The 56,606-nt window shown below is 69.2% G+C and carries 52 protein-coding genes, 1 pseudogene and 1 riboswitch (1 of these 54 only partly in view); of the genes and pseudogenes, 27 read left to right on the forward strand and 26 right to left on the reverse strand.

Features of this window, described 5'->3' with window-relative positions; genetic code table 11:
* Positions 1-198 precede the first annotated feature (198 nt).
* Positions 199-2,883 carry a nitrate- and nitrite sensing domain-containing protein gene (locus ACZ6DT_RS16735; protein WP_465595237.1) on the reverse strand — a complete coding sequence of 895 codons (2,685 nt, stop codon included), beginning with the start codon at positions 2,881-2,883 and terminating at the stop codon, positions 199-201.
* Between the two features lie 191 nt (positions 2,884-3,074).
* Here ACZ6DT_RS16735 and ACZ6DT_RS16740 point away from each other — a divergent pair, with 191 nt between their 5' ends.
* The gene (locus tag ACZ6DT_RS16740) at positions 3,075-4,034 is read left to right on the forward strand and encodes an ABC transporter substrate-binding protein (protein ID WP_465595240.1); all 960 of its coding nucleotides are present in this window, start codon (positions 3,075-3,077) and stop codon (positions 4,032-4,034) included.
* Here the strand turns inward: ACZ6DT_RS16740 and ACZ6DT_RS16745 are convergent.
* Positions 4,031-4,666, reverse strand: coding sequence for an LppU/SCO3897 family protein (locus ACZ6DT_RS16745; protein ID WP_465595243.1), 636 nt, complete (start codon positions 4,664-4,666; stop codon positions 4,031-4,033). The genes ACZ6DT_RS16740 and ACZ6DT_RS16745 overlap by 4 nt on opposite strands.
* An 85-nt stretch (positions 4,667-4,751) precedes the next feature.
* Between ACZ6DT_RS16745 and ACZ6DT_RS16750 the strand changes: the two genes are divergently transcribed.
* The 3 genes from ACZ6DT_RS16750 (at position 4,752) to ACZ6DT_RS16760 (ending at position 8,337) form a co-directional block, all read left to right on the forward strand.
* Positions 4,752-6,398: a DNA repair helicase XPB gene (locus ACZ6DT_RS16750; protein ID WP_465595246.1), complete on the forward strand. Its 1,647-nt coding sequence runs from the start codon at positions 4,752-4,754 to the stop codon at positions 6,396-6,398.
* A 315-nt stretch (positions 6,399-6,713) separates the two neighbouring features.
* Positions 6,714-7,469, forward strand: a complete 756-nt coding sequence (locus ACZ6DT_RS16755) for a DUF4253 domain-containing protein (RefSeq protein WP_465595249.1) — start codon at positions 6,714-6,716, stop codon at positions 7,467-7,469.
* A 52-nt stretch (positions 7,470-7,521) separates the two neighbouring features.
* Entirely contained in the window at positions 7,522-8,337 is an 816-nt protein-coding gene (locus tag ACZ6DT_RS16760; protein ID WP_465595252.1) for a DUF72 domain-containing protein, read from the forward strand.
* A gap of 114 nt (positions 8,338-8,451) precedes the next feature.
* On the opposite strand, the gene ACZ6DT_RS16765 is transcribed toward ACZ6DT_RS16760, so the two are convergent.
* Positions 8,452-11,265 carry an AfsR/SARP family transcriptional regulator gene (locus tag ACZ6DT_RS16765; RefSeq protein ID WP_465595255.1) on the reverse strand — a complete coding sequence of 938 codons (2,814 nt, stop codon included), beginning with the start codon at positions 11,263-11,265 and terminating at the stop codon, positions 8,452-8,454.
* Between the two features lie 66 nt (positions 11,266-11,331).
* Here ACZ6DT_RS16765 and ACZ6DT_RS16770 point away from each other — a divergent pair, with 66 nt between their 5' ends.
* Positions 11,332-12,276 (forward strand): o-succinylbenzoate synthase, encoded by a 945-nt coding sequence (locus ACZ6DT_RS16770; RefSeq protein WP_465595258.1) that lies wholly within the window; start codon positions 11,332-11,334, stop codon positions 12,274-12,276.
* Between the two features lie 59 nt (positions 12,277-12,335).
* Here ACZ6DT_RS16770 and ACZ6DT_RS16775 read toward each other — a convergent pair whose 3' ends face one another.
* From ACZ6DT_RS16775 to ACZ6DT_RS16790, 4 genes are all read right to left on the reverse strand, one after another.
* A complete protein-coding gene (locus ACZ6DT_RS16775) occupies positions 12,336-13,244 on the reverse strand; it encodes a M23 family metallopeptidase (protein ID WP_465595261.1) in 909 nt (302 codons plus the stop codon).
* Positions 13,245-13,433: 189 nt separating this feature from the next.
* Positions 13,434-13,778, reverse strand: coding sequence for a hypothetical protein (locus ACZ6DT_RS16780; RefSeq protein ID WP_465595264.1), 345 nt, complete (start codon positions 13,776-13,778; stop codon positions 13,434-13,436).
* A 78-nt stretch (positions 13,779-13,856) separates the two neighbouring features.
* Positions 13,857-14,651: a transporter substrate-binding domain-containing protein gene (locus ACZ6DT_RS16785; RefSeq protein WP_465595265.1), complete on the reverse strand. Its 795-nt coding sequence runs from the start codon at positions 14,649-14,651 to the stop codon at positions 13,857-13,859.
* Positions 14,651-15,421: a nucleotidyltransferase domain-containing protein gene (locus ACZ6DT_RS16790; RefSeq protein WP_465595268.1), complete on the reverse strand. Its 771-nt coding sequence runs from the start codon at positions 15,419-15,421 to the stop codon at positions 14,651-14,653. Before ACZ6DT_RS16790 ends, ACZ6DT_RS16785 begins: the two co-directional genes overlap by 1 nt.
* A 129-nt stretch (positions 15,422-15,550) precedes the next feature.
* Between ACZ6DT_RS16790 and ACZ6DT_RS16795 the strand changes: the two genes are divergently transcribed.
* Together ACZ6DT_RS16795 and ACZ6DT_RS16800 are read left to right on the forward strand one after the other, a co-directional pair.
* The gene (locus ACZ6DT_RS16795; protein WP_396563200.1) at positions 15,551-15,763 is read left to right on the forward strand and encodes a PspC domain-containing protein; all 213 of its coding nucleotides are present in this window, start codon (positions 15,551-15,553) and stop codon (positions 15,761-15,763) included.
* Positions 15,764-15,967: 204 nt separating this feature from the next.
* The gene (locus tag ACZ6DT_RS16800; RefSeq protein WP_465595271.1) at positions 15,968-17,665 is read left to right on the forward strand and encodes a hypothetical protein; all 1,698 of its coding nucleotides are present in this window, start codon (positions 15,968-15,970) and stop codon (positions 17,663-17,665) included.
* 212 nt (positions 17,666-17,877) lie between these two features.
* On the opposite strand, the gene groL is transcribed toward ACZ6DT_RS16800, so the two are convergent.
* The 5 genes from groL to ACZ6DT_RS16825 form a co-directional block, all read right to left on the reverse strand.
* A complete protein-coding gene (gene groL / locus ACZ6DT_RS16805) occupies positions 17,878-19,506 on the reverse strand; it encodes a chaperonin GroEL (protein ID WP_465595274.1) in 1,629 nt (542 codons plus the stop codon).
* Between the two features lie 249 nt (positions 19,507-19,755).
* Positions 19,756-21,195 carry a serine/threonine-protein kinase gene (locus tag ACZ6DT_RS16810; protein ID WP_465595277.1) on the reverse strand — a complete coding sequence of 480 codons (1,440 nt, stop codon included), beginning with the start codon at positions 21,193-21,195 and terminating at the stop codon, positions 19,756-19,758.
* Positions 21,196-21,251: 56 nt separating this feature from the next.
* Positions 21,252-21,458, reverse strand: a complete 207-nt coding sequence (locus tag ACZ6DT_RS16815; RefSeq protein WP_005164266.1) for a cold-shock protein — start codon at positions 21,456-21,458, stop codon at positions 21,252-21,254.
* Positions 21,459-21,572: 114 nt separating this feature from the next.
* Positions 21,573-22,196: an AIM24 family protein gene (locus ACZ6DT_RS16820; RefSeq protein WP_465595280.1), complete on the reverse strand. Its 624-nt coding sequence runs from the start codon at positions 22,194-22,196 to the stop codon at positions 21,573-21,575.
* Positions 22,197-22,200: 4 nt separating this feature from the next.
* Positions 22,201-22,878: a TIGR00266 family protein gene (locus ACZ6DT_RS16825; RefSeq protein WP_465595283.1), complete on the reverse strand. Its 678-nt coding sequence runs from the start codon at positions 22,876-22,878 to the stop codon at positions 22,201-22,203.
* Positions 22,879-22,952: 74 nt separating this feature from the next.
* On the opposite strand from ACZ6DT_RS16825, the gene moeA reads away from it, so the two are divergent.
* On the forward strand, positions 22,953-24,155 hold the full coding sequence (moeA, locus tag ACZ6DT_RS16830; protein WP_465595286.1) for a molybdopterin molybdotransferase MoeA: 1,203 nt from the start codon (positions 22,953-22,955) through the stop codon (positions 24,153-24,155).
* Between the two features lie 14 nt (positions 24,156-24,169).
* Here the strand turns inward: moeA and ACZ6DT_RS16835 are convergent, their stop codons facing one another.
* A complete protein-coding gene (locus ACZ6DT_RS16835) occupies positions 24,170-25,414 on the reverse strand; it encodes an MFS transporter (RefSeq protein WP_465595289.1) in 1,245 nt (414 codons plus the stop codon).
* Positions 25,411-25,974, reverse strand: coding sequence for an ArsR/SmtB family transcription factor (locus ACZ6DT_RS16840; RefSeq protein ID WP_465595292.1), 564 nt, complete (start codon positions 25,972-25,974; stop codon positions 25,411-25,413). Before ACZ6DT_RS16840 ends, ACZ6DT_RS16835 begins: the two co-directional genes overlap by 4 nt.
* A gap of 174 nt (positions 25,975-26,148) precedes the next feature.
* On the opposite strand from ACZ6DT_RS16840, the gene ACZ6DT_RS16845 reads away from it, so the two are divergent.
* The 4 genes from ACZ6DT_RS16845 (at position 26,149) to ACZ6DT_RS16860 (ending at position 31,631) form a co-directional block, all read left to right on the forward strand.
* Positions 26,149-26,430: a GlsB/YeaQ/YmgE family stress response membrane protein gene (locus ACZ6DT_RS16845; RefSeq protein WP_465595295.1), complete on the forward strand. Its 282-nt coding sequence runs from the start codon at positions 26,149-26,151 to the stop codon at positions 26,428-26,430.
* A gap of 474 nt (positions 26,431-26,904) precedes the next feature.
* Positions 26,905-27,633: a phosphatidylserine decarboxylase gene (locus ACZ6DT_RS16850; RefSeq protein WP_465595298.1), complete on the forward strand. Its 729-nt coding sequence runs from the start codon at positions 26,905-26,907 to the stop codon at positions 27,631-27,633.
* Positions 27,634-27,636: 3 nt separating this feature from the next.
* A complete protein-coding gene (gene pssA, locus ACZ6DT_RS16855) occupies positions 27,637-28,611 on the forward strand; it encodes a CDP-diacylglycerol--serine O-phosphatidyltransferase (RefSeq protein WP_465595301.1) in 975 nt (324 codons plus the stop codon).
* Positions 28,612-29,351: 740 nt separating this feature from the next.
* Complete coding sequence (locus ACZ6DT_RS16860) at positions 29,352-31,631, forward strand: AAA family ATPase (RefSeq protein WP_465595304.1); 2,280 nt, start codon at positions 29,352-29,354, stop codon at positions 31,629-31,631.
* A gap of 51 nt (positions 31,632-31,682) precedes the next feature.
* On the opposite strand, the gene ACZ6DT_RS16865 is transcribed toward ACZ6DT_RS16860, so the two are convergent.
* Entirely contained in the window at positions 31,683-32,342 is a 660-nt protein-coding gene (locus ACZ6DT_RS16865; protein ID WP_465595307.1) for a LytR C-terminal domain-containing protein, read from the reverse strand.
* Positions 32,339-32,650, reverse strand: a complete 312-nt coding sequence (locus tag ACZ6DT_RS16870) for a DUF3263 domain-containing protein (protein WP_465595310.1) — start codon at positions 32,648-32,650, stop codon at positions 32,339-32,341. Before ACZ6DT_RS16870 ends, ACZ6DT_RS16865 begins: the two co-directional genes overlap by 4 nt.
* A 158-nt stretch (positions 32,651-32,808) precedes the next feature.
* On the opposite strand from ACZ6DT_RS16870, the gene ACZ6DT_RS16875 reads away from it, so the two are divergent.
* The gene (locus tag ACZ6DT_RS16875) at positions 32,809-33,381 is read left to right on the forward strand and encodes a peptide deformylase (protein ID WP_465595313.1); all 573 of its coding nucleotides are present in this window, start codon (positions 32,809-32,811) and stop codon (positions 33,379-33,381) included.
* Between the two features lie 88 nt (positions 33,382-33,469).
* Here the strand turns inward: ACZ6DT_RS16875 and ACZ6DT_RS16880 are convergent, their stop codons facing one another.
* On the reverse strand, positions 33,470-35,638 hold the full coding sequence (locus ACZ6DT_RS16880) for a glycoside hydrolase family 15 protein (protein ID WP_465595316.1): 2,169 nt from the start codon (positions 35,636-35,638) through the stop codon (positions 33,470-33,472).
* Between the two features lie 353 nt (positions 35,639-35,991).
* Here ACZ6DT_RS16880 and thiC point away from each other — a divergent pair, with 353 nt between their 5' ends.
* Both thiC and thiD (ACZ6DT_RS16890) read left to right on the forward strand, forming a co-directional pair.
* Entirely contained in the window at positions 35,992-37,635 is a 1,644-nt protein-coding gene (thiC, locus tag ACZ6DT_RS16885; protein ID WP_465595319.1) for a phosphomethylpyrimidine synthase ThiC, read from the forward strand.
* The gene (gene thiD / locus ACZ6DT_RS16890; RefSeq protein WP_465595322.1) at positions 37,632-38,453 is read left to right on the forward strand and encodes a bifunctional hydroxymethylpyrimidine kinase/phosphomethylpyrimidine kinase; all 822 of its coding nucleotides are present in this window, start codon (positions 37,632-37,634) and stop codon (positions 38,451-38,453) included. Before thiC ends, thiD (ACZ6DT_RS16890) begins: the two co-directional genes overlap by 4 nt.
* 63 nt (positions 38,454-38,516) lie before the next feature.
* Here the strand turns inward: thiD (ACZ6DT_RS16890) and ACZ6DT_RS16895 are convergent, their stop codons facing one another.
* A complete protein-coding gene (locus ACZ6DT_RS16895) occupies positions 38,517-40,034 on the reverse strand; it encodes an alkaline phosphatase family protein (protein ID WP_465595325.1) in 1,518 nt (505 codons plus the stop codon).
* Between the two features lie 222 nt (positions 40,035-40,256).
* Between ACZ6DT_RS16895 and thiD (ACZ6DT_RS16900) the strand changes: the two genes are divergently transcribed.
* Together thiD (ACZ6DT_RS16900) and ACZ6DT_RS16905 are read left to right on the forward strand one after the other, a co-directional pair.
* Entirely contained in the window at positions 40,257-41,087 is an 831-nt protein-coding gene (gene thiD, locus ACZ6DT_RS16900; protein WP_465595328.1) for a bifunctional hydroxymethylpyrimidine kinase/phosphomethylpyrimidine kinase, read from the forward strand.
* A 33-nt stretch (positions 41,088-41,120) separates the two neighbouring features.
* Positions 41,121-41,324: pseudogene (locus tag ACZ6DT_RS16905) on the forward strand (ion transporter); the annotation flags it as partial.
* Here ACZ6DT_RS16905 and ACZ6DT_RS16910 read toward each other — a convergent pair.
* The 4 genes from ACZ6DT_RS16910 to thiO all read right to left on the reverse strand — a co-directional run bounded on the left by ACZ6DT_RS16910 (position 41,302) and on the right by thiO (position 43,880).
* On the reverse strand, positions 41,302-41,736 hold the full coding sequence (locus tag ACZ6DT_RS16910; RefSeq protein WP_465595331.1) for a MarR family winged helix-turn-helix transcriptional regulator: 435 nt from the start codon (positions 41,734-41,736) through the stop codon (positions 41,302-41,304). The pseudogene ACZ6DT_RS16905 and the gene ACZ6DT_RS16910 overlap by 23 nt on opposite strands.
* Positions 41,737-41,846: 110 nt before the next feature.
* Positions 41,847-42,605 (reverse strand): thiazole synthase, encoded by a 759-nt coding sequence (thiG, locus tag ACZ6DT_RS16915; protein ID WP_465595334.1) that lies wholly within the window; start codon positions 42,603-42,605, stop codon positions 41,847-41,849.
* 1 nt (position 42,606) lies between these two features.
* Complete coding sequence (thiS, locus tag ACZ6DT_RS16920) at positions 42,607-42,807, reverse strand: sulfur carrier protein ThiS (protein ID WP_465595337.1); 201 nt, start codon at positions 42,805-42,807, stop codon at positions 42,607-42,609.
* Positions 42,807-43,880 carry a glycine oxidase ThiO gene (thiO, locus tag ACZ6DT_RS16925; RefSeq protein ID WP_465595340.1) on the reverse strand — a complete coding sequence of 358 codons (1,074 nt, stop codon included), beginning with the start codon at positions 43,878-43,880 and terminating at the stop codon, positions 42,807-42,809. Before thiO ends, thiS begins: the two co-directional genes overlap by 1 nt.
* An 11-nt stretch (positions 43,881-43,891) precedes the next feature.
* Positions 43,892-43,999: riboswitch (TPP riboswitch) on the reverse strand.
* Between the two features lie 30 nt (positions 44,000-44,029).
* Between thiO and thiE the strand changes: the two genes are divergently transcribed.
* The gene (gene thiE / locus ACZ6DT_RS16930; protein WP_465595343.1) at positions 44,030-44,695 is read left to right on the forward strand and encodes a thiamine phosphate synthase; all 666 of its coding nucleotides are present in this window, start codon (positions 44,030-44,032) and stop codon (positions 44,693-44,695) included.
* Between the two features lie 76 nt (positions 44,696-44,771).
* Here the strand turns inward: thiE and ACZ6DT_RS16935 are convergent, their stop codons facing one another.
* Positions 44,772-45,494, reverse strand: a complete 723-nt coding sequence (locus tag ACZ6DT_RS16935) for a hypothetical protein (protein WP_465595346.1) — start codon at positions 45,492-45,494, stop codon at positions 44,772-44,774.
* A 149-nt stretch (positions 45,495-45,643) separates the two neighbouring features.
* Here ACZ6DT_RS16935 and ACZ6DT_RS16940 point away from each other — a divergent pair, with 149 nt between their 5' ends.
* A complete protein-coding gene (locus ACZ6DT_RS16940; RefSeq protein ID WP_465595349.1) occupies positions 45,644-46,582 on the forward strand; it encodes a threonine ammonia-lyase in 939 nt (312 codons plus the stop codon).
* An 83-nt stretch (positions 46,583-46,665) separates the two neighbouring features.
* Here the strand turns inward: ACZ6DT_RS16940 and ACZ6DT_RS16945 are convergent, their stop codons facing one another.
* Positions 46,666-48,177, reverse strand: a complete 1,512-nt coding sequence (locus ACZ6DT_RS16945; RefSeq protein WP_465595352.1) for an MFS transporter — start codon at positions 48,175-48,177, stop codon at positions 46,666-46,668.
* 214 nt (positions 48,178-48,391) lie between these two features.
* A complete protein-coding gene (locus ACZ6DT_RS16950; RefSeq protein ID WP_465595355.1) occupies positions 48,392-49,156 on the reverse strand; it encodes a GntR family transcriptional regulator in 765 nt (254 codons plus the stop codon).
* Positions 49,157-49,296: 140 nt separating this feature from the next.
* Between ACZ6DT_RS16950 and ACZ6DT_RS16955 the strand changes: the two genes are divergently transcribed.
* Positions 49,297-50,340 carry an SIS domain-containing protein gene (locus ACZ6DT_RS16955; RefSeq protein WP_465595358.1) on the forward strand — a complete coding sequence of 348 codons (1,044 nt, stop codon included), beginning with the start codon at positions 49,297-49,299 and terminating at the stop codon, positions 50,338-50,340.
* Entirely contained in the window at positions 50,337-51,287 is a 951-nt protein-coding gene (locus ACZ6DT_RS16960) for an N-acetylglucosamine kinase (RefSeq protein ID WP_465595361.1), read from the forward strand. Before ACZ6DT_RS16955 ends, ACZ6DT_RS16960 begins: the two co-directional genes overlap by 4 nt.
* A 108-nt stretch (positions 51,288-51,395) precedes the next feature.
* On the opposite strand, the gene ACZ6DT_RS16965 is transcribed toward ACZ6DT_RS16960, so the two are convergent.
* The gene (locus tag ACZ6DT_RS16965; protein ID WP_465595364.1) at positions 51,396-52,079 is read right to left on the reverse strand and encodes a DUF3159 domain-containing protein; all 684 of its coding nucleotides are present in this window, start codon (positions 52,077-52,079) and stop codon (positions 51,396-51,398) included.
* Between the two features lie 271 nt (positions 52,080-52,350).
* On the opposite strand from ACZ6DT_RS16965, the gene ACZ6DT_RS16970 reads away from it, so the two are divergent.
* The 6 genes from ACZ6DT_RS16970 to ACZ6DT_RS16995 all read left to right on the forward strand — a co-directional run.
* Positions 52,351-53,199: an SGNH/GDSL hydrolase family protein gene (locus ACZ6DT_RS16970; RefSeq protein WP_465595367.1), complete on the forward strand. Its 849-nt coding sequence runs from the start codon at positions 52,351-52,353 to the stop codon at positions 53,197-53,199.
* Positions 53,200-53,565: 366 nt separating this feature from the next.
* Complete coding sequence (locus ACZ6DT_RS16975; RefSeq protein ID WP_465595370.1) at positions 53,566-54,285, forward strand: OmpA family protein; 720 nt, start codon at positions 53,566-53,568, stop codon at positions 54,283-54,285.
* A gap of 7 nt (positions 54,286-54,292) precedes the next feature.
* A complete protein-coding gene (locus ACZ6DT_RS16980) occupies positions 54,293-54,739 on the forward strand; it encodes a hypothetical protein (protein WP_465595372.1) in 447 nt (148 codons plus the stop codon).
* Between the two features lie 92 nt (positions 54,740-54,831).
* Positions 54,832-55,308, forward strand: coding sequence for a DUF6932 family protein (locus ACZ6DT_RS16985; RefSeq protein WP_465595375.1), 477 nt, complete (start codon positions 54,832-54,834; stop codon positions 55,306-55,308).
* Complete coding sequence (locus ACZ6DT_RS16990; RefSeq protein ID WP_465595378.1) at positions 55,305-56,189, forward strand: hypothetical protein; 885 nt, start codon at positions 55,305-55,307, stop codon at positions 56,187-56,189. The genes ACZ6DT_RS16985 and ACZ6DT_RS16990 overlap by 4 nt, the downstream gene beginning before the upstream one ends.
* A gap of 162 nt (positions 56,190-56,351) precedes the next feature.
* A protein-coding gene (locus ACZ6DT_RS16995; RefSeq protein WP_465595381.1) for a DUF4190 domain-containing protein crosses the window boundary here: on the forward strand, positions 56,352-56,606 show its 5' end (the start). 396 nt of this gene lie beyond the right edge of the window; 255 of the gene's 651 nt are visible here — the first part of the coding sequence; its start codon is at positions 56,352-56,354; its stop codon lies off the right edge, out of view.

The following is a 56,606-nucleotide window of genomic DNA, read 5'->3' on the forward strand; positions in this document are numbered from 1 at the left end:
GGGGGTTAGGGGCTCTCCCGTCCTCTTGGTGTTTGGTGGGAAGCCGGGGGCTGCGACGCGGTCGCCGGGGTGGGGTCGCGAGGTGTCCGTCGCGTTCCCCCCCCCCCCCCCCCCCCCACCGCGATAGCGGAGCCTTCGGCGGAGGCGGGTTCACGCTGAGGGTCGCCTTCCGAGTACATCGCAGCTCCGCACATTCGCTCAATCCGAGGGGTTGTCGTCACCCCTGGCGTGGCGACCGCGCCGGAATCCGCCTTGCAGGCTGGTCATCCGTTCGCGGACCGCTTCGGGGGAAAGTGAGAGTATCGGCCTCTCCCCTCGCGGCTTCTCCGGCCTGTCGTCCTGCGACCGGGCCTCGGGAACGACGGCGGGCAGCACCGGCCAGGTCTCCTCCGCGCCGTCCTCTTGTTCCAGTTCGGCGGGCGTCGGCCAAGCGGGCTCGGGCTCCGGCGCCTTTTCCTTCGGTCGGACCGGCTTCAGCGTCGGTTCGGTCGGCTCGTCCGGATCCTGCGCGGATTCCTCCCTCGCGGCGCTCTCCTCGGCCGCTTTCACCGGTTCGAACGAGGGCAAGGATGGCGGGCCGGGTTCGGCGGGCGAAGGCCCTTCGCGCGGGCCACCGTGGTCGAACCACTGCGAAAGTACGCTCTGGTACTTGGGCATCCGCTCGGTCGGTGAGTCCAGCTCGAGATGGTCGACGACGTCGTCGTCCGAAGACGGCCACTCCGGCTGGGTCTCGCGTGCGACGACGGGAGCGCGCCGCAGCGGCCCAGGATCCAGCACGGGCGCGAACCGCGACTCTTCGACGCTCTCCTCCGGTTCGGGCAGCGGCGGGATTTCCAGCGGCGGCTCGGGTTCCGGCTCGGGAACGACGACGACGGGCGGAGGCTCCGGCATCGGGGCGGGCTGGGGCGCTTCGACGATGAGCGCGGCGGGCACGACGACCACCGCGGTGATCCCGCCGCCGTCCGCGGACCGCAGACGGACGTCGATCCGGTGCCGGACGGCCAGCGTCGCCACCACGAACAGGCCCATCCGCCGCGAGACCTCGACGTCGACGTCCGGCGGGTTCGCCAGCCGCGCGTTGGTGCGGTCGATCTCCGCCTGCGGCATCCCGGCGCCGTGGTCGGTGATCTCGATCTGCCATTCGCCGCGTTCGGTCTCGTGCCCCTCGACCTGCACCATCGTGCTCCGGTCCGAGTAGCGGGTCGCGTTCTCCAGCAGCTCCGAGACCACGTGCACGAGGTCGTTGACGGCCTCGCCGCGCACCGCGATCCGCGGCGCGGCACCGAGTTCGATCCGCTGGTAGTGCTCGACCTCCGAGAGCGCGGCGCCGATGATCTCGTCGGCGACGACGGCGCCACCGTCCTCACGGACGACGTCGGTCCCGGAGAGCACCAGCAGGTTCTCGCTGTTGCGGCGCATCCGCGTCGCGAGGTGGTCGAGCTCGAAGAGCCCGGCGAGCGTGTCGGGATCCTGTTCGTCGGCCTCCATGCGGTCCAGCACGGACAGCTGCCGTTCGACCAGATCCTGGCTCCGCTGCGACAGGTTCACGAACATCGCGTTGATGTTCTCCCGCAGCATGGCCTGTTCCCCGGCGAGCCGGACGGCCTCGCCGTGCACCGCGTCGAACGCGCGCGCCACCTGGCCGAGTTCCTCGCGGCTGAACACCGGGACCGGCGCGACGGCCAGCCGCCGCCGCAGGTTCTCCGGCTGCGGCTCGGGATCGCTGAGCAGGCCTTCGACGGCCGCCGGGAGCTGGTGTTCGGCGACCTGGAGCGCGCTGCGGCGCAGGATCCGCAGCGGCCGCAACAGCGAACGCGCGATGATCACCGAGAGCACACCGGCGACGAGCAGTACGCCGAGCACGATGCCGCCGTCCCAGATCGCGGACGTTCTCGCCTGTGCCGCGAGGGCGTCGGTGCGCTCCTGCAACCGGACGAGCAGCGCCTGCTGTACCTGGTGGGCCAGATTGACCGTGTAGGTGGCGGAGGTGTCCCACTGGTTCGGATCCAGCCCGCCGAGCCCCTGGTCGTTCTCGGCGCGGATGAGCGCCGACTCCACCATGTCGTTGCCGATGTCGACGATCAGGCCGATCACCGTGTCGTCGTACATCCGCTGCTGTTCGGGTGTCGCGAAGGTGCGGTAGTCGTTGCGGGCGGCGGCGAGTTCGGCCTCCGCGCCGAGCAGCGCGCGGGTCCGGTCCCGGTTGAGACCGCCCTGGGCGAGCGCGGCCGCCATGATCGCGCGCTTGACCGACAGCTGGTCCTTGACCCGCGCGAGCGCGTTGCCCGCGAGGCGGAGCTTCCCCAGATCCGGATCGGACACGTCGGCGGCGGTGGCATCGCTGATGTCGAGCAGGCCGGAGATCAGTTCGCTGTAGGAGCGCAGCACCGCGTCGGCGGGAAAAGCCGAGTGTTCGGCGGAAAACCGGAGCCCGGTCAGCACACGCAGGCGGTCGCTGGTCAGTTGCAGACTCGTCGCCGCCTTGTCGCCGAGCCTGTTCTTGCTTGCGCCGAGGGTGCGGTCGAACGTGCCGATGGCCTCGTCCGCGCGGTTGCGCTGTTCGGTCAGTTCGGAGACGTCGCCCTTGCGATCGCCCGCGACGAACCGGACGGTGAGGTCGCGTTCACGCTGGAGCTGGTGCACGGCCTCGGCGACGGTGCTGTCGACCCGGCCGCGGGTGGCGAATTCGGCGAGTTGCCGGGCATCGCGCAGATCCGAGTCGACCCGGAGCCCGACGAGGGCGACCACCGCGAGCGCGGGAATCAGGAGTACCACGAAGAGCTTGGTACGCAGGTGCCAGTTCCGGAGCCGCCAACGTCCGCCGACACGAGGATGCCGTTCCGCCGCGTCGCCCCGACGGGGACGCTTGTCGCGACGGGCCACCTGGTTTCCTTTTCCCACCACGGGACCCTTTCCCGTGGCTGATATCGGGGACGAGAGCCCGAACCTACTGTAGAGTAACAAGATTCGAGGACGATCGAAAGTCGCGCAATCCGGCGTCTCCCGCAGGCGATCGTATGGGGCACGGACCATACGATCCAGAAGGAGGAGCACATTCTCTCGGTAGGTGAGCGGTGACGAAGATGCGCGTCTTGGCGATTCCGCTGGTAGCGGCCTTGCTGGCGATCGCCGGTTGCGGAGTGTTTTCCGGTGGTGACGCAAGTACCGACGCGCCACTCGAACGGGCGGAACTGCGCGTCGGTGTCGGAAGCCCCATCGACACGGCACCCCTGCGGGTCGCCGTCGCCGAAGGGAAGTTCACCGCCGCTGGCCTTTCCGTCACCCTCGTCGATGTTCCCGGCGACCAGGCGATCGACAAGCTCGCCGCGGGCGAAGTCGACATAGCGTTCGCCAGCGACGTCTCGATCTTCCGCGCCGCCGCGGCCGGGACGCCACTGCAACTCCAGGGCGAGGCCTACACCGCCGGCCGCAACACCATGGCGCTCGTCACACTTCCCGGCTCCGAGTACACCGAGCCGACCCTCAAGAAGTCACCGAAGATCGCGGTGAACATGCTCGACGACATCGGCGTGCTCGCCGCCCGCTCGGTCCTCGGGACCGCGGGCATCGACGTGACCAGGATCCAGTTCAAACAGCACCCGTTCGACCGGATGCCGCAGGCGTTGCAGGCAGGTGAAGTCGACGCCGCGTGGATGGTCGAGCCGTACATCACCAGGGCCGAGAAGGAACTCGGGGCGAGCATCCTCGCCGACGGCGCGCGCGGCGCGACCCTGGACTTCCCGATGTCGGCCTACGTCTCGACCGGAGCCTTCGGCCAGGGCAACGCCCGCACGCTCGCGGCGTTCCGGAAGGTGCTCGGCGAGGCGCAGGTGCGGGCGGCCGACCCGGCCGTCGTCCGCGACGCGCTGCCGACGTTTTCCGACATCGACCGGACCACGGCTTCGCTGATCTCGCTCGGGACCTACCCGGTCTCCCTCAACGGCATCCGGCTGCAACGCGTCGCCGACCTGATGCACAACTCGGGCATGATCGGCGCCCGGCTCGACGTGCAGGCGCTCGTACCGAGGCCTTAAATGTTCTCGCCGGTCGGCCGCAGGCATACGGTGCGCTCGGGCGGCCCGGTGTAGTGCAGCGCCGTGTCGTCCGAGGAACAGGCGCTCTCCGACGATCCCCGCGTCACGACGGCCCGCGCCTCCGCGCTGATGTCCGTGCAGCGGACTTTCGCGATGCGCGTCTCGTGCACGACGTCGCGCAGGCAGTCTCCGGTCTCGACGTTCAGCGCCAGGCAGAGCGTCTTTTCGGCCCTCTTGCTCGACGAACCCCCGTACAGCTCGAACTGGATGTAGTCGGAATCACGGCAGTCGGACGAACCCGTGCGCACCTCATCGACGCGGAAGGTCGCGCGGCTCGACGTGCAGCTGGCGGTCGTGTAGCTCTGGTCGCCACCCGCCTCGTCGGTCAGGTAGAGGCACTTGCCCGCCTCGACCGTGGCGAACCCGCTCGACCGCGAAATCCCCCAGGCGGCCAGGCTCCCCAGGCCCAGCGCGGCGACGACGCCCAGCACGATCGAAACCCTGGCCGGCACACTCAGCGGTCGCGGCTTCGGGAACGGTGCCGTCGGACCCACCTCCGGCATCGGCGGCAGCGGCGCGGGCGCGTTGAACGGGTCGTACTCGGGCGTCCCGCCGGTCGGTGTCGTCGTCAAGGTCCCTCCTCCTCACCTGCCGCACATCCTTCCACCAGCGGTGCCGCGACGGGGGCAGATGTGGCCGGAACGTATAAAGGACGATGTGACCGATGGCCCGCTGATCGTCCAATCCGACAAGACCGTGCTCCTCGAGGTCGACAACAGCCAGGCCGACGACGCGCGGATCGCCATCGCGCCGTTCGCCGAACTGGAACGCGCGCCCGAGCACGTCCACACCTACCGGATCACGCCGCTGGCGTTGTGGAACGCCCGCGCGGCCGGCCACGACGCCGAACAGGTCGTCGACGCGCTGACGACCTACTCGCGGTTCCCCGTGCCCCAGCCGCTGCTCATCGACATCGTCGACACGATGGGCCGGTTCGGCCGGTTGCAGATCGCCAACCACCCGGCGCACGGCCTGGTCATGTCGACCATCGACCGCGCGGTGCTGGAGGAGATCCTCCGGCACAAGAAGATCAGCCCGATGCTGGGCGCGCGCATCGACGAGGACACCGTGATCGTGCACCCGTCCGAACGCGGACGGCTCAAGCAGGCGCTGCTGAAGGTCGGCTGGCCCGCGGAGGACCTCGCGGGTTACGTCGACGGCGAGGCGCACCCGATCGAACTGGCCGAGGTCGACTGGGAGCTGCGCGACTACCAGCGCAAGGCCGCCGAGGCGTTCTGGGCGGGCGGATCCGGCGTCGTCGTGCTGCCGTGCGGCGCGGGCAAGACCCTGGTCGGCGCCGCGGCCATGGCGCACGCGAAGGCGACCACGCTGATCCTGGTGACGAACACCGTCGCCGGCCGGCAGTGGAAGCGGGAACTGATCGCGCGCACCTCGCTCACCGAGGAGGAGATCGGCGAATACTCCGGGGAGAAGAAGGAGATCCGGCCGGTCACCATCGCGACGTACCAGGTGGTCACGCGCAAGACCAAGGGCGAGTACCGGCACCTGGACCTGTTCGACTCGCGGGACTGGGGCCTGGTGGTCTACGACGAGGTCCACCTGCTGCCCGCGCCGGTGTTCCGGATGACCGCGGACCTCCAGTCGCGGCGGCGGCTGGGGCTGACGGCGACCCTGGTGCGCGAAGACGGGCGCGAAGGCGACGTGTTCTCCCTGATCGGCCCGAAGCGATACGACGTCCCATGGCGCGACATCGAGGCGCAAGGATGGATCGCGCCGGCGGAATGCACCGAGGTCCGGGTGACCCTGACGGACGCCGAGAGGCTCGCGTACGCGACGGCCGAGGCCGAGGAGCGGTACAAACTGGCGGCGACCGCGGACACCAAGACCAAGGTGATCAAAACGCTGGTCGACCGGCATCCGGGCGAGCCCACGCTGGTCATCGGGGCCTACCTCGACCAGCTGGAGATGATCGGCGACGAACTCGACGCGCCGGTGATCCAGGGCGCGACCCGGAACAAGGAACGCGAGGAACTGTTCGACGCGTTCCGGCGCGGTGAGATCAGGACGCTGGTCGTTTCGAAGGTCGCGAACTTCTCGATCGACCTGCCGGAGGCCTCGGTCGCGATCCAGATCTCCGGGACGTTCGGCTCGCGGCAGGAGGAGGCCCAGCGGCTGGGACGGCTGCTGCGGCCCAAGGGCGACGGACGGCAGGCGCATTTCTACTCGGTCGTCTCGCGGGACACCGTCGACACGGAGTACGCGGCCCACCGTCAGCGGTTCCTGGCCGAGCAGGGGTACGCGTACCGGATCATGGACGCGGACGACCTGCTGCGCCCCATGTAGGAACCGGCCCCTCCAGCCGCCTGGCCTGCGAAAAGAGAGCAAGGGAGCTTTGCTGTCGCGTCTGGGCCCTGCCCTGCGGCCTCGAAGTCCGTGAAGGCCTCCTTGAGGGACTCTGGGTCCCTCAAGGAGGCCTTCACGGACAGTCGGCACCAAGAGCGCGAGAAGTCCACTGTGGACAGCTCCTGTGGCCGTTGTGACACCAGGGGCACACGAGGCGACAGTCGCGAGATCCCGCAAACGGGGTATCGAAAACTGTCGGTGCTTCGAACTAGTGTTCGGGTAGAGTTGACCGAACACCAGTTCGAGGGGAAGCCGATGACGATCGCACCGTTCCGCCCGCGTACGCCGCCCGTCCAGACCCTGCCGCCCGGCCGGTGGCACGGCCGGATCTGGGTTTCGGATCTGCCTTTGGCCAGGCCGGAGCGCTACACCGGCTGCGTCGCCGAGTTCGACCGCTCCGGGCTGTGGCCGGTGCTGATCCCGCACGACCAGCGGTTCGCGGCCAACGGCGAGGACTGGATCGACGACCGCGGCAGGCTCGCCCCCGCCGACCACCGGATCGCCTCGGTGGATCCGGCGGAGGTGCTGGCCCGCTGGTGGGACACGTCATGCTGCGACGGCGCCTGCCTGCGCCCGTTCGGCGCGAAGTTCCCCGGTCTGGCCCGCCGCCCGTCGCGCCGGGCGGATCCGCTGGCCGAGGCGGGCAACACCGGCTCGATCCTCGCCGCGCGCGGGCAGCATCGGCTGGCGCTGGTGCAGACCGAGCGGCCCGCCGACATCCCGGCGATCCTCGGCTGGACGGGCATGATCAAGGTGACCGATCAGGTCCACGAGCTGTCCGCGGTCCTGCGCAGCTGGGAAGACCGCTTCGGCGCGACGCTCACGGTGCTGGGCTTCGATTCGATGGAGCTGTCGGTGGCCGCGCCGCCACGCACCCAGGGCCGCGCGCTCACGGTCGCCGCCGAGCACCGTTCGTTCTGCCTGCCCGCGTTCGCCGGTCAGCCGGGCAATCTGCGCGAGTTCGCCGCCGGCCTGGTCCAGACCCGGAGGTGGCAGTTCTCGTGGGCATGAGGGCGCGTTTGCGCCGGCGGGAGAGGGGGAATCAGGGCAACGCGGGAAGGTGGTGATCGACGTCGCGGAGCTGAGGATCGGCACTTCGGGCTGGCGCTATCCACCGTGGCGCGGGGACTTCTACCCCCGCGGCCTGGTGCAGCGGCGTGAGCTGGAATACCTGTCGTCCCGGATGAATTCGGCGGAGATCAACGGCTCGTTCTACTCGCTGCAGCGTCCCGAGCGGTACCGGGCGTGGGTCGAGCAGACACCGGACGACTTCGTCTTCGCCGTCAAGGGCGGCCGCTTCATCACGCATATGAAGCAGCTACGGGACGTCGAGGCGCCGCTGGCGAACTTCTTCGCCTCCGGGGTGCTGGCGCTCGGCCGGAAACTGGGGCCGCTCCTCTGGCAGCTGCCACCGCGGCTGGCGTTCGACGCCGAGCGGGTGGAGGGGTTCTTCGAGCTGTTGCCGCGCACCAGTCACGCCGCCGCCGAGCTCGCGCACAAACACGACGACAAGCTGAAGGCCGAACCGCACACCGATCCGAAGCCTCGCCGGAAGCTCCGGCACGCCGTCGAAGTACGGCATCCGAGCTTCGCCGGGCCCGAAAGCCTCGCACTGTTCCGGAAACACGGCATCGCGCTCGTGGTCGCCGACACCGCGGGCAAATTCCCGTTCATCGACGAGATGACGAGCGACGAATTCGCGTATGTCCGCCTGCACGGTGACGAGGAGCTGTACGTCAGCGGGTACGGCGACAAGGCCTTGAAGAAGTGGGCCCGGAAGATCAAGGGCTGGGGCCGTGACACGTACGTCTACTTCGACAACGACGTCAAGGTCGAGGCGCCGAAGAACGCGATCGCCCTCGCGGAACTCCTGGCTTGACCGCGCACACTGCACAGTCAGCGCGCAGTGAGCGGTGTCCTGTTAAGTAACGCCTGAGGTCACGGGCGTACTCGCGTGCTGCGCCTGGGGGTCGGCACGCCGGTCGCCCGTGCCTCACTCCGCCTTGACCGCGTCGCCCACGAGCGAGGCCAGTTTCGTGCGGACGTCCTCGGCGTCCGGATGCGAAAGCTCGGTCAGCACCCGGACCGAACGCAGCCAGCATTCACGCGCCGCCGAGGGATCACCGCGCCGCAGCTGGATTCCGCCGAGCTGGGCCAGCACGTCGGCCGCCTCGTAGAGCTCACCGTGGGCGAAGAACATCTCGACGGCCCGCCGCATGCAGGCGATGCCCTCGTCACCGCGGCCGAGTCCGACGAGCGCGATGCCCTTGGTGTGCAGGGTGAAGCGGGCTTCGTCGGGCAGCGCGTGCGCTTCCAGTGCCAAGGCCTGATCGGCGAAGTCGAGTGCCTGCTCGAATCGGCCCGCCTGGGCGCAGATGTCGCCGAGCGCCTGCAGCGCGCTGGCCTCCATGCCGGCGCCGACGTTGCTCTCCCGGATGAGCCGCAACGCACGCTCCCCGTATTCCCATGCCGTGTCGGGGTCCTGACTGGCCAGCGTGAGGTTGTAGAGCGCCCGCGCCTCGCCCTGCCGGTCGCCGACCTGTCGCTGCAGTTCGACGACCTGCTTCAGGTAGGCGATGCTCTCCTCGTATTGGCGGGCGACCCCACACGCCACTCCGAGTCCACTGAGGATGGCGGCCTCACCGGAGCGGTCCCCCAAGTCGCGGGCGGCGCGGAGCGCGACGCCGAACACCGAACGCCAGTCCTCCAGCCGGGACCGCACGATGAAGTACGACTGCAACAGCCACGCCAGCTGCCAGCATTCCCGGTGCCGCCGCTCCCGGTACGCGACGTTCACCGCGGCGATGAGGTTGCCGGCCTCCTCGTCGAACCAGTCGAGAGCCTGTTCGTAGTGCCCGAACTTCAGCCCGGCGCCATCGAACCGCTCCGGCTCGACGAGCCGGTAGTGCCGGTCCGAACGCAAGAGCCGCGACGCGTTCAGCGCCGAAGCGAGCGACGCGTGGAGCAGCCTGTCCAGCACGCTCTTCCGCACCTCGGGTCCGTCGAGTTCCGCCGAGAGTTCGGCCGCGTACGCGCGGATGAGGTCGTGGAACTGGTACCGGCCGGGCTTGGACCGCGCGATCAGGTGCGCGGAGGCCAGTTTCGCCAGATCCTCGTGCGCTTCCGCGATGTCGACCCCGGCCACCGCCGCGGCCGCGGGCACGCTGAAGTCGCCGCCGGTGGGCAGGCCGAGCAGCCGCAGCATCCGTGCGGCGCGTGCGTCGAGCGCCCGGTACGAGTACGAGAAGACGGCCCGGATGTTCGTCCGGTCGCCGTCGGCGAGGTCGAACGAGCCCAGCCTGTCCTGTTCGGCTTCCAACAGCCGGACGAACGCCCGCAGCGCGAGGTCCGGGAACTGCGCCGCCCGCACGGCGAGGATCCGGATGGCCAGCGGCAGCCCGCCGCAGTACCGGACGAACCGTTCGGTGGCTTCGGGATCCTCGGTGACCCTGTCCAGCCCGATCGTCGAAGCGACGAGGGCGATCGCGTCCTCGTCCGGCAGCTCCCCCAGCGCGACGCGCCGAGCGCCGTGGGTCGCCACGAGCGCCTGCAACTGCCATCGGCTGGTCACCAGCACCAGGCAGCCGGGGCCGGGCAGCAGCGGCCGGATCTGTTCGGTGCTCGCGGCGTTGTCGAGCAGGATCAGCATCCGGCGGCCCGCGCTGTGGGTGCGCCAGGTGGCCGCGCGGCCGTCGACGCCGGCGGGGATCCGGTCGGCGGGGACACCGACGGAGACGAGCATGGTTTCGAGCGCGGCGGCGGCTTCGACCGGCTCGCCCGGCCCGTATCCGCGCAGGTTGAGGTACACCTGCCCGCCGGGGAAGCGGTCCCCGACCTCGTGCGCGAAATGGACGGCGAGTGTCGTCTTGCCGATACCGCCCATACCCTCGATCGACGCGATCGACGTCGACCGCTCGGTGTCCAGCGCCTCCGGGACGAGTTCGCGCAGCGCCTTGAGGTCTCGCTGCCGACCGGAGAACACCCGCAGATCCGACGGGAGCTGACGCGGGATCAGCGGTTCGGAGCCGAGCCGGTACCGCGTCAGCTCGGAGTCCAATGTGGTCTCACCGGACTCTTCGCCGGTCAGGATCGCCTGATGCGCCCGCCGCAGCGACGCGCCGGGATCCAGGCCGAGTTCTTCGGCCAGCACCGCGCCGATCCGGCGGTAGACGTTCAGCGCCTCGGCCTGCCTGCCTGAGCGGTAGAGCGCGATCATCAGCTGCTCGTGCAGCCGCTCCCGCAGCGGGTTCTCACGGCACAACCTGGTCAGCTCGGGAACGACGGTGGCGTGATCGCCGAGGGCGATGAGCGCGTCGGCCCACTGCTCGCGGACGCGTAGCCGCTCTTCGCCCAGCTGGTCGGCTTCGTCCCGAAGCAGCGCTTCGGAATGGACGTTCTGCAGCGCCGGACCGCGCCATTCGGCCAGCGCGGTGGCGAACCGGTCCGCGGCGCGGCGCGGATCGCCGTCTCTCGCGGCCCGCGCTCCCTCCGCGGCGAGCGCGCGGAAGCGGGCGAGGTCGAGCAGGCTTTCGTCGAGTTCGAGCAGGTAGCCGCCGCGTTCGGTGCGGATGGTGACCTCGTCGCCGAGCGCGCGGCGGACCCGCAGGATGTAGGTCTGCAGGGCTCCCTTGGACCGCCTCCGGTCGTCCGGCCACAGCCAGCGGCCCAGCTCCTCGACCGGCACCACCGTGTTCGCGCGCAGCAACAGGCCTGCCAGCACGATGAGCGGCCTGCTGCCGCCCAACGGGACCGGCAGCCCGTCGGCCGTGACCTCGGTGGGCCCCAGCACGCGAAAGTCGAGTGCCACGTCGCTCATTCTGTCCGGTATCGCCTGAATCGGCACCTGATTCCAGCAGTGGCATGATCGATGTCGATGGACGTCTACGCGATCCCCCTGCGCACGCGGTTCCGCGGCATCACCGTCCGTGAAGGGCTGCTGATCCACGGCGACGCGGGCTGGGGGGAGTTCTGCCCGTTCTCCGACTACTCCGACACCGAAAGCGCCCCGTGGCTCGCCTCCGCGCTGGAGGCGAGCGAACGCGGATGGCCGTCGCCGGTGCGAGAGAGCGTCGAGGTGAACGCGACCGTCCCGGTGGTATCGGCGGAGAAGGCGTACGAACTCGTGTCCGCGTCGGGCTGCCGTACGGCGAAGGTGAAGGTCGCCGATCCGCGGGTGAGTCTCGCCGAGGACTGCGCCCGGGTGGAGGCGGTGCGGGCCGCGCTGGGGCCGCGGGGCGCGGTTCGCGTCGACGCGAACATGGCCTGGGACGTGGACACCGCGGTCAGGGCCATCGGGGAACTGGACCGCGCGGCGGGCGGGCTCGAGTACGCCGAGCAACCGTGCCCGTCGATCGGGGAACTGGCGGACGTCCGTCGCCGGGTCGGCGTGCGGATCGCCGCGGACGAATCGATCCGCCGGGCCGAAGACCCGCTCAAGGTGGCCGTGGCGGGGGCGGCCGACATCGCCGTGCTGAAGGTCGCGCCGCTGGGCGGGGTCCGGCGCGCGCTGGAGGTCGCCGAAGCCTGCGGCCTGCCGTGCGTGGTGTCCTCCGCCGTCGAGACGAGCGTCGGGCTCGCCGCCGGACTGGCGCTCGCGGGCGCACTGCCCACTTTGGACTTCGCCTGCGGGCTGGGCACGATGTCCTTGCTGACCGGGGACGTCTGCGGCGCTTCACTGTCCCCTGTGGACGGACGCCTGCCGGTGCCGCGCCGGGCTCCCGGCCCGGACCTGTTCGCCGCGCACGCCGCCCCACCCGACGTCCGCACGGCCTGGGAAGCCCGCTTCACCCGCGTCCGCGCCCACCTCAGGACGCCATGAACGGTCCGTTCCTTGCAAATTTCGCAAGGAACGGACCATTCATGGCACGCGGGAAGGGGTCAGCCGCAGTGCTCCAGCGGAGACTCGTAGCTGACGGACCCGGCCGAGCCACCCCACTTGACGCACTTCGCGCCGGCGGCCGCACTCACCGGACCCGCGTAGTACTCGAAGCTGCCGGAATCGCTCTTGCGCGCCGAACCCTCCACTTCGAGGAAGGCCGAAACCGCACTGCCCGTGCCGACCGAGGTGGACTTGATGGTGGTGACGCAGTTGTTCTTGTTCGTGCCGTTGTACAGCAGGTACGTGGTCGCCGCGCTGCCGAGCGCCTGCGAGTCGATCACCTTGTAGCCGTCTCCGCACACCTCGACGGCGTCGTACGGGTTGGGGTTCCCGTTGCCGCTGCAGGTGTTCTTGGAGGTGACGTTGGCGTTGGGGTAGCCGAACTTCACACCGTTGAAGTACGCCGGCTTGATGTTGCTCGGCCACGAGGAGTCGTTGGTGCGGACTTCGTAGTGCAGGTGGGGGCTGATGTTGTTGCCCGGCTTGGAGGTGTTGCCGACCTCGCCGATCTTCTGCCCCTGCGCGACCTGCGCGTTCAGCGCGACCGAAAGGACCTTCAGATGCGCGTAGTAGGTCGACCATCCGCCACCGTGGTCGATCTTCACCAGGTTGCCGAACCCGTTCGCCGAACCCTGGTGCGCCGAGGTGACGACCTTGCCGGCCGCCGCGGCGACCACGGTGTCGCCGAGGTCCGCCCCCGCCGTGCTGCCGCGGTTGAAGTCGATTTCGTAGGCCCGGTGCGCGCTGCTGTTGTCGTTGTCGCCGTTCCACACCTGGTTGCAGGGGAACGGGAGCTGAAAGTTGGGGCGCGGTCCGACAGCGGCCTCGGCCGACGTCGCGGTGATCGCCAGCCCGGCCATGCCCAGCAAGGCGGTGGCTGCCGCCGTGACCACTCGTCTGAATCTCATGGGATGTCCTTTCTCGGCGTTTCGCGAGAAGGGTCCCGAAAGGGCGTACAAGCGAGATACAAACGACCACGAGCCCTCCTGGCCGAGGGGACCAGGAGGACTCGCGCCGCCTCCGCACCGGATCCGTCCGCGTCTTCCCCGTTCCGGTGCGGGTGCCTCAGCCGACCCGCTCGATGGCGGCCCGGCGGATCAGGACTTTCCCACCGGGAACTCGCCGCTGGACGCGGCGGGTGCGCCACCGTCCGCCCGCACCTCTTCGGTACAACCCGCGGCCTCGCGGCGCTGCCGGATGAGGTCGACGACGGCCTGCCGGTTCGCGAACCGCGCCGCGGAAACGGTGTCCGGATCCGCCTGCTGGGCCGCGATGAAATCGAGGTTGTTCCGGAGCGCGCTGTCCAACCCCTGACAGCTTTCCGCGGCTCGCCCGTTCGGAGTGCCGACCACGAACATCACCGCGACGATGACGGCCACCCCGAGCACGGACGCGATGCCGATCGTCGCACGCTTGCGGTGTTTCCCGGCGCTGTTCCTCATCGGCGTCTTCCTCCGGTCTGATTCCTCCCAGCCCACATCCAGGGATACGGATGGGTAACGGAAATGGTTCAACCGGCTTCAGCCGAGCCAGGGTTCCGCGATACGCGCGTAGGTGCCGTCGTTCAACGCGAGGTGCAGCCACTGGTCGGCCCACTCCTTGAACACCGCGTCGCGCGGCATCAGGTACGCCTTCTCCGAGAAGGTGAACGGCCGGTCGGGATGCACCGCGCACAGCCGCGGATTCTGCTTCGCCTGCCAACGGGTTTCGGTCGCGTCGGTGATCATCAGATCCGCGCGGCCCGCCAGGATCTCGGCGAAGATCGTGTTGTTGTCCGGATGCCGCACGATGGTCGCGCGCTTGAGGTTCGCGTCGGCGAACTGTTCGTTGGTGCCGCCCGGGTTCACGACGACGCGAACGCCCGGCTGATCGATCTGCTCCACGGTCTGGAACCGCTTTTCGTTTTCGCACAAGGTGATCGGCGTCTTGCCGTCACGAAGATAGGGAACGGTGTAGAAACCTTTCTTCGCGCGGTCCAAGGTCACCGACACGCCACCCATCGCCAGGTCGCATTTCCGCCCGACGTCGTCAGCGATCGCCTTCCACGTGGTCTGGACCAGGTGCGGCCGGACGCCGAGCCGGCGGGAAAGGTCGCCCGCGAGGTCGATGTCGATCCCGCTCCACGCGCCCGCGGCGTCGCGATAGGTGAACGGGCGATAGTCCCCCGTCGAACACACTCGGAGCTCGCCGCGGGCCTGCACGACGTCGAGCCTGCTTTGCGCGCCATGGCCTTCGGGTGCGGCGCCGGCCGTGCCGATTCCCAGCACGGTCAGCACCGCGACCCCGAAGATGAGCGCTTTCGCCTTGATCGTCATCAAGGCATCTTCCACGCCCTGAGGTAGGACCGCACCAGCCAATCGTCGACCCAGCCGGTGGCCGGCTCCTCCGGCAACGGCGACGCTACCCGCACAAGCTCGTCGAGACGGTGTTCGAGGGACTCGGCCGCCTCCAATGCTTCCTCGCGGGTTTTCTTGCCCTGCCTCAGATCACGGAGCCAGCTCAGCCACGGTTCGGGGACCGGCAGCGTGATCCGCCCGGTCTCCAGCAGCTCCACGCCCTGCACGCCGAGGCGCACCATGTGCATGGCGAACTTCGTGTCGAAGCCGTACTTCTCGATCAGCTCCGGCCGCCCCGCTTTGCCCCGCTGTCCCAGCATCCGCTCGCGCTGGGCACGGGAGTAGCCGAGGAACCGCAGGCCAGCGCGGCGCGAGATGATCCGGTGCGCGTTCTCGCGCAGCTCGGCACCGAGCTCGTCGATGCGCACGATCTCGTTCTCGGGCACGAACAACGGCAGCAGGACGGTCGGGTTCCCGTTGACCGCCAGGCGCAGCCACTTGCGTAGCGAGTAGACGATCAGGTCCAGGTCGCCGGGACCGGACCGGACGCCTTCGGGCTGCGTGCGGAAGATGTACTGCTCGAACCGCTTCAGGCCGATCACGTGGTCCGGCGGCTCGACGCAGATGCCGAGCTCGTCCCGGTCGTCCTGGCCGAGCACGGCGGTGCCGTGCAGCCCGGACCCGACCTGGCAGCGCAGGATCGTGCCCTGCTCGGCGATGGCGGCGAATTCGGGGCTGTCGTGTTTCACCGGACAAGTCGTACTCGCACGGACGCTCCGGGCGCATCCGGTTTTCGCGCCCCTCAGGGTCGGATTCCAGGGTCGGGTCGGGGCCGTTCCCCGATGTGCCGGGGGTCGTCCCGAGGCGAACATTAAGCCATGACGAACAGCGTGGCCACCAAGAAGCTCCACCGCAGCCGTACCGACAAGATGCTCGCGGGCGTCGCCGGCGGCTGGGCCGCCTACCTCGGCGTCGACGCCGCGATCTTGCGTATCGCCCTCGTGGCGAGCGTCTTCTTCACCGCCGGATTCGCGATTCCGGTCTACGCCGCCGCGTGGCTACTGACTCCGGAGCAGCCCGGCGAGTCCTGAGCGAGGACGGACGCCGTGCGCAGGGGGCGCGGCGCGTTCAGCCCGCTAAACGCGATCCGGTAGGGGGCGAGGGGGACGAGGTGGAGGGCCCGGACATGGGGATGTCCGGGCTTTTCGCTTTTCCGGGAGTTCGGCCACGCGAGCACGCGTGCGCCGTTACACTCCCCATGACTTTGTCACAGGGAGTGGGAAGCGGGGGCCTCCATGGCCGGCAAGTATCTGACCCTCAGCGAGTACAAGAGGATGCTCGACGGCGCGCTGGACGACTTCCACAAGGCGCTCACCAAGCGCTGGATGGAAGACGCCGTCGACGCCATGACGCATCTCTCGACCGCCGTCCCGTGCTCGGCGGAGCCCTGGGCCTGGCAGTGGCCAGCCGAATCGTACGGCCACCTTTCGGGTGCCGACGACTTCTGCGGATACCTGACCTGGGTCATGGACGGCATGCTCGGCCATTACAAGGACGTCCATTGCCAGGGCTGGAATCCGCAGACCCAGAAGTACGTCGAGTGCCATGTCGAACGGAACCTGGCCCAGATCGAGCGGCTGGCCTGGAACCGGCGGCAGGAGGTCGCCAAGTTCGTCCCGCAGCTGGAAGGGCCCGATCTCACGAAACTGGAGACCGCCCACAACACGTTCCTGAACGTCGCGGGCAACCTCGGCTTCCAGGACAAGAACGGGCGGGTGACCGAACTGCTCGGGCAGGGCGAGGTCGTCCGGAACGTCGAGTGGCTGGACGGTACGACCAGTGAGAACGAGGAATGGTTCATCGAGTGGACCGGACTCGCCGCCAAGGCCTTCAGAGCCGGGTTCTTCGCCTCGATCGCGCCGACCATCCTGAACCAGGCGCTCATCCTCGCCAGCCTGTCCACCCTGTACTCCACGCGCGCCACGACGATCCAGGTGACCCGGCTCAACCTCATCAAACGGCTCAACTGGGCCACCAAGAAACTGGACGAAAAGGTCACCCTCACGATCTCCACCGCGGACGCGATCCTGGAGAAGCTCGATCGGGCACAAGCGATCCACGGGATCGTGAGCAATCTGCTGTCCGCGGGGGCGAAGCTCAGCAAGGTCGTGGACACCGTCAACGAGGCGGGCGGGAAGGTCCTCGGCCCGGTCGGCGCCGTCCTCACCTTGGTCGGCTTCGTCGGCGGAGCCCTCAAGAGCCACACTGTCGAGCAGGACGCCATGTCCCTCCAGGACATCCTGCAGAAGCTCACCACCTCGATCCAAGACGAACACAACGCGTTGAGCGGCCTCGAAGACGACTTCGGCGGGGACGTGCTGGCTCTGCAAAAGGCGATCGCGGGGGTGCACAGCTACAACCTCGAGCTCTACGATCTCACCGCGAACACGCTGCCGAACCAGACCGACCGCGCGAAGTACAAGGGGATCAGGGTCGAGGTCCACTTCCTCTTGAGGGTGGCGCAAACCTGCTTCGAAGCGGCCGGCGCCTATTCGGCACAATTGCGGATCCTCGCCGCGGCCGATGTCGCCGACCGGCACCTCGCTGGCCGTGACGCGCAGACGTGCACGGGCGACGACACGACCTTGGAGATCCGCGACGCCGTCGAACAGTTCATGAGGACGAGCTGTGCTCGATTCCTCCTCGCCGGTGAGCAGCTCAGGAAGGCGGCCGAAGCCTACGCGAAAACGGACGGCGAGCTTTCGGACGATCTCAAGAAGCTGTTCGCCGCCTGGGAAAGCGCCAACAAGGACCGGGGCAAGATCGACCCCGATCCCGAGACGGTGGAAACGGAAGGCGCGGCCGGGGAGGCGGGCAAAACCGACCGGACGGGCCTCGAGCCGAGGAAACCGTCGGAGCCGAACTCCGTCGACCCGTACGAGAAGGACCGCCGGCAGCAAGGCGGCAAGTACGTAGTGGACGGGCAGCGGTAGACCCACGCCCCTCGGCGACGATTTCTGTGACGGGCGTGCCGTCCGCCGGATCACGCGAACCCGCCGGTACAGGTCCCCAGTACATGAAGGACCCCTTCCTTGCGCCTAGGTACAGGAAGGGGGCCTTCATGTACTTCCACCCGAGCACCGGGCAAAGGAAAAGCCCGGACGCGCGAGGCGCGTCCGGGCTTTCCGGTGTTACGGGCTCGAACTCAGAAGTCCATGCCGCCCATGCCACCGGACGGGTCGGCGGGAGCGGCCGAGGCCTTCTCCGGCTTGTCCGCCACGACGGCTTCGGTGGTCAGGAACAGCGCCGCGATGGAAGCGGCGTTCTGCAGCGCGGAGCGGGTGACCTTCGTGGGGTCCGGCACGCCGGCGGCGAGCAGGTCCTCGTAGACACCGGTGGCGGCGTTCAGGCCGTGACCCGTCGGGAGGCCCTTGACCTTCTCCGCCACGACGCCACCTTCGAGGCCGGCGTTGATGGCGATCTGCTTGAGCGGCGCCTCGACGGCGACCTTGACGATGTTGGCACCAGTGGCCTCGTCGCCCTCGAGCTTCAGACCGGCGAAGGCGGCCTCGGCGGCCTGGATGAGAGCGACGCCACCACCGGCGACGATGCCCTCTTCGACGGCGGCCTTGGCGTTGCGCACCGCATCCTCGATGCGGTGCTTGCGCTCCTTCAGCTCGACCTCGGTGGCGGCACCGGCCTTGATGACGGCCACGCCGCCGGCCAGCTTCGCCAGCCGCTCCTGGAGCTTCTCGCGGTCGTAGTCCGAGTCCGAGTTCTCGATCTCGGCGCGGATCTGGTTGACGCGACCCTGGATCTGGTCGGCGTCGCCCGCACCCTCGACGATGGTGGTCTCGTCCTTGGTGATGACGGCCTTGCGAGCCTTGCCCAGCAGGGAAAGGTCCGCGTTCTCCAGCTTGAGGCCGACGTCCTCGGAGATGACCTGGCCACCGGTCAGGATCGCGATGTCCTGCAGGATCGCCTTGCGGCGGTCACCGAAGCCCGGGGCCTTGACGGCGACGGACTTGAAGGTGCCGCGCATCTTGTTGACGATCAGGGTGGCCAGAGCCTCGCCCTCGACGTCTTCGGCGATGATCAGCAGCGGCTTGCCGGACTGGATGACCTTCTCCAGCAGCGGCAGCACGTCCTTGACGGTGGAGATCTTGGAACCGAAGAGGAGAACGTACGGGTCCTCGAGTTCGGCTTCCTGACGCTCCGGGTCGGTCACGAAGTAACCGGAGATGTAGCCCTTGTCGAAGCGCATACCCTCGGTGAGCTCGAGCTCGAGCCCGAAGGTGTTGCTCTCCTCGACGGTGACGACGCCTTCCTTGCCGACCTTGTCCAGCGCCTCGGCGATGAGCTCGCCGATGGTGCGGTCAGCGGCCGAGATCGAGGCGGTAGCAGCGATCTGCTCCTTGGTCTCGATCTGGACGGCCATCTTGTGCAGCTGCTCGGTGATGGCCTCGACGGCCGCCTCGATGCCGCGCTTCAGGCTGATGGGGTCGGCCCCGGCGGCGACGTTGCGCAGACCCTCGCGAACGAGAGCCTGGGCGAGCACGGTGGCGGTGGTGGTGCCGTCACCCGCGACGTCGTCGGTCTTCTTGGCAACTTCCTTGACGAGCTCGGCCCCGATCTTCTCCCACGGGTCTTCGAGCTCGATCTCCTTGGCGATGGAGACACCGTCGTTGGTGATCGTCGGCGCGCCCCACTTCTTTTCGAGCACGACGTTGCGGCCCCGCGGGCCGAGGGTCACCTTGACGGCATCGGCGAGGATGTTCAAGCCACGCTCGAGACCGCGGCGGGCGTCCTCGTCGAACGCGATCAGTTTGGCCATTTCGGTGTGGTCCTCCGATATTGGGCGCCGCCGCACGCCTAGACAGCGCGGCGGCAGGACTCTTTCCTCGGCCAGGCTCGGTGCCCGCGACGGACGACCCACCCACTCAAGGGTGCGGCCTCACCGTCCCGACCTTCAGGCGAGCGATCGATGACCGCTCTGCCTGGCACTCGACGGCGTCGAGTGCCAATGTCGTTTTTAGCACTCTCCAGGGTCGAGTGCAAGAACCGCAGGTCAGCGCGGCGGTATTCAGCTGCTCGGCTTGATGGAGATCGACGACGGCGGCGGCTTCGGCGACGATCCGGGAGCCTGCGACTGCGAGCCGCCGGGGCCGACCGGGATGTTCGGCGCGGTGGTCTGCGGTCCGTTGCCGCTGCTCGAATCACTGAAGATGAAGATCGCCGCGACGATCGCGCCCGCGACCACGAGGGCGCCGACGACGATCCAGATCCACTTGGCGCCGCCGCCCTTCTTGGGCTGCTGCTGGAAACCGCCCTGCTGCTGCGGCGGACCGTAGCCAGGAGGCGGGCCCTGTTGGAAACCACCCTGCTGGAAACCGCCCTGCTGCTGCGGCGGACCGTAACCGGGCGGCGGGCCCTGCTGGTACCCGCCCTGCTGGAAACCACCCTGCTGCTGCGGCGGGCCATAGCCGGGCGGGGGACCCTGCTGGGGCGGGCCCTGCGGTCCCGGTCCCTGCTGGCCGTAGCCGGGCTGCTGTCCTCCGTACGGGTGCACGGGGCCCCCCTCTCCCTGTGGCGGCGTGTTCTGCCGTGGCGCCTGCTGCGGTGCGGACTGCTGGACCGGCGCCGCGGCCCCGGGCGGGCCGGGCGGCTCGTTCGAAGTCGCGAGCGGGCCGAGCGCGCGCCTGGCGGCCGCGATCATCTCAACACAGTTGGGGTAGCGATCGGCGGGATTCTTCGCCATTCCCTTCCGGACGACCTCGTCGATCCCGGCGGGCAGGCCGACGATCCGCGAGATGGCGGGGGGCTCCCCGTTCAGATGCCCCTTGATGACCGTCTGCACGTCGCCCTTGAAGGGCGGGCTGCCGGTCAGGCAGGCGTAGAGGACACAGGTGAGCGCGTACTGGTCGGTGCGGCCGTCGAGCGGCTCGCCACGAAGGTGCTCGGGGGCCGCGTACGTGGGCGAGCCGAGGAAGTCGCCGCCCCGGGTGCGGTGCCCGGTGGCGCCGCGGCGGGTCAGGCCGAAGTCGGCGACGTAGACGTGCTCGCGCGAGGTCTCCTTGCTGGTGACCAGGACGTTGGCCGGTTTGACGTCGAGGTGCACGAGACCCCGGTTGTGCAGGGTGTCGAGCGCGTCGGCGACCTGGTCGAGCATGGTCAGCGCGCGGGCGGGCGCGATCGGGCCGCCGGAGATCAGCCCGGCGAGGTCCCCGCCGTCGACCATCCGCATGGCGATGTAGAGCATGCCTTCGAGCTCGCCGAAGTCGTACAAGGGCACGACGTTGGCATGGTCGATCGCGGACGTGTTCCGCGCCTCGTCGACGAAGCGTTCGCGGAACTCGGCGTCGGCCCCGAGGTGATCACCGATGACCTTCAGTGCCACCTTGCGTCCGAGCCGCACGTCCGTGGCCTTGTAGGTCACGCTCATGCCGCCCTTGCCGAGCACACCGTCGATGCGGTAGTTGCCCAGCCGGCGACCGGTCAGGTCCCCCGACTCATCGCCTGTCACGCAGCGAAGCGTAACGCGCCAGCTCCGGAGGCCGCCGGGGGTCGGCCGAAGTCTCTTTAAGAGACCTTGCGCACGTCCGCCGCCTGACTCCGCCCGTCACGCCCGGACTGGACTTCGAATTCCACGCGATCACCCTCGTCGAGCGTCCGGAATCCGTCGGCCTGAATGGCCGAGTAGTGGACGAAGACGTCGGGCCCTTCGGTGGATTCGATGAATCCGTAGCCCTTTTCCGAGTTGAACCATTTGACGGTGCCGACTGCCACGGCGCACTCCCTCAGCACAGGATCCGCCGGCCTTCTCTGCCCCGACCGGCGGTTTCGAGTGCGGTTCACGCTACCCGAATCACCGGCGTCGGCAATGCTCAATTCGTCTTAAGGTCATCCGCGAGAAAGCCGCCTATTGCGCGCTTGCACCAGGACGCGTCCTGGTCCGGCGAAGTCCAGCGCGAGCCCTTCGCCGGTGCGGACGGACTGCGGGCCGGACTGATCGACCGCGCGGAGACGGCACTGCACGGTGTCCGGGTAGGCGAGCAGGAAGTCCGGCCGCACGGTGACGAGTTCGCCCGCGGTGAGCTCGAAGGCGTCGACCGGGCCTTGCGCGGCCAGCACGAGCGGACCGGTTCCGCTGTAGTGCTCCAGGAAACCGGAGTCGGCCCCGAAGAGTTTCCGCAACGGCGCCCAGCCGGGATCGAGCCGGACGGTAGCGGGCCTGGCGAGGATCGCCTCCCGGCTCACGCACCAGCCCGCCCCGCCGGTGAACTCCAGCGGGTAGACGTCACCGGCGGTCAGCGGCGCGAAGTCGATCCACCCGCCGCCCTCCGGCGCGTTGAACACCGAAGGCGCGGCCTTGCCCGCCCGTGAACCACCGCGGGCGGGAACGGTTTCGGTGATGCCGAAACTGCTGGCCAGCATGGTGTCCCCGGCGGCCTGGACGGCCTCGCCGGGGGACAGCAGCACGCGTGCGACCCCGAAGTTCGGGGTGTGCCTCGTCTGGACCCGCATGCGCTCAGCGGGAGGGGACCTGGGCGATCACCCAGGCGGACAGCGCCGACGGGTTGCGGGTCTGGGTGAGCAGCTGGCCCGGACCGGCGAAGTCGAAGACGAGGCCTTCACCGCTCTTCATCGACTGGATGACGCCGGTGGCGACCTTGCGGATCTGATACTGCAGGGTGTCGGCGAACGCGACGACGTGCCCGGTGTCGATGGTGATCACCTCGCCCTGCTGCAGGGTGACCGTTTCCAGCGCGCCGTAGCAGGCCACGACCAGCGGGCCCTGTCCCGTCGCGTGGGTCAGGAAGCCGCCCTCGCCGCCGACGAGGTTCTTGAGCCCGCCCCATTTGGTCTCGGTCTGCACGCTGTGCGACGACGCGAGCCACGAGCCGCGGGTGACGCACCAGCCGGTGCGGCCGTCGAGGTTGATGATCTGCATGTCGCCCGGCAGGTTCGCGGCGACGTCGACCCAGCCGCCGTTCTGCGGGGCGGTGTAGGTGGAGATGAAGAAGGACTCGCCGGAGAGGAAGGCGCGGCCGAGCCCCTTCATGATGCCGCCCTGCGCCTGCGACTGGACCTGCACGCCGTAGCTCGTCGCCATCATCGCGCCCGACTCGACCTGCGCCGGTTCCCCCGGTGCGAGCATGAGCCTCGCCACCGCGAACGATGGCTGGTGACGGATCTGAACCTGCATGTCTTCTTCTCCCCGGTGGTCGTTGTGACGCGCAGAGTCTTGCATGCGACCTCCGACCGAGGAGGATGGTCGGCGTGATCTCCGTCGACGCCCACCGTGAGACCGTCACCGGCCTGCTCGGAACCGCCCCTGTCATCCGCCTTCCGCTCGCCTCTGCCGCCGGGCTCGTCCTCGCCGAAGACGTGCGTGCGGGGGTTTCGCTGCCGCCTTTCGACAACTCGGCGATGGACGGTTACGCCGTCCGCGCGGCCGATATCACCGCCGTCGCGGAGGCACCGGTGACCCTGCCGGTCGCCGAGGACATCCCCGCCGGCCGCGTCGACATCACGAAGTTGGAGCCGGGCACCGCGCACCGGATCATGACCGGCGCCCCGCTGCCGCCCGGCGCCGACGCGGTGGTGATGGTGGAACACACCGACGGTGGCGTGACGGACGTCCGGATTCTCAGGACGGCCGTCCCGGGCGCGCACATCCGGCGCCGGGGTGAAGACGTCGTCGAGGGCGCCGTGGCGCTTTCGGCCGGAACCGTGCTCGGCCCGGCGCAACTGGGCCTCGCGGCGGCCGTCGGGCTCGCCGAGGTTCCCGTGTTCAGGCCGTTGAAGGTGCTCGTCGTATCCACCGGGACCGAACTCGTCGACGCGCCGGAACCCTTACGGCACGGGCAGATCTACGAGTCGAACAGCATCATGCTGGCGTCCGCGATCCGCGCGCTGGGCTGCGAGGCCGAGGTCGTGCGCAGTGTCGTCGACGACGTGGACGAGTTCCGCGCGGTGATCGAGCCGCGGCTGGCGGAGGCGGATCTGCTGGTGACCTCGGGCGGGGTCAGCGCGGGGGCGTACGAAGTGGTCAAGGACGCGCTGACCGGGCAGGGCGTGGAGTTCCGGAAGGTCGCGATGCAACCGGGCGGGCCGCAGGGCTGCGGACGGTGGAACGGCGTGCCGGTGGTGACGTTGCCGGGCAACCCGGTGAGCGTGCTCGTCTCCTTCGAAGCGTTCCTGCGGCCGGCATTGCTCGCGGCGATGGGGCACGCGGGCGTCGACAGGCAGAGGGTGCGAGCCCGGCTGACCGAGGCGATGACCTCCCCCGCCGGACGGCGTCAGTTCCGGCGGGGTTTCTACACGCATTCCGAAGGCGAGGTCACCGGGGTCGTCGGGCCGCGCGGCGGGCCGGGGTCGCATCTGCTGGCGTCGTTCACGCAGGCGAACTGCCTGATCGTCCTGCCGGAGGACGTGGACTCGGTCGAGCAGGGTGACGAGGTGGACGTCCTGCTGCTCTGATCGCGTTCAGCCCGCTAAACGCGATCCGCCGGGAAGTCACGGCATCGGCCGATCGGCGTGAACAGCAGGGCGAAGACGGCGACGACCTCGAGCCCGGCCATCAGGGCCAGCGTCTGCCGCACACCGGCGGTCTCGCCGAGGATCCCGCCGAGCAGGCCGCCGAGCGCGATCGCGCCGAAGCTGAGCACGGACATGCTCGCGGTGACCCGGCCGAACATCGACGCCGGGACGTACCGCTGCTTGAAGGTGGCGTTGAGGACGTTCGAGCCGACCACCCCGGCGCTGAGCGCGAACCCGGCGGCGACGAAGAACGCGAGCCCCCACCCGCCTTGGGCGAGCGGTCCCAGCAACATCATCAGCGCCCCGAAGGCCTCACAGAGGACGAACGCGCGCGCGGTGCCGATCCGCGCGGCGAGCTTGCCCGACAGCGCGGCACCGGCGACGCCGCCCGCGCCGACGAGCGCGAGCACGAGCCCGGCGGTGCCCGCCCCCACACCGAGATCGCGGACGAGGAAGACCACCTCGATCGACTGGTAACCCATGAGGGCCACGTTCGAAATCGCGCCGAAGACCGCGAACACCCGCAAGTACCGGTCGCGGACCACGAAATCGAGGCCCTCGCGGATCTCGTCCCGTAGCCGCGAACGTTCCTTCGCCGGACGCTCGGGCTCGCGGTAGCGGATGGATCGCAGGCACAGCGCGGAGATCCCGAAACTGACGGCGTCGGCGAGCACCCCGGCGACGGCGCCGAAACCCTGCGCCAGCAGACCGGCGAGACCGGGTCCGCCGATCTGCGCGACGGACTCGCTCCCCTGCAACTTTTCGTTGGCTTCCTGGAGATCCTTCTTCTCGACCAGCGAAGGCAGGTATGCGCGGTACGCGACGCTGAAGAACACCTTCGCGACGCCGCCCGCCAAAGCGACGACGAGCAATTGGGTCATCGTGAGCAATCCGAACCAGGCGGCGACCGGGACGCTCAGGAACACGAGCATGGAGACGGTGTTGCAGGTCAGCATGATCGGGCGTTTCGGCCGTCTGTCGACCCAGGCGCCCGCGGGCAGGCCGATCAGCAGCCACGGCAGCCAGGCGACCGCGGTCAGCAGCCCGACCGCGAACGTGCTCGCCTGGAGCGTGACCACCGCGACGAGCGGCAGTGCGACGACGGCGATGGAACTGCCGAGCACGCTGGTCGTCTCGCCGGTCCACAGCAGCCGGAAATCGCGTGAGCGCAGCAATCCGCCGCGTTCGCGGGTGGTCACGGGCGGGCCGGGACGGCGCGGGTGGCGATGAAGACGGGACGGCGTTCCTGGCCGTCGTCCGGGATCTCACGGTCGCTGTAGGACTTGATCAGCTCGAGGACCTTCTGTTCGAGTTCGGCCAGTTCGGCGACCGACATCTTCGCCCAGCTGTCGGTGGCGAAGGCGGCGCGATGCCACTCCTCGGGATAGGTCTCGCGTTCGGCGAACCACTGGCGCGCCATGGAAACCTGGCGTTCGAGGGCGAGGGATTCGGCGGCGGCCGCGACCGGATCGTCGGGGAAGTCCGACGGCGACCAGGAGACCGCGTAACCCACGCGGCGCCACCAGCGCTCGCGCCGGTCGCGGGCGAGTTCCGGCGCTTCTTCGACCAGCTCACTGGCGGCGAGCACCTTCAGGTGATGACTGACGTTCCCGACCGCCTGCCCGGTCCGCTCGGCTAGCACGGAGGCCGTGCACGGGCCGTCGAGGCGCAGGACGTCGAGCAGGCGGCGCCGCAACGGATGCGACATCGCGGCGAGCACTTTCGAATCGTGGACTTCGTGTACTTCACGGTCGGCCATAACGCACAACAGTAGTTGCACAAGACTCCTTGCACAAGTTCTCTTGTGCTCTATTGGTCGCGTCGGATGGCCGGTCCGTGAAGGCCTCCTTGAGGGACTCTGGGTCCCTCAAGGAGGCCTTCACGGACCGCAGAGCCAGGGGCGCGAGCGGCGACCGCGCGTAACCTCGACGGCATGGGTTTCTTCTCGTGGATCGTGTTCGGCGCCCTCGCCGGATGGCTGGCCAACGTCGTGGTGGGCGGTCCGGACCGGCGCGGCGGCTGCCTGTTCAGCATCCTGATCGGGGTGCTCGGGGCGGCATTGGGCGGTTTCGTCTACCGGCTCGCGACGGGCACCGAGCGGAGCTTCGAGTTCGACTTCCCCAGCTTCGGCGTCGCCATTCTCGGTTCGATCGTGCTGCTCGCTCTGCTGCGGCTGATTCGCGGCTCCAGGCGGAGCGACTCCCATCGCCGATGATCAAAGGAGTGACCGTTGGTAACGGTTTTCTCGCGACGGGTGATCACGGGCGTCCGGCGAACTAAAGTGGGAGGCTCGCTCAGTTCCAGCGGCCGCGGCCGGGTGCATATGCCGTCGGGGGGCATATGCATCCGGACGCGCGTGCCTCGGCGATGACCGAGGCGGCGCGGACGGGGTCGATGAGCGAGGGCATCGGCACTGCCGAAATGTCCCGCTTCCAGGCTCGGAACAGCTCGGCGAGTCGCTCGCCTACGGGGTCCGGACTGGCGGGCATTCGCGGGTCCTCCAGGTCGGCGATCGGCTTCAATTACCTAGAGTTATCGCGCTTTTCCACCGACCGTTACCAGGATGTGGTGCCTCCCACCCACGCCGGGGAATCCTTCCGGGGGAGGCACGGCCCGGCCCCGGACAGGGCGGTAGCGTGGTGGCTCTTCATACCCAACCCCCCGACACGAACTGCGGTGAACCCGACCAATGAGCGGCAACCGGCCGGAATCCACTGGAAACCCACTCACGCACGCCGTGAAGCTGGCCCGCGAGACCGTTCCGCCGATGCACCCGGCCGGCAGGCCGTTCGTGTTCGGCGGTCTCGCCGCGACGCTGGTGCTGCGGAAGTTCTCCAAGTCTCTCGGCGTCCTCGGCGCGCTCGCGACGGCCGCGACGGCCGCGTTCTTCCGTGAGCCCAAGCGCGTTCCGCCCGCACAGTCCGGCCTCGCGGTCGCGTCGGCGGACGGCCTGGTCTCGTTGATCGAGGAGGCCGTGCCGCCGCCCGAGCTGGGGCTGCCCGCCGAACCGCGGATGCGCGTGAGCGTGTTCCTCTCGGTGTTCGACGTGCACGTCCAGCGGATCCCGGCGTCGGGCGTGATCGAACGGGTCGCCTACCGGCCCGGGAAGTTCCTGTCCGCGGACCTGGACAAGGCGAGCGACGACAACGAGCGCAACTCCGTGCTCATGCGCACCGAAGACGGTCACGAGCTCGTCGTGGTGCAGATCGCCGGGCTGGTGGCGCGGCGCATCCTCTGTGAGATCCGTGAGGGTGACAAGGTCGGCGTCGGTACGACGTACGGCATCATCCGCTTCGGCTCGCGAGTCGACCTGTACCTGCCGCCGGGCAGCAAGGTCCTCGTCTCGAAGGGCCAGCGCACGATCGGTGGCGAGACCCCGATCGCCGAGCTGCCCACGGCGCCGCACCCGGAAGGCTGATCCATGGTCCGCGTGACCACGACAACTCCCGGCGTCCGGCTGTTGCCGAACGCCATCACGGTGCTCGCCCTGTGCGCCGGTCTGTCGTCGGTGCAGTTCGCGCTGATCGGCAACTACCCGATGGCGATCGCGTCGATCGGGATCGCCGCGGTGCTCGACAGTCTCGACGGCCGGATCGCGCGGCTGCTGGACGCGACGTCGAAGATGGGCCAGGAGCTCGACTCGCTGTCCGACGGCATCTCGTTCGGTGTCGCTCCCGCGCTGGTGCTGTACGTCTGGCACGCCGAGGGCGAGCGGATCGGCTGGGTGGCGTCGCTGATCTTCGCGGTCTGCATGATCCTGCGGCTGGCGCGGTTCAACACGCTGATCGAGGACACCGAGCAGCCGCCGTACGCGGGCGAGTTCTTCGTCGGTGTGCCCGCGCCCGCCGGTGGCCTGCTGGCGATGCTGCCGCTGATCCTGGAGCTGCAGTTCGGGCAGGGCTGGTGGTCGCACCAGTACCTGGTGTGGGTGTGGACGATCGCCGTGGCCGTGCTGCTGATCAGCCGGATCCCGACGCTTTCGCTGAAGACGGTGAAGGCGCCGCCGAAGGCGATCGCGCCGCTGCTGGTCGGGGTGGGCCTGCTGGCCGCCGCGATCATCCAGTTCCCGCTGGTGGCGCTGGCGATCGCGCTGATCCTGTACCTGGCGCACATCCCGTACTCGGTGTACAGGCACCGCTGGCTGGCGAAACATCCGGAGGCGTGGATGGCGCCGCCGAGGGAACGGCGCGCGATCCGGCGCTCTTCGAGCCGCCGGCGCCTGGGCCTGCGCCCGCCGCTTCGGCGCGTGGTGGCCGGTGCCGCTCAGCGCGTCCGGCACCGGGGCGACCAGCACGTCCCCCGCGCTCCGCGCACCATCAGCACCGACAAGGACCGCGACAACGGCCGAGGCCCGCGACGCCGCTCGTGGCGCCGGATCGGCCTCCGGAAACGCTGACCCGCGCCACCCCCAGCCCCCCGCCCATCCCCGGGGGACGGCCCCGCGCCCAGCGTATCGGTGCCTACCGACGGGACCAGGGAAACGGGGGTCGGGCAGCCGGGGTTGTCCACAAGTGGGTGAGCCTGTGGATAACTCGGGAGTCGAGTACATGAAGGCCCCTTCCTTGCGTCTGACGCGAGGAAGGGGAAAGTCGCATAACCGCTGGTCAAATGGGTGATGGAGCGACAGAGGCGGGCTCGTCATAAGGGTCCGACACCCTCCTCGACCGTCCACAAGGGACGATTCCAGAGTGACGGTGTCCGATTTAGGCGCTTCGGGCGGGGGGGGGGGGGGGGGGGGGGGGGGGGGGGGGGGGGTTGGGCGGTCGGCCCCCCCCCCCCCCCCCCCCCCCCCCCCCCCCCCCCCCCCCCCCCCCCCCCCCCCCGCCGAAAACCGTACATATGCACATCAAACGGACATCCAACTGTCGGGTAACGTCCTTTGTGGACATTCAGGGTCTTGACTCATCCCTCGAGTAAGCCGGACCGCCACTCAAGACCCCTGTCATCTGCCCCCCTTCGGGTAGTCGACGATGTCCAGTTCGCATCACCAAGAGCGACACCGACCAGCGGCTATGCGACTGTGAAGGCCCCTTAGCGCGAGGAAGGGGGCCTTCATGTACTCAGGCGAACGCCGTCGTGAGGCTCGATCAGCGCGCGGCGACGGCTGGGCGGCGCGAGGCTGGATAGGGTGACGGGGTGAGCGCACCCCAGATCACGCTGACCGTCCGGCACACCCCGTCCGCCCTGGATTCCCGCCGCGGCGTCGTCCGGCTGCACCCCGAAGTCCTCGACGCGCTCGGCCTGATGGCCTGGGACGCCGTCCGCGTCACCGGCGCCCGCGTCAGCTCGGCGCTGGCCGCTCCGTCGGACGCGGAGGGGATCCCGGGGGTGATCCTCCTCGACGACGTCACGATGTCGAACCTCGGCGTGACCGAGGGAGCGGAAGTGGTCGTCGCGCCGGCGGAGGTGTCGGCCGCGAAGACGGTCACCGTGTCGGGTTCGAGGATGGCGAGCGTTTCGCTTTCCCCGCACACCCTGAGGCTCGCCCTGATCGGCAAGGTCCTGACCGTCGGCGACGCCGTTTCCCTGCTCCCCCAGGACCTCGCGCCCGCGCCGGGCTCCGACGTCTCCGCCGTCCGCGGCCAGCTTTCCCGCGCCATCGGCATGACGTGGACGAACGAACTGCTCACCGTCACCGCCACCGAGCCGTCGGGACCGGTCGCCGTCGGACCGTCCACCGTGGTCAGCTGGCGCGACGGCGCCCGCACCGGCGAGGCCGCACCCGCGGCCGCCCCCGCCCGTGCCGGGACGACGCTGGTGCGCAGCACGCCCTCCACGCCACACGAGGACTTCATCGACGCCGAGGTCATCGAAGACGAGCTGGTCGACGAAGTGGCCGACGAGTCCGTGCCTCCCCTGTCGGACCTCGCCGGCTCCGAATCGGCCGCCCGCAAGCTCGCCGAATGGTTCGACCTGGCCTTCCACCGGCCGGAACTGCTGGCGAAACTCGGGACGTCGGCGCATCTCGGGGTCCTGTTGTCCGGGCCGGAAGGCGTCGGGAAGGCGACGCTGGTCCGCGCCGTGGCACAGGCCGAGAAGGTGCGGGTGGTGTCGCTCGCGGCGCCGAACATCGCCGTTCTCGATCCGAACGTGGCCGCCGCGCGGTTGCGTGAGGCGATCGAACAGGCCACCCGCGACGAAGAACCCGCCGTCCTGCTGATCACCGACATCGACGTGCTGCTGCCCGCGTCCCAGCCGCCGCCGCTCGCGACGGTCGTCCTCGACGACCTGCGCAAAGCCTTGCGTAACAAGGGTTTCGCCGTCATCGCCACCACCGGGCGGGCCGAGTCCACCGATCCCAGGCTGCGCGCCGCGGACCTGCTCGACCGCGAACTCGGCCTGCCGCTCCCGGACGCGAAGACCCGCACGGAACTGCTGCGCGTGCTCCTGCGCGAAGCCCCGCTGGAGTCCGGCGTCGACGTCGGCCCGATCGCCGAGCGGACGCCCGGTTTCGTGGCCGCGGACCTCATCGCGCTCCGCCGCGACGCCGCCCTCCGCGCCGCGCTGCGCCAGCGTGAAGCCGACGAGCCGCGGATCGCCCAGCAGGACCTGCTCGACGCGCTGACCACCGTCCGCCCCATTTCGATGTCCACTTCGGACAATCTGGCCACCGGCGGGCTGACGCTCGACGACGTCGGCAATATGACCGACGTCAAGCAGTCGCTCACCGAGGCGGTGCTGTGGCCGTTGCGCTATCCGGACTCGTTCGCCCGCCTCGGTGTCGATCCGCCGCGCGGCGTGCTCCTGTACGGACCGCCGGGCGGCGGCAAGACGTTCCTGGTCCGCGCGCTCGCGGGCACCGGCGCGCTGAACGTCTTCGCGGTCAAGGGCGCCGAACTGATGGACAAATGGGTCGGTGAGTCCGAGCGTGCGGTGCGGGAGCTCTTCCGCCGCGCCGCCGAGGCCGCGCCGTCGCTGATCTTCCTCGACGAGATCGACGCGCTCGCCCCGCGCCGCGGCCAGTCTTCGGACTCCGGCGTGTCGGACCGGGTCGTCGCGGCCCTGCTGACCGAATTGGACGGTGTCGAGCCGATGCGCGAAGTCGTCGTCCTCGGTGCGACGAACCGGCCGGAGCTGGTCGACCCTGCCCTGCTGCGGCCGGGACGGCTGGAACGCCGCGTCTACGTCCCGCCGCCGGACGCGCACGCGCGTGAGGCGATCCTGGCCGCCAGCGCCAAGAACACGCCGCTCGCGTCCGATGTGGACCTAGCGGCGTATGCGGCCACTTTGGACGGTTACTCGGCGGCGGACTGCGCGGCGCTGATCAGGGAAGCCGCGCTGACCGCGATGCGTGAGTCGCTGGAGGCCAAGGAGGTCACCGCCGCGCATCTGACGACGGCGGCGCAGGCCGTGCGACCGTCGCTCGACCCGGCCCAGCTCGCCGCGCTGGAGGCGTACGCGCGGAACCAGGGCTGAGTACGATAAAGGGCCTCTTCCTCGCGCGGAAGAGGCCCTTTCCCGTACCTGCTAGGAGCCGTCCTTGTCGTTGGCCTTGTAGTCCTTGGTGACGATGACGATCACGCCGGGGCCGACGTTCTGGATCTCCTCGAACCTCGGCTCGGCTCGGAAACCGAATTCCAGCGCCAGCGCCTTCGCGGCCGCCTCCTCGTCGGTGCCCGGCCGGTAGTAGGCCACGGTCTCGGGGAGCCTGCCCGGGTAGCCCTTGACCTCGGAGACGTTCCAGCCGGAGGCGCGGAAGTCCTTCGCGGCCTGCTCGCCGAGGCCCTGGATGGTGCTGTTGTTGTAGACGCGCACCGTCACCCACTTGTGCGACGCCTGCTGATCGCCACCGGGCTGGCCAGGACCAGGCTGACCCGGACCGGGTTGACCCGGCTGACCGGGCTGTCCTGGCTGGCTCGCCGGCGGGGCGGAGCTCGCGGGCGCGCTCGACGGCGGCGCCGAGGAGGCGGGCGGCGTGCTGGCCGAAGGCGAACCCGGCGCCGGGGACGAGGGCGGGGTCGCGCCGTCCGAGGTCGTGGGCGTGGTGCCGGGTGGCGTGGCGGTGTCCGAGTCACCGCCGCCACCGATCAGGGTGACGCCGCCGATCACGGCGGCGATCACGGCGACACCGACCAAGGCCAGTCCGGCGGCCTTCATCGGCCGGGACAGCCCCGAAAACAGACTCATGAGAGATCGATCCCCAGTCGCCGGGCCGCGCGATTGCGCTGCCTGGCCGCTCGCGTCTTTCGCAGGCGCTTCACCAACATCGGGTCGGCCTGCATGGCCTCGGTCTTCTCGAGCAGCCGGTTCAGCAACTGGTAGTAGCGCGTCGACGACATAGAGAAGCGTTCGCGGATCGCCTGTTCCTTCGCGCCGGCGTATTTCCACCACTGACGTTCGAACGCGAGCATGTCGAACTCGCGCTCGCTGAGGCCGTTCACGGTCTCCGACGGGGACGGCTGGTCGGGCTCGGCCATCGACTCCGCGGCGTCCATCCGACTCCTCGCAATCAGGTCAGTACTCGGCGGGCGTGAAACCACAGGCTTGTCATTCCGCGGCGCCATTAGACCACGGATCCGGCGCCCGGCTTCGATAACGACGTCGGCGCGTCACGGGTAAGGGTGTACCAGAAGGGTCCGACTAAACTGCGCGCGTGACCGTCCATCCCATCGTGATCGCCGGCGAGCCAGTGCTGCACAACCCGACTCGGGAGATCACCGAGTTCGACGACAAGCTGCGCATCCTCGTCGACGACATGTTCGAGACCATGTACGCCGCCGAAGGGGTGGGCCTCGCGGCCAACCAGATCGGCCTCGACCTGCGCGTGTTCGTCTACGACTGCCCCGACGACGAGGGCACGCGCCACAAGGGCGTCGTGGTGAACCCGAAGCTCGAGACCTCGGAGATCCCGGAGACGATGCCGGATCCGGACGACGACTGGGAAGGCTGCCTGTCGGCGCCCGGCGAGTCGTACCCGACCGGACGCGCCTCGTGGGCGAAGGCCACCGGTTTCGACGTCGACGGTAATCCGATCGAGGTCGAAGGCACCGGTTACTTCGCGCGCTGCCTGCAGCACGAGACCGATCACCTGAACGGCTTCATCTACCTCGACCGGCTGGTCGGGCGACACGCTCGCGCGGCGAAGAAGATGCTCAAGTCGAACAAATGGGGCGTTCCGGGCAACTCGTGGCTGCCGGAGGCCCAGCCCGAATCGACCGGCGACTGACCCTCTCGCACCCACCCCGCGTGCAATGAACGGTCCGTTCCTTGCAAATTTTGCAAGGAACGGACCGTTCATTGCACTTACCGGCGGGTCAGCACCCCAGGAAATGGCACCGCACCACCCGCGGCTGTTCGATCACCTTCCCGGCCTGCACCGACCACGCGAGCCGCAGGTACTGGGCGTGCGTCCAGGCCAGCGGAGTCGCGGACGCGGTCGGGGTTCCCGCCGGGAAGCCGGGCTGTCCCGAAGGCGCGTTCTCGTCCCAGACCTGCTCCGGCATCGTGTCCCCGGAGCTGCTGACGCGCCCCAGGTCGCGAAGGCGCTTCGCGGCCGTACCCCGGTCACCCGCGGCGAGGTCGTACTCACCACGTTCACCCGCGAGCAGCGGCCACAGTCGCCCGAAAGTGGTTCGGCTTTCCGCCGGGAACGTGTAGTCCCACGGTGACCCGTCGGCCTTCTCGCCGTAGCCATCCTTCGTGTATCGATGCCAGAACTGACCCGTCGGGGTGGTGAAGGCGATGTCGGCGTCGGTGACCTTGACGCTGTTACTGATCACCGGATCGTCGGCACGGTAGATGCCCAGCCTCACCAGTTCGAGGAAACCGGCGTCGGTCACGGCACGCTGGTCCATGGTCACGCTGGAATTGCCGAGGTTGTACTTCGTGCCGTTGTTCGCGTTGCCGTCCTTGGTCAGCCGGACGAAGTACGGGTCCTTCGACAGCGGGCCGTTCGTGGTCACCGTCCACTGGGCGAGCTTCGCCTTGAAGGCGTCGGCGGTGTCGAGGTAGCGCTTCGCGTCGGCGGCGGCGCCGTTCGCCTTGGCGATGTCGGCCGCGCAGACCAGCCCGGCGATCACCGCGGCGATCGTCGAAGGCGAGTAGCCGTCCTGCTCTTCCCAGCGTTCCTGCTGGCTGTACGGCGACGCGTGCCCGTTGTCCGCCTTGTAGGACAACAGGAATTCCGCCGCCTTGCGCACACCCCGCCAGGTCTTGGCGTCGGTGCGGCCGAGCTGCTGGGCGAGCACGATCGGCAGCGCGGTCTCGTCGAGCTGGATGGACGTCCAGTACGGCGTGCCGTCGACATGGCTGTTCTGCGGCAGATGCCCGTCCGGCAGTTGCTGCGTCCCGAACATGTAGTCGATCGACCGGTTGGCGGCGTCGCGGTCGCCTGCGGCGAGCAGCCCGGTCGCGATCTGGTAGAGGTCGCGCGGCCAGACCAGGTGATAGGTGCCCGACGGTGACCATTCCGGGTCGTTGTTCCCGAACCGCCACGGCATACTCGGCGACGCGATGAGCGCCCCCTGGTGGATCTTGTCCTCGCTCGCCGCGAGCATGAGCACGGATGCCTGATAGAGGTCCCGCTCCTGCTTGGTCTTGAGCGACGACGGCGCGTCCTTCACCTGGCGGAGGTACTGCTTCCAGCCGCGGTCGTACGCGCGGGCGGCTTCGGCGAATCCGCGCCGTAGCGAGGCTTTCGCGGTGGAAAGCGCATCGGAGTCCTTCGCGGCCATGCCGAGTGAAAGCGTGAAGTCCCGCGAGCGGACACCGTCGGCGGACGTCAGCCCGGTGATCAGCACGTTGCCCTTGGCCGCGGTCGCGTAATCCTTGAGGGTGAAGGATTTCATCAGCTGCGTGATGCCGTCGGAGGAACCCGCGTACCCCACGGAAGTGCGCGAGAACGCCGGTTCCGCGGTCAGCGCGGCCGCGGTCTTCGCGTCGGACGCGACCGCGTTCACCCGATCGGAGCGAGCGGAGTCGTCGGATCCTTCGTTCGTGAGATCGGGATCCGCGACCGCGTACACCTGGTACGGGCGGCCGGTCAGCGAAACGAAGTCGACGTCGATCAGCACACTCGTGCGCGCCGGATCGGTGACGTAGGTCTTGCGGAGCTTCCAGCGCCGCTGGTCGTCGGTGATGGTCTGCTCGTAGGTGAGGCCGTCGGTGCGCCGCACCCGCTGCGCCTTGGCCGAGGAATCGACGGTGGCGAAGCTCGTTCCGTCGGTGACGACGAGGTCGAGCGCGCGGACGCTCGGCGTGGACAGATCCGGGTAGTAGACCTCGGAGAGGCGGCCACCTTGAAGCGTGAACCAGACGTTGCTCGCACGTTCGCGGGCGGTGCCGAACCCGGTCTTGTCCGCCGGGAGCCAGCTCGGATGGGCGCCGGGCGCGCCTGGCGCCTCACCGCCCTGTGCCGCGGCGACCGCCGGGACCAGCCCCGCGATCAGCACGCCTGTCAGTGCCGGGAGCATGAGTTTTCGCATATCCACCCCAGACTTCTGTAACGGTGCAGAACCCCCGGGATTCTGTCGTGAATCCCCTGCGAGCACATGCTCCAAACCGGTGAACCGCTAACGCTGTCGACATGTCGGCCCGGAAATCGCCGTGCTGTTCGGCCGTCACCCCGCTCCTCGTCGCCTCACGGCTTCTCCAGTGACCGTCGCCTTGAAGGGTTGATTGTCCGAGCCCCGGCGTGGCATGGTCGGGGGACAACCAAACAATCGCGGGAGCTCGCGCCATGGCGGGCTGAGAGGGCGGCTGGAGTCTTTCTAGGGGACCCGGCGCCGCCGACCGCATGAACCTGACCGGGTAATGCCGGCGTAGGGAGTGAACGTCGTTGACGACGCTTGAGAATGCCCAGGGCATCACGCCGACCGTGACCACCGGGCCGATCACCGGTTCCCACAAGATCTACCACCGGACGGAATCCGGTCTCCGCGTCCCCGCGCGGCGGATCGACCTTTCGAACGGCGAGCATTTCGACGTTTACGACACCTCCGGCCCGTACACCGACGACGACGCGCAGATCGATGTCCACAGTGGACTCCATCGGCTGCGCGCCGGCTGGGCCGACGGTCGTGAGCACAACACCCAGCTCGGCTGGGCGAAACAGGGCGTCATCACCCGCGAGATGGAGTACGTCGCGGCCCGCGAGCGCTGCTCGCCGGAATTCGTGCGGGACGAGGTCGCGCGCGGCCGCGCGGTGATCCCCGCCAACCGCAAGCACCCGGAGACCGAGCCGATGATCATCGGCAAGAAATTCCTGGTGAAGATCAACGCCAACATGGGCAACTCGGCCGTCTGGTCCTCCGTCGAGGAAGAGGTCGACAAGATGGTGTGGGCCACCCGCTGGGGCGCCGACACGATCATGGACCTCTCCACCGGCAAGCGGATTCACGAGACACGCGAGTGGATCATCCGCAACTCGCCGGTGCCGGTCGGCACCGTGCCGATCTACCAGGCGCTGGAAAAGGTGAACGGGGAGCCGGAAAAGCTGTCGTGGGAGGTCTACCGCGACACCATCATCGAGCAGTGCGAGCAGGGCGTCGACTACGTCACCGTGCACGCCGGGGTGCTGCTGCGGTACATCCCGCTGACCGCGCGCCGCGTCACCGGCATCGTCTCGCGCGGTGGCTCGATCATGGCGGCCTGGTGCCTCGCGCACCACAAGGAATCCTTCCTGTACACGAATTTCGCCGAACTCTGCGAGATCCTGCGCGAGTACGACGTCACGTTCTCGCTCGGTGACGGTCTGCGGCCCGGCTCGATCGCCGACGCCAACGACCGCGCGCAGTTCGCCGAACTGGAGACGCTGGGCGAGCTCACGCACATCGCCCGCGAACACGACGTCCAGGTGATGATCGAGGGCCCCGGCCACGTGCCGATGCACAAGATCAAGGAGAACGTCGAACTCGAGGAGAAGCTGACCGGCGAGGCGCCGTTCTACACCCTCGGCCCGCTCGCGACCGACATCGCGCCGGCCTACGACCACATCACCTCGGCCATCGGCGCGGCGCAGATCGGCTGGTACGGCACGGCGATGCTCTGTTACGTCACGCCGAAGGAGCACCTCGGCCTGCCGAACCGCGACGACGTCAAGACCGGCGTCATCACCTACAAGATCGCCGCGCACGCCGCCGACCTCGCCAAGGGTCACCAGTACGCGCAGGAGTGGGACGACGAGCTTTCCAAGGCCCGCTTCGAATTCCGCTGGAACGACCAGTTCAACCTGTCGCTGGACCCGGACACCGCCCGCGCGTACCACGACGAGACGCTGCCCGCGGAACCGGCGAAGACGGCGCACTTCTGCTCGATGTGCGGGCCGAAGTTCTGCTCGATGCGCATCACCCAGGACGTCCGCAAGTACGCCGAGGAACACGGACTGTCCACTGTGGAAGCGATCGAAGCCGGCATGGAGGAGAAGTCGAACGAGTTCGCCGAGCAGGGCAACAAGGTGTACCTGCCGGTGGTCAATCAGTGACAGCCACACCCAGGACCGCCCTCACCATCGCCGGATCGGATTCCGGTGGTGGTGCGGGCATCCAGGCCGACCTGCGCACCTTCTTCGCCAACGGGGTGCACGGGATGGTCGCGCTCACCGCGGTCACCGTGCAGAACTCGCTGGGCGTGCAGGGCTTCAGTGAGATCCCGGTCGACGTCGTCACCGGGCAGATCAAAGCCGTCGCCACGGACATGGGCGTCGACGCGGCGAAGACCGGGATGCTCGCGACGGCCGAGATCATCAACGCCGTCGCGAAGACACTCGATGAAGTCCACATCGGACGGCGGACGGGGACGCCGTTCGTCGTCGACCCGGTCGCCGCTTCGATGACCGGGCACGCGTTGCTGCGCGAGGAGGCGCTGGAGGCGATCCGCACCGAGCTCTTCCCGCGTGCCACGCTGATCACGCCGAACCTGGACGAGGTGCGGCTGCTGACCGGCGTTTCCGTGACCGGACCCGCGAGCCAGCGAGAAGCGGCGGAGGCGTTGCTGGAGTTCGGGTCCGAGTGGGTGCTGGTGAAGGGCGGGCATCTCGACGCGGCTCAGGACTGCGTGGACCTGTTGTCCGACGGCGAATCCTGGGTGGAGCTGAGCGGGCCTCGCTTCGACACCCGGAACACGCACGGCGGCGGGGACACGATGGCTTCGGCGATCACGTCTTCGCTGGCGAAGGGGACGGACGTGCCGACCGCCGTCGCCGAGGGGAAGCGGTTCATCGAGCGGTGCGTGGCGGAGTCGTATCCGCTGGGGGCCGGGGTGGGGCCGGTTTCACCCTTCTGGCGGCTCGCCGGCCCCTGACACGCGCTAGGAAAGGACCGTTCCTGGCAAATTTCGCAAGGAACGGTCCTTTCATTGCACGCGTTACCGGATCGTGAGGCGAGGAGCGTCCACGGCCCAGTACCAGTTGTTGCCCGCCGCGTAGAGGCGCCAGGTCAGCTTCACCGACCGAGACCCGGCGGGCACCTTGACCGAAGCCGAGGTCGGCACCGAAAGCACGTCGCCACCCTTGTTCGCCGTACCGGATTCCGGCCCGTAGGCCAGCACGTTCTGCTCCGGCCCACCGTCGAACGACGCCGTCAGCGCACCCCGCTGCGTCCCGTCCTGCCGGTAGTGCGAGACGAACGAGACGTCCACTGTGGACTTTCCAGCGACGTCGAGCGAAGGCGAGACCAGGGAAGAATCGAAGGTGCCGCGCGAAGAGGGTGATCCCTTGTCGTCCCACTCGTCCGGGTCCGCGACCGCGAAGACGCCCCGCGCCCGCGCGTTCGCCTCGCGCTGCTGACCGGGAGCGGTGCGGGTCCAGAAGTCATCGGTGGTGAAGGACCAGCCCTGCCACTCCGTCACCCCGGCGGGCATGCCGGAATCGTTGCGCACGGTCCAGCCGCCGGGCGCGTAGTGCGTCCAGCCGAGGACTCCCGCCGGGACACCGGTCTCGTCCTGCCGCGCCTTCAACACGGCCGTGTCGAAGACGTCCGAAGGCGCGGCGCCGAGCGCGTAACCGTCGTAGCTCGCCGGGGCCGCGATGCCGAGGTGCCGCAACACGGTGGGCGCGATGTCGACGATCTTCGGTGCCACGGCGGGGGTTCCGGCCGGGACCGCGCCACCGGCGGCGATCACGAACGTCATCCGTTCTTCGGGGGTGTCGCCGCCGTGCCCGCCCGACGGCGTATGGCCGTGGTCGGCGGAGATCATGATCAGCCAGTCCTCGCCCGCGCGGTTCGCGCGCGCGTCGACGGCGGCGAGCAGGCGTCCGATCAGCGCGTCATCGGTGCGCAGACTGGCTTCGTACTGCGGAGAGTCCGCGCCGTGGTCGTGGCCCGCGATGTCCGTCTGTCCGAAGTAGACGAACGACGCGTCGGCCTTGTCCTGCTTGAGGTGTTTCTCCGCGTCGACGGCGACCTGCTCGTCGGTCTTCTCGTAGCCGTCGCTGTCGCCGTTCCGGACGAACTTGCGGTCCTGGCCGGTACGCAGGATCCGGTCACTGATCGGCGTCCAGTCGACGGCCGCGTAGGTGTCGAGCGCCGGGTTCGCGGTTTCGGCGCGGGCGAGCCAGCTCGGTTGCGAGGCGAGGTCGTTGCCGGTGAAGGAGTTGTCCTTCACCTTGTGCTTGTCCGGCCAGACGCCGGTGAGGATCGTGGACCAGCCGGGACCGCTGACCGTCGGCGCCATCCCGCCGCCGTACAGCGAACTGCGCGAGGCGTAGCCGCGCTCCACGAGCGCGTGGACGTTCGGGGTGTCGGCGGCCATCAGCTTGTCGAACCGGGCCCCGTCCAGGCCGATGACCAGCACCTTCGGCGTCTTGGCCGCGGCGGCGGCCGTGCCGGAGGTCAATCCGGCGACGGCAACCAGTGCCGACAGGAGGGAAAGCGTTCTGCGCACGAAAGCCTCCAGATAACTTATTCGAACCAATTGTTCGTCAAGTTAATGCGCCGAACTGTCTTCCCGATGAAGTCCGTGTGCCCCCGCGAAGGACTTCACCCGACGGGCTCCGTCACCCGCGAGTCGTACTTCTTACGCGAGTCGAGGATCCCGTCGCGAAGGTGGCAGGGTGACCGGGAAGCTCGTCCTGACCCTCTGAGGTCGCCCGTGGAAAATGGACTCATGAGCGAGAACCCGAGCCCGCCGTCGGCGCTGACCATCGCGGGGTCCGATTCCGGGGGTGCCGCCGGCCTTCAGGCGGACCTGCGCACGTTCCTCACCTGTGGCGTGCACGGTTTGGTCGCGGTCACCGCCGTGACCGTCCAGAACACCCTCGGCGTGCACGACCGCACCGACATCCCGGCGAGCATCGTCGCCGGCCAGATCGAGGCCGTCGCGGCCGACATGGGCGTCAACGCGGCCAAGACCGGCATGCTCGCCTCGGCCGAGATCATCCACGCCGTCGCCGCGGCGTGTGACAAGGCCGAGATCGGCCGCGACGGCAAAGTGCCGTTCGTGGTCGACCCGGTCGCGGCGTCGATGCACGGTCATCCGCTGTTCGACGAGGCCGGGCTGGTCGCGCTGCGGGACGAACTCCTGCCGCGCGCGACCGTCCTCACGCCGAACCTCGACGAGGTCCGCCTGCTGACCGGGATGACCGTGACCACCCGCGAACAAATGCACCAGGCGGCCGTCGTCCTGCACCGGCTCGGGCCGAAGTACGTGCTCGTGAAGAGCGGTCACCTCGTCTCCGACCCGGAATGCGTCGACGTGCTCTTCGACGGCTCCACCTTCGTCGAATTGCCGGGCGAGCGGTTCGCGACGCAGCACACGCACGGCGCCGGGGACACCATGGCGTCGGCGCTGACGGCCGGTCTCGCGAAGGGGATGTCCGTCGAGGAGGCCGCCCGCTACGGCAAGTGGTTCGTTTCACACGCGGTCGAAAACGCCTACCCCATGGGCGCGAAGGTCGGCCCCGTCTCCGCGTTCTGGCGGCTTGCGCCGGAGCATTGAGCACCCGTCCGGTTACGATCCGCGCGGAGTACGGGGCTCTGCCGCGCGGAGAACTCCGGCGACCTCGGCATTTCGCTGTTCACGCTGTTCCAGGTGATGAGCGGCGAGGCTCGGCCGGACATCGCCAAGGAGGTCATGAAGGAAGCGCCCATCGCCGTCGTGGTCAGCGGGATGGAGGAGGAGCTCCGCGCCCTTCGCGCCGAAGTCGCGAAACTCAGCGCTCTTCGTCCGCGATGAGCGCCTCAAGCGCCGGAAGAGCCGCCGCCAGGGCCGCCTGATGCTCCGGGGTCAGCCGTTCGAGGCGTTTGCCCAGCTCGTTCACCCGAGTCGACCGGACCCCGGAAACCAGCCTCTCGCCCTCTTCGGTGGCCTCCGCGAGCCAGGCGCGCCTGTCGATCGGGTCCGATTCACGGCTGACGTAGCCCGCTTCGACCAGCGAAGCGACGATCCTCGACATGGTGGCCGCGGCGACGCCTTCCTTCGCCGCGAGATCACCCAGGCGGAGCTGGCCGTAGTGCACGAGCGTGGCGAGCGCCGAGATCGCGCCGTGGCCGGGTCCGGGCACACCTGCCTGGCGCAGTGACCGGGACAACCGGCCGACCGCCAGGAACAACCTGCCTGAAACGTCCTGGACCGCTGTCGTGGTCACCACTGACTCCTCTGGGTACACGGCGGCGGGGGCGCCTGCCGGAAAGTGCCGTCAACCATACGGGCAACCGGAGTGCACTCGCTGTCAAGGCCGTGAACCGTACAAAAGGGTTATCGAGGCGGGCTCGAAGCGTGCGCCCAGAACCGCTGGGGAATCCGTCCCGCGCCGGCGGCGAGTCGTCCGGCGGTGACCGCGGCCCGCATCGCCGACGCCATCCGTTCCGGGTCCGCGGCCCTGGTCACGGCGGTGGAAAGCAGGACGGCGTCGCAGCCGAGCTCCATCGCCAGCGTCGCGTCGGAAGCCGTGCCGATACCGGCGTCGAGGATCACCGGGACACCCGCGCGCGACACGATCAGCTCGATGTTGTGCGGGTTCCGGATACCGAGACCGGTGCCGATGGGCGCGCCGAGCGGCATCACGGCCGCGCAGCCCGCCTCCTCCAGCCGCAGCGCCAGCACCGGGTCGTCGTTGGTGTACGCCAGCACGGTGAAACCGTCCGCGGAGAGCTGTTCGGCCGCTTCGACGGTCTCGAACGGGTCCGGCAGCAGCGTGCGGTCGTCGGCGTGGACCTCCAACTTGATGAGGTCGGTTTCGAGCGCTTCGCGGGCGAGCTGGGCGGTGAGGACCGCTTCGGCGGCCGTCCGGCACCCGGCGGTGTTGGGCAGCAGCCGGATGCCCAGCCGCCGAAGCAGTTCGAGGACGCCGGAGCCGCCTTCGGCGTCGGCTTTGCGCATCGCGACGGTGGTCAGTTCCGTACCGGACGCCACGAGCGCGCGTTCCAGGACGGCGAGGTTCGACGCGCCGCCGGTGCCGATGATCAGCCGCGACGAAAGCTTGTGCTCGCCGATGACGAAGTCGTCGCCATTCATGTCAGCCTCCTTGCACAGCGGTGAGGATGTCGACGCTGGCGCCCTTGCGCACCACCGCTTCCTGCCATTCGCCGCGCCGGACGACCACGCCGTCCACCGCGACCGCGACACCTTTCGTCGCCGTTCCCAGTGCCTCCAGTACGCCTTCGACGGTGGTCCCGTCGGGGAATTCGCGCCAGTGGCCGTTGACCTGGATCTCCATCACACCCGCTCCTCGCTTCGCCGCGACGGCGCTGCCGCCGCGACCTCGTCCGGCAACGGCCCGCCGTCCAGCCAGGCGACCACGGCGTCCGCGGTGACCGGGGCCATCAGGAGACCGTTGCGATGGTGACCTGTCGCGGCGAAGACGCCTTCGCCCAGCTCACCGATGAAGGGCATCGTGTCGACGCTCGCCGCGCGAAGCCCGGCGGCGGTCTCGACGAGTTCGTACTCGGTGATGCCCGGGAATACGCGCTCCGCGCCTTCGAGCAGCTCACGAACACCCCGGACGGTGACGGTCTCGTCGAAACCCGCCTCGTACTGGGTCGCGCCGAGCACGAGCCGGCCGTCGTCGCGCGGGACGAGGTAGATCGGGCGGCCCTCGACCATCGCGCGGACGGTCCTCTTCGGTGGCGGCAGGCAGCCCCGCCGCGGCCGCAGGCGGAGGATCTCGCCCTTCAGCGGGCGGACGGCGCCGGTCAGCGCGGGGTGCAGGCGTCCGGTCCAGGCGCCCGCGGCGAGCACGACGTCACCTTCGAGGGTTTCGAGATCCGTGACCGTCTCGCGGCGGAACTCGACCCCGTGCCCACCGCAGGCGTGTTCGAGCGCCTGCAACAGCCTTCTATTGTCCACGGCCAGATCGCCGGGCACCAGCAGTCCACTTCGGACGGACCCGGCGAGACCGGGTTCGGCACGGCGGGCCTCGCGGCCGGTCAGCTGCTCGACCTCGCGGCCGAGTTCGGTGAGGTACGCGGCCAGCATCTCGAGGTTGCCCGCGTCGGCACTGTCCAGCGCGACGACGAGTGTGCCGTGCCGTGAAAGCCCCGGGTCGACGCCCTCTTCGGCCAGGTCTCGGGCGAAATCGGGCCAGCGCCGCAGCGACGCTTCGCCGAGGGTGAGGACGTCCTCCTCACCGGGCCAGGCCTCGGTGACCGGCGCGAGCATGCCGCCCGCGAGCCACGACGCGCCGCGCCCCGGGTCGGGGTCGTACACGGTGACGCGATGGCCGCGCGCGGACGCGCGCCAAGCGACCGAGAGGCCGATGACCCCGCCGCCGACAACGGACAGTTCCTTCATGTGGCTGTGTCGATCATAAAGCGCACGCTCCCTGCGCCGGCATGACCCGGATCAGGTTCCACGGTCGGAGCGGCCTCGGCTCCCTCTCAGCCCGTCCTCGGGCTCCCGTGCGGACCACCCCACCGTAGCGCGCGGGTACCGTCGCCGCCATGCCCACCCTGTCTGGTTCGCTGATCCGCGCCCGGCTCGCGGACGCCCGCCTGTACCTCTGCACCGACGCCCGGTCCGGCCGCGGCGATCTCGCCGAATTCGCCGACGCGGCGTTGGCCGGCGGGGTCGACATCATCCAGCTGAGGGACAAGACCGGCGGTGCCCCGATCGAGGCGAAACACGAGATCGCCGCGCTGGAAGTGCTGGCGGAGGCATGCGAGAAGCACGACAAGCTGCTGGCGGTGAACGACCGCGCGGATGTCGCGCTCGCCGTCGGCGCGCACGTGCTGCATCTCGGCCAGGACGACATCCCGGTGTCGCTCGCCCGCCGGGTCCTCGGCGACGACGTGGCGATCGGCCGGTCCACCCATTCGGCCGAACAGGCCGAGGCCGCGGCCGGTGAGCCCGGCGTGGATTACTTCTGCACCGGCCCCTGCTGGCCGACCCCGACGAAGCCCGGCCGGTCCGCCCCGGGACTCGACCTGGTGCGCACCACCGCGGGCCTGGGGACGTCGCGGCCGTGGTTCGCGATCGGCGGGATCGACGTCGGCCGGCTACCCGAGGTGCTGGACGCGGGCGCGTCGCGGATCGTCGTCGTCCGGGCGATCACCGAGGCCGAAGACCCCGAAGCGGCCGCTCGCACGCTTCGCTCGGCCCTCGCCTGACCCACGCGTTTCGTCCTCTGGATGCGGTCGTTCGTAGTGCGAACTACCGCATTCAGAGGACGAAATGCGGGAGATGTCAGGGCGCCGGGGTGCCGGAAGCGGGGGCCGAGGGGGTCCTCGGGGGTGCCTGCGAAGTCGAAGGCGTCGTGGACGGCGTCGTCGGAGGCGCCTGCGTGGTCGTGGGAGCCGTCGGCATCGTCGTCGGCGTCGACGTGGTCGTCGGCGTCGTCTCGGGCTGCTTGTCCGGCGTTTCCGAAGGCGACGTCGCAGGCGGGGTGTCGTGCTTGTCCTGGCGTTCTTGCGCCTGGCCGCCGCCGATGATCTTCCCTATGGTCGTCCCGGTGCCGCCGCCGAAGGTCTTGCCGGTCGCCCCCTCGAAGCCGGTGATCGCGACGAGCGCCACCGCGAACGCCACCGCGCTGATCCCGGCGATCACCGCCCAGCGCGGCTTGAACTTCCGCCCGGACGATTCCCCTGCGTCGTCGGAGGGTTTCAACCGGACGGTTTCCTGCTCGTCGGGGTCGAGCACCCGGCGGCGTCCCGGCACGGTCAGCACCACTCGCGCCTTCAGCGCCGCGTCCTTCGTCCGCTGAAGCGAACGCAGGTACAGCTCGCCGCCGACCGTCGTGATGACACTCGCCAACCCGGCGCCCGCCACCGTTCCGGCCACGCCGAGCGTGGACCCCAGCAGCGCGGCGGTGATCGCGGCCATCGCGGCCGCCAGCACCTGGACGATCCGCCCCTGCTTTTCCGTCTTTTCGGTTTTCTCGGTGTCCTTCTCGGATGTCTCCTTGGTCATGATCCCGTTCTGTAGCTAGTCGGTCCTCACCGGTCCTAACGAGTAAGGCGTACGAGATGCTCCCTTCGTTGTCCACACGTGAGGAGCGCCACGCCGTCTGTCCAAAGAGGACTATCCATGGTTCACGACTCCTTGACATAATCGGCCGTATGGACCTGGTATCGATCGAGGATATCCGCGACGCGGCGAGCCGCGTCAAAGGCGTCGCGGTGCGCACACCGTTACTGGAACAAGTGTGGGCGCCGTTGTGGCTCAAACCGGAAAGCCTTCAGCCGATCGGCGCTTTCAAGGTGCGCGGGGCGTACAATGCGATCGCCGCGTTGAACGAAGACCAGCGCGCCCGCGGCGTCGTCGCGTTCTCCAGCGGCAACCACGCGCAAGCGGTCGCCTACTCGGCGAAGCGATTCGGAATCCACGCGGTGATCCTCATTCCGGACGTCGCGCCGCGCGCCAAGATCGAAGCCACCAAGGCGCTCGGCGCCGAAGTCATCGAAGTCCCCATCGACGCTCAGGAGTCCTCCGCGCTCGCCGTCGCCGAAGAACGGGGACTCACCATGATCCCGCCGTTCGACCACCGGGACGTCATCGCCGGACAGGGCACCGTCGGCCTGGAGATCGCCGAGGACCTGCCGGACGCCGTCGTCGTGCTCGTCCCGCTCAGCGGTGGCGGGCTGGCCTCGGGCGTCGGCACGGCGATCAAGGAACTGCTTCCCGGCGCGAAGGTCATCGGCGTCGAGCCGGAGCTGGCGGCCGACACCGCCGAGGGCTTCCGCGCGGGCAGGCGGATCGAGTGGCCGATGGACCTGCGGGCGCGGACCAGCGCCGACGGCCTGCGTGCCCAGCCGTCGGACCTGACCTTCGCCCACCTCCAGTCGGTGCTCGACGACGTCGTCACCGTTTCCGAGGAGGAGATCCGGGAGGCCGTCCGGACGCTGGCGCATCGCGCCCGCCTGATCGCCGAGCCGAGCGGCGCCACCGCGACCGCGGCGTTCCTCTCCCACCGAGACGCGCTACCGCCGGGGAAGGTCGTTTCGGTCGTTTCGGGCGGCAACCTGGACCCGGCGACCCTGGCCGGCCTGCTGGCGTAACTCGCGTGACCGCCGCCGTAACTCGCGTGATTGGAGCCGGATCTCACGTGTTCGCCCTCCAATCACGCGTGTCCCCCCTTCAATCACGCGTGTCCGGCGGGGCGGACGTGCGTCGGCGGCGAGTCGACCCCGCAGTGGAGACATTCACCCGGATGCGGTGACTCGTCGGTGTCGGGCGTGTCGGAGGGCGTGTCGAGGACACCGTTGTGGATGCCGAGCGCGATCAGGCCGCCGCCGATCGCCAGCGCCGCGCAGACGAGCAACGCCGTCCGCCAGCCCGCGGTCAGCGCCACCGGATCGGTGTAGGCGGCGCCGGACAGTCCGGCGACGGCGGGCAGCACGGCGATCGCGAGCAGGCCACCGGACCGGGCGATGGCGTTGTTGACCCCGGACGCGACGCCGGCGTACCGGTCCGGCGCGGCGGCCAGCACCGTCGCGGTCACCGGCGCGACGACCGTCGCCAACCCGGCGCCGAACACGACGACGGCGGGCAGCACCGAACCGAGATACGAAGATCCCGGCCCGACGCGCATCAGCAGGAGCATGCCGACGCCGACCAGGATCGGGCCGACGACCAGTTGCGTACGCGGCCCGATCTTCTGCGCGAGCGCGCCGGACCGGCCGGAGAACAGCAGCATGATGACGGTGATCGGCAGTCCGGCGAGTCCGGCCGCGGTCGGCGAATAGCCCAGCGACACCTGCAGTTGCAGGACCATCAGCATCATTACGCCGCCGAGTGCCGCGTAGACGACGAAGGTCAGCGCGTTGGCCAGGCTGAACGTCCGGTCGCGGAACAGTTTCGGCGGCACCAGCGGATCGGCCGAGCGGTGCTGGATCACCAGGAACGCCCCCAGCCCGGCGACGCCGAGCACGATGGCCCCCAGGACGACGACGTCGCCGATACCCCGTCCGGGCGCCTCGACCAGCGCGCCGGTCAGCCCGGCCAGTCCGATAGCGCCGACGGTGGCGGCGAGGAAGTCGGGATGCCCGGTCGCCTCCTCGTCGCGGGACTCGGGCACGTAGCGCCGGGCGAGCAGGACGCAGACGGCGGCCAGCGGCAGGTTGATCAGGAACGCCAGCCGCCACGACCACACCTGGACGAGCACGCCGCCGACCAGCGGACCGATCGCGGCCGCGATCCCGCCGAGTCCGGACCAGGCGCCGATCGCGCGGGCCCGGTCGTCGTGGGCGAAGGACGCTTGGAGGATCGCGAGCGAGCCGGGCGTGAGCAAAGCTCCCCCGATGCCCTGGAGGATCCGGGTGGCGACGAGCATCTCGGTCGTCGTCGCGGCGGCGCACAGTCCGGAGGCGACGCCGAACCAGACGACGCCGACGATGAACATGCGGCGGCGGCCGTAGCGGTCGCCGAGTGATCCGGCGACGAGGATCAGCGCGGCGAGGGCGAGCAGGTAGCCGTCGAGGATCCATTGGAGACCGGCGACGGATGCGTTGAGTTCTTCGCCGATCCTCGGGAGGGCGACGTTGATGATCGTCCCGTCGAGCATCGCCATGCCCGAACCCACGATGGTGGTCGCGAGCACTCCGCGTGCCACCGGCGTCCCCCACCGAATCCCCGCCGCCACCCCGTCACTCATACGACGACTGAATCACGCCACCACACCCACAGCCACCGAAACCCAAGAATTACCTGACACGTCAGAGAATAAAGAACCGAAACCACTGGAACCGGCGGACCTGACTCCCCGAACGCGCGTCAGCGCGGACGGGGAGTCCGCACAGGCGCGCCCTCTTTGGCCGAAGGCCACGGAAACATTTTGTAGGGCGCCCGCGCCCTGCGAAATGTTTCCGTCAGCGCGCCCCAGGAAGCAGCGTCGTGACGAACTTGTAACGATCACCCCGGTAGATCGCCCTGGCGAACTCGACCGGTTTTCCGTCGGTGGCGAAGGAATGCCTCGAAAGGAGCAACATCGGCATTCCGACGTCGGCGCCGAGCATCTCCGCCTCATGGGGTCCGGCAAGCGCTGTCTCGATGGTTTCCTCGGCCCTTTCGAGTTCGACGCCGTAGTGCTCCCTCAGTACGGCGTACAGCGAACCACCTGCGGAAACATGTTTGCGCAAACCGCGGAAGCGGCCGAGTGGGAGATGCGTGGTTTCGAGTGCCATGGGCTGCGAATCGGCCAGCCGGAGACGGCGAAGGCGAAGGATTTTCGCGCCGACCCGGATTCCGAGGAGTTTGGCGAGGTCGGCCTCGACCGGCAGTTCGTCGATCTCCAGGAGCTTCGACGACGGTTTGAGGCCCTGCTTGTGCATGTCCTCGGTGTAGGACGACAACTGGAGGCGCTGCGCGAGTTTCGGCTCGGCGGCGAAGGTGCCCTTGCCCTGTACGCGGTGGAGCCTGCCTTCGGCGGTCAGGTCGGCGAGGGCCTGCCGGACCGTGGTGCGCGAAACGGTGAATTCTCCCGCGAGCGCCCGTTCCGTCGGAATCGGTGAACCCGGGGGCAACGCGTCGAGCAGATCGAGCAGATGCTGTTTCAGCGCCCAGTACTTGGGTTCGCGTTGCCCGCGCATCCCTGCCGTAGCGCCCGCCTCACCCGCGGTGGTTGTCTCCAACATGACCGACTCCCTAAGCCTTCCCACTCGAACGCGCACCGTCCCCGCTAGGAAACGTACCCTTCTCCACAAACGTCCATTCGGGCTAGCATTGGTCTAGACCTACTCGGGGGACGAAGTACGTCCCGGTCGAAGGGAACGAGATGACCGAACAGCGCCCCGGCGAGCACATGGCCGCGGAGATCTCCCAGCAACCCGCCATTCTGGCAGGAATCGTGGAGCGACAGGCCGAAATCGCCGAGGTGGCCGAAGCCATCTCCAAGCGCCCGCCCAGGTTCGCACTGCTCGCCGCCCGAGGCTCCAGCGACCACGCCGCCCTGTATGCGAAGTACCTGATCGAAGTACTCCTCGGTCTCCCCTGCGGTCTCGTCTCGCCCTCCACCGCGACTTTGTACGGCGCCCGTCCCGATCTGCGGGACGTTCTCTTCATCACAGTAAGCCAAAGCGGTGGCTCCCCGGATCTCATCGAGGTCACCGAAACCGCGCGTCGCCAGGGAGCGCTGACCGTCTCGGTCACCAACACCCCGTCCTCGCCGCTGCGCGCGGCCGCCGAACTCGGTGTCGACATCGGCGCGGGGCTGGAAAAAGCCGTCGCCGCCACGAAGACGTACTCGGCCACCTTGCTTTCGCTTTACCTTCTGATCGACGCGGTCCGCGGCGGCAAGGGTGAGGACGCGCGGAAGCTGGGCGAGCTCGCACAGCAGACCCTCGACGGCTCCGAAGAAGGCGTGCGGCGCGCGGTGGACCGCTACCGCTTCGTCGACCGGGTGCTCACCACCGGCCGCGGCTACTCCTACGCCACGGCGTTGGAGGGTTCCTTGAAGCTGGCCGAAACCAGCTACCTCGCGGCCCGCGCGTACAGCGGCGCGGACCTGTTGCACGGTCCGGTCGCCGCCGTCGACGGCGAGACCGCCGTGCTGGCCGTGACGAGCCAGGGGCACGGGGTGGGCGCGATGCAGGAGGTCCTCGAAGCCGTCGGCAAACGCGGCGCGGACGTGCTCGCGGTCGGCTCCGCTTCGGCGGACGTCCCCGCGGCGCTGCGGATCGGTGTCGCGCCGTGCGCCGAAGAGGTGGCCCCGATCCTGGAGATCCTGCCCATCCAGCGGATCGCGCTCGGCCTCTCGCTGGCGCGCGGTGGTGATCCGGACAACCCGCGCGGGCTGCTCAAGGTGACCAAGACCCGGTGACACACGTCATCGGTGTGGACGCCGGAGGCACGTCGACGCGAGCACTCGCGGTCGATGCCTCCGGCGCCGTCCTCGGCGCCGGGCGCGCGGGCGGGGCGAATCCCAACTCCCATCCGCCGCACGAGGCGGCGGCGCGGATCGCGACCGCGATCGCCGACGCCCTAGGCGGGCTGGACCCGGCCGCGACCGAGGCGTGTGTCGTCGGCATGGCGGGTGTCAGCAAGCTGAGCGATCCGGCCGTCGCGGAGATCTTCGAAGCCGCTTGGAAGAACGTGGGGATCAGTCCGGTGCGGACGGTCCCCGACCCCGAAGTCGCCTACGCGTCGGCCACTTCCGCGCCGGACGGTTCGGTTCTCGTGGCGGGCACCGGGTCGATCGCCGGGCGGGTGCGCGGCAGGCGGATGGTCTCGACCGTCGGCGGCTACGGCTGGTTGCTCGGCGACGAAGGCTCCGCGTACTGGCTCGGCCGTGAAGCCGTTCGCTCCACTTTGGATGTTCTGAGCCGAGGCGGCGGACTCGGCCCGCTCGCGCGCTCCGTTCTCACCGAAGCGCTCGGACCGTCCGCAGTGGACCCCGTGAGCGACCGGGCCCCGCTGTGGCGCGCGCTCATCACGAGCGCCAACTCCGAAGCGCCGGTCCGGCTCGCCAGGTTCGCCCCGTTCGTCAGCGAGGCCGACCGCGAAGGCGACCCCGCGGCCGACGAGATCACCACCCGGGCGGCCGCCCTTCTGGTGACGAACGTCATGGCCGCGCGGGATCCCGGGGAGACCACGCCGATCGTCCTGGTGGGCAGTGTGTTGTCCCCGGCGGGTCCGGTCGGGGCGAAAGTGCGCGCCGAACTGACCGGGATCGAGGTCCTGACCAGCACCGACGGGGTACTCGGTGCCGCGTGGCTCGCCGCCGTCGACGCGTACGGGGAAGGTGCCCCGCGACCGGCGCCATCCTGAGAAAACACCCAAATCAAGCCCGAAAAGACCAAACCATCGACTCCGGGGCCGAACTCCGGGTACCGTAGGACCCGGCCCCCGGACCCTCCCCCCTCGCCGGGGGCCGCCTTATGTCCTGGGCAGCCCGTCGGGCTCGGAATCCGAGGGATCCCCGTTCTCTTCCACCACCCGCAGACCGGGATGTTCCGGGGGCAGCGTGCGGTACAGCACCCAGCCGCTCACGGCGACCGTCACCGCGACCAGCGGCCAGGACAGCACCGTCCGCGCGATGCCGAGCGGGACCACCTGCCCGCTCCACCACAGGGAGCCGTACACCGCGACCCGCAGCGTGTACTGCAGGAGGACCCACACCCAGCTCGCCCGCGAATACGCGCGCAGCAGCGCGGGATCGCGGCGCCAGCGGGTCTTCTGTCCGATGACGAGCCCGACCACCACCCCGAGCAACGGCCACCGCACCACGATGCTGGCCGCCCACAGCAGCGCGCTGGCCACATTGGACAGCAGCTGGATGAGGAAGAAGTCTTCGGCGCGGCCGGTGTGCAGGGCGATCAACGCGGCGGCGATCACCGCGGCGAGGCTCACCACGACCGCGCGGGCCTTGTCGCCGCGCGCGACCCGGTACACCCCGAGCAGCACCGCCACCGCGATGGCCACCCCGGCGCCCCAGGCGATCGACTGGCCCGCGATCAGCCAGCCCAGTACGAAGGCCGCGGGCGGGATGCTCGCGTCGATGGCGCCACGCCGCCCGCCGAGGATCTGGGCGAGCGACTCGCGCGGGGGTCGTGAGGTCACCCTTACAGCCTGCCGGATCCATGACCCCCAACACCCGGGCTGGGAGATGTTCGCCACATACCATGTCCGGTTTACGACCACTTGAGGGGAATCCGCGAAGCACAGGTGTACATCCCGGTAATGGGGATGCGTGGACGTCCGACAAGATAAGAGACTGTGTCAACCGGCCTGAACCACGGGTTTCGCTCAGCCGGGATTGCAGGGGCGCTCTCAGCTGTTAGTTGTGGTGTACAAGTACCACCGGGGGCACACGGACGGAAGGGGACCCAACGTGTACGGATTCGACAGCTACGTGGCGATCGGTGACAGCTTCACCGAAGGACTCAACGATGACCTGCCCGACGGCACCTTCAGGGGCTGGGCGGACAGGCTGGCGGAGATCCTCGCCGAAGGCAGGCCCGATTTCCAGTACGCGAACCTCGCCCTCCGCGGGAAGATGCTCGACGAGATCTTCGAAGAGCAACTGCCGATCGCCCTGGCGGTGAAACCCGACCTGGTCACCCTGTGCGCGGGCGGCAACGACATCATCGTGCCCGGCGCGGACGTGGACGCCGTCGCCGCGCGGCTGGAGGCGGGGGTCGCCAAGCTGCGCGAAGCCGGGATTCCGGTGCTCATCTTCAACGGGCCGGACACCAAGTACCTGTCCGTGATGCACGTCCTCCGGGGAAAGGTCGGCATCTACAACGCGCATCTGTGGGCGATCGCCGACCGGCACGGCGCCAAGCTGGTCGACATGTGGGCGATGGCCCCGTTGCACGACCGCCGCGCCTGGAGCGACGACCGGCTGCACTTCACCCCCGAGGCCCACCGGCGGATCGCGCTGCGCGCGGCCGAGGTCCTCGGCGTCCCGGTCGCCGACGACTGGCGTGAGCCGTGGCCGGCGTCCGATCAGCCGAGTACCTGGATCACTTCGCGCCGGTCCGACCTCGAGTGGACGAAGGCGCACCTGCTGCCGTGGATCCGGCGTCATCTCAAGGGCGAGTCCATGGGCGACGGCCTGTCCCCGAAGCGCCCCGAACTCGCGCCGTTGCTCCCGCTGGAGCAGATCGACTCGACGGGCGTCTCGATCCCGGCGGAGCAACTGCTCCCGGCGCGGGAGATTCACCACCACGCGAGCTGACCCGCGTCGGTCGCGGTGGTCGTGAGTGACCCAAGGCGCCCCTGCCGTCGTGCTGGGTGGCGTGTGCAGGGAGAGTTCCGGGCGCTGATCAAGCGCCGTGACCGGGACGCCCCTCGACGATGGAGGAATCGGGACACTCAACGTCCCGATTCCTCCATCGTCGACACCCGGCACTCGCTGAGCGGTCGACCCTCGTACCGCGTCGGTCGGGTGGGTCGTGAGTGGCGTTTCGGGTTCTAGCCCGAAGCGCCACTCACGACCCCGGTGACCGACGCGGCACCGGCGCCCTCTCTCTCGGTGTCACCCAGAAGGGTCGGTGACGGAAGCCGGTTCGCCAAGTGGTCGGACGCGGCTTACAGTCCCTTCATGCCCGGTACACGCTGGAGCCGCTTGCTGTCTACAGCGCTGCTGGTCACGCTCGCCTTGACGGTGATCGCCGTCTGGTCGACCTCGGACGACATCGAGGCCGAGCTGTCGGCGCGCGCGAAATACGCGCTCGCCGACGTCGGCGTCTCCGGCGGCCAGGTGAGCTTCTCCGGTCGCGACGCGAACCTCGCCGGTTTCCCGCCGAACAAGGCCGCGCAGGCGATGGACGCCATCCAGCGGATCGACGGGGTCCGGACGGTCGAGATCTCCGGGGACACCGCCCCGCCCGCCGGTCCGGTGACGACCAGCGGTGAGCCGTCGAGCCCGTCGCCGACGCCGAGCCCGTCGCCCAGCCCGACGCCGACTTCGGCCAAGCCGACGGACAAGGCCGGGTTCCAGGCCGAGCTCGACCGGCTGCTGACGGCCACGCCGATCACGTTCGAACCGGACACCATCGAACTCACCGCCGACGGCGAGCGCGGCGCGCTGGAGATCGCGAAGCTGCTCACGGACGCCCCCGCCGATCTGCGGTTCCGGATCACCGGACAGGTGGCGACCGGTTCCGACCGGCGGCTCGCGCTGAACCGGGCGCTGACGGTGGAGCGGCTGCTGGAGCGCAACGGGGTCAAACGCGATCAGGCGTACTCCACCCAGCGCGGGAACTCCGACGGCGCGAACGGCGAAGGCCGCCGCGTCGACATCACGGCAGAACAGAGGTGATGGCTGAATGTTCTGGCTTTTCGGGCACATCTGGCTCTGGCTGCTCATCTCCTTCGCCCTCGGCTGCGGTGTCACCTGGCTGTCGATGCGCGGTGATCGGCGTGAGCGCACGGCGCCCGAACCGGCGGTCCACGAACCGGTGCACGCCATCGAGGTCCCCGTCGCGCCCGAGCCGGAACCCGAGCCGGTGCCCGAACTGCTGTCCACCGAACGGACGCAGTTCATCCCGCCCGCGCGGGTCCACGACGAAGACGAGCCGTTCGACCAGGAGGCGGAAGGCCACCGTGAGGGTCAACTGACCCCTGAGCTGGTGCAGGCCTACCAGCCGGAGCAGCCGGAACCGGTCGCCAGGAACGGTGAAAGCGGGCACGAACCCGAACCGGTCTGGCCGAGCGACGAGGACTGGCCGCCCGCCGGGCGCGCGCCCGAGCACCGGCCGGGGCGGGGCGGCTGACACCCGCCTGGTAAATTCGGCTACGCACTGTGAGCGTGACGCCGGGTATGTTTCTTCGATCGGGAGCTCCGGCACACGAAGGAGGCTCCGATTTGGCGCTCCCCTATTGGACGCCGCACAACCTGCTGCCTCCGGGCCGCCATCCCGCTGATCTGGCCGACGTCTACGAGCGGCTGGTCTTCGACGCGCCGCACCAGAACGACCGCGAGATCCTGTTCAGCGCGCTGAACAGTTACCTGGGCGTCGCCCGGCGGATCATGCCCACCGGCCGCGCGTGGATCGGCGGCGATCTGACCGCCAGGACCCCGCACGCGCCGATCGGGCTCGACGTGGTGCTGATCCCGGACGAATGGGGCGCGCTCAAACGGCTCGACGACACGGGCCGTTCGGCGCTGTACGGGCTGCTGACCTTGCGCGGGGTCATCGTCGGCCAGCCCGCCATGTATCTCGACCAGGTCCAGCCCGTCGGCGGGATGCTCGACGGTTTCCTCTGCCGCCCCGGCGACGAGGAGATCTGGGAGGAAGTGTGGGCATCGGGTGGCAGGGGAATTCCGGAAGTGATCTGGTGAGGAACGAATTCCGGCGTATCGCCGACGAGATCCCCGGTGGCACCTGGCTCGACGACCTCGCCCGCGCGTCGGCGATGGCCGCTTACGCGAAGTTCGAGCGGACGTCACGTTCGCCGCTGCTTCGCGTGTCCGTGCTCGGCGAGTCGCATCTGGACGCGTACACCTTCTCCGACATCAGCCGCGCGTTGCAGGACGCGACGGCGAAGATCGGGCACATCATCCGCAACCCGTCGGGCGAGGTGACCTTCGTCCAGCCCGCGGACCGGGAGAAGGCCCCGCTGATCCAGCGTGGCCAGGCGGGCAACGCGATCTTCTTCGGTTTCCCCGAACCGGCGCTCGACGACGCGCTCATCCACGACGGGCTCGAGTCGCTGTCCGAACGCGCGGTCAAGGAGCTGTGCGACTTCCTGCCCGCCAACGGCTCCGACGACGGCGCGCTGGACGCGGTGCTGCTGCAGCGCGACACCGTCCGCAACGCGGTCAGCGACATCGTCAACGCGGTCAGCAAACACGCCGGGATCGGCATGGCCCTGACCCCGACCGCCGGCGACGAAGTGACCCGCAGCATGACCACCGAGCAGGCGAGGATCCTGTCCGGGAGCCTGCGCGAGTCGCGGGAGGCCGTCGGTTACGAGACGGTCAGCGGCAGGCTGGACGGGGTCCGCACCCGGCGCCGGATCTTCTATCTCGAACGCGAATCGGGCGGCACGATCCAGGGCGCGGTCGCGCCGGATCTGCTCGACGAGATCAAGGAGAACCTCGACCGGCCGGTGACCGCGCGGCTGCGTGTCGTGCGCACCACGACCATCGACGGCCGCCGCGGCCGTCCGGTGCACGAACTGCTGGAGATCACTCCGGAAGTCAACCTGTTCGATCAGTGATCGGGTTTCCGACATTTCGACGATGCCACAATTCTCGTCAGAAAATGTCGGCAATCGCTTGATTATCGTTGAATGATGACTTTTTCCGGCAGGTAACAATTTCGGCCATTGCCCCGAACGATGGGTTAACGTCTTCGGACGGAAGCCTCCGAAAGGGCATGTATGCCGACCGATCCCCCAGTACCGCACCCGCCTGCCACCCGCTACGGCCCTGGGTTCGCCGCGCACGGAACAAGGCACCGGAAGCCCGAGAACGGCCTGGTCATCGCGGGTTTCCTGGTCGGCATCGCGGCGCTCGGGGTCGCCTTCTTCCCAGTCGTGGGGATCGCCGCATGGCCGCTCGCCGTGATCGGGGTGACTCTTTCCGTGATCGGTTTGACCAAAATCAAGAAGGGCGAAGCCGACAAGAAGGGAATG

The sequence above is a fragment of the Amycolatopsis sp. NPDC041971 genome (assembly GCF_055588925.1).

Bases quoted from the DNA above. Each gene is read 5' to 3' on its own strand.
- ACZ6DT_RS16975 (WP_465595370.1), top strand. From the start codon at position 53,566: ATGCCCGGTACACGCTGGAGCCGCTTGCTGTCTACAGCGCTGCTGGTC.
- ACZ6DT_RS16755 (WP_465595249.1), top strand. From the start codon at position 6,714: ATGACGATCGCACCGTTCCGCCCGCGTACGCCGCCCGTCCAGACCCTG.
- ACZ6DT_RS16795 (WP_396563200.1), top strand. From the start codon at position 15,551: ATGACGAACAGCGTGGCCACCAAGAAGCTCCACCGCAGCCGTACCGAC.
- ACZ6DT_RS16980 (WP_465595372.1), top strand. From the start codon at position 54,293: ATGTTCTGGCTTTTCGGGCACATCTGGCTCTGGCTGCTCATCTCCTTC.
- ACZ6DT_RS16955 (WP_465595358.1), top strand. From the start codon at position 49,297: ATGACCGAACAGCGCCCCGGCGAGCACATGGCCGCGGAGATCTCCCAG.
- thiS (WP_465595337.1), bottom strand. From the start codon at position 42,807: ATGGAGATCCAGGTCAACGGCCACTGGCGCGAATTCCCCGACGGGACC.
- ACZ6DT_RS16870 (WP_465595310.1), bottom strand. From the start codon at position 32,650: ATGGACGCCGCGGAGTCGATGGCCGAGCCCGACCAGCCGTCCCCGTCG.
- ACZ6DT_RS16840 (WP_465595292.1), bottom strand. From the start codon at position 25,974: ATGGCCGACCGTGAAGTACACGAAGTCCACGATTCGAAAGTGCTCGCC.
- pssA (WP_465595301.1), top strand. From the start codon at position 27,637: ATGGTCCGCGTGACCACGACAACTCCCGGCGTCCGGCTGTTGCCGAAC.
- groL (WP_465595274.1), bottom strand. From the start codon at position 19,506: ATGGCCAAACTGATCGCGTTCGACGAGGACGCCCGCCGCGGTCTCGAG.
- ACZ6DT_RS16780 (WP_465595264.1), bottom strand. From the start codon at position 13,778: ATGAGGAACAGCGCCGGGAAACACCGCAAGCGTGCGACGATCGGCATC.
- ACZ6DT_RS16770 (WP_465595258.1), top strand. From the start codon at position 11,332: ATGGACGTCTACGCGATCCCCCTGCGCACGCGGTTCCGCGGCATCACC.
- ACZ6DT_RS16935 (WP_465595346.1), bottom strand. From the start codon at position 45,494: ATGACCAAGGAGACATCCGAGAAGGACACCGAGAAAACCGAAAAGACG.
- ACZ6DT_RS16950 (WP_465595355.1), bottom strand. From the start codon at position 49,156: ATGTTGGAGACAACCACCGCGGGTGAGGCGGGCGCTACGGCAGGGATG.
- ACZ6DT_RS16945 (WP_465595352.1), bottom strand. From the start codon at position 48,177: ATGAGTGACGGGGTGGCGGCGGGGATTCGGTGGGGGACGCCGGTGGCA.
- ACZ6DT_RS16940 (WP_465595349.1), top strand. From the start codon at position 45,644: ATGGACCTGGTATCGATCGAGGATATCCGCGACGCGGCGAGCCGCGTC.
- ACZ6DT_RS16785 (WP_465595265.1), bottom strand. From the start codon at position 14,651: ATGACGATCAAGGCGAAAGCGCTCATCTTCGGGGTCGCGGTGCTGACC.
- ACZ6DT_RS16800 (WP_465595271.1), top strand. From the start codon at position 15,968: ATGGCCGGCAAGTATCTGACCCTCAGCGAGTACAAGAGGATGCTCGAC.
- ACZ6DT_RS16825 (WP_465595283.1), bottom strand. From the start codon at position 22,878: ATGCAGGTTCAGATCCGTCACCAGCCATCGTTCGCGGTGGCGAGGCTC.
- thiE (WP_465595343.1), top strand. From the start codon at position 44,030: ATGCCCACCCTGTCTGGTTCGCTGATCCGCGCCCGGCTCGCGGACGCC.
- ACZ6DT_RS16820 (WP_465595280.1), bottom strand. From the start codon at position 22,196: ATGCGGGTCCAGACGAGGCACACCCCGAACTTCGGGGTCGCACGCGTG.
- ACZ6DT_RS16865 (WP_465595307.1), bottom strand. From the start codon at position 32,342: ATGAGTCTGTTTTCGGGGCTGTCCCGGCCGATGAAGGCCGCCGGACTG.
- ACZ6DT_RS16775 (WP_465595261.1), bottom strand. From the start codon at position 13,244: ATGAGATTCAGACGAGTGGTCACGGCGGCAGCCACCGCCTTGCTGGGC.
- thiO (WP_465595340.1), bottom strand. From the start codon at position 43,880: ATGAAGGAACTGTCCGTTGTCGGCGGCGGGGTCATCGGCCTCTCGGTC.
- thiD (WP_465595328.1), top strand. From the start codon at position 40,257: ATGAGCGAGAACCCGAGCCCGCCGTCGGCGCTGACCATCGCGGGGTCC.
- ACZ6DT_RS16880 (WP_465595316.1), bottom strand. From the start codon at position 35,638: ATGCGAAAACTCATGCTCCCGGCACTGACAGGCGTGCTGATCGCGGGG.
- ACZ6DT_RS16845 (WP_465595295.1), top strand. From the start codon at position 26,149: ATGGGTTTCTTCTCGTGGATCGTGTTCGGCGCCCTCGCCGGATGGCTG.
- ACZ6DT_RS16850 (WP_465595298.1), top strand. From the start codon at position 26,905: ATGAGCGGCAACCGGCCGGAATCCACTGGAAACCCACTCACGCACGCC.
- thiG (WP_465595334.1), bottom strand. From the start codon at position 42,605: ATGAATGGCGACGACTTCGTCATCGGCGAGCACAAGCTTTCGTCGCGG.